Here is a 56,809-nt window from a genome sequence, read left to right as displayed (position 1 = left end):
CCGTGCGCTGCCCGTCTGGCGAGCCCGCAAGATCGCCGCCCTCACGCGCAGCCTCACCGCTGAGGGCGCGGACTTCGTGGACCGCAACCTCGCCCCCGTCGCCCACCGCGCCACGATGCCGGCCGTCGAGCGCCTCGTCGCCGAAGCCGTCGCGCGCTTCGACCCCGAGAACGCCGAGCTCGACCGCGCCGACGCCGACGCGAGCCGGTACTTCACCATCGAGACCACCCCGGTCGACGCAGCATCGCCCTGGACCGGCGTCGTCCCCGTGCACGGGACCCTCGACCTGGCAGATGCTCTCGATCTGGACAACGCGGTCCAGCGCGTCGCGGCCGACCTCGCCGCCGCGGGCTGCGACGCCGACCTCGACGTACGTCGCTCCATGGCCGTCGGTGAGCTGGCCCGGCGTCAGACCGCGCTCGACCTCCACGGAGCCGACCCGGTCAGCGATGGGTCCAGCGACGCAAATCCGGCCGACTCGACCCGAGCAGCCGCGCGGCAGGTGGTGCTCTACGTCCACCTCTCCGACGCCGCCATCACCGCCCACCGCAGTGGCGACGGCCCCGAAATCGACGCCGCCACCGGCGCCACCGGCATCGACCTCGCCCGCCTCGAGAACCCGCGCAGCCTGATGACCGCCGACCAGGTCCGCGACTGGTGCCGCGCACGCGACACCACGGTGATCGTGAAGCCCGTCATCGACCTCGCCGAGCACGTCGCCGTCGACGCGTACGAGGTGCCCGACCGGATCGCCGAGCGGGTCCGTCTCGACCGCCCCACCTGCGCGTTCCCCTACTGCGGACGACCAGCCAGGGGCCTCGACCTCGACCACATCGAGCCCTACCGGTCGAACGCAGCACCGGGCGCAGGTCAGACCTCCACCGCCAACCTCGCCCCGCTGTGCCGCGGCCACCACCGCGTCAAGACCCACCCCTCTCCGACCGGATCCAGCCCACCGCGCCACTCCGGCGACCCGGACCCGCCGGGCTGGGACCCACCCGACCGGCGATGGCGCTACCACCGGGACCCGCTCGGCACCTACCTCTGGACCAGCCCGCACGGGCTCAAGTACGCCGTCGACCCCACCGGAACGACACCACTCGACTAGCAACGCCCATCACCGCCGACCCTGCCACCACCGTGTCGGGGCCACCGGCATGCCCAGGCGTGGTTTCGAGGGCCGCTGACGCGGCCACCTCAACCACCGGAACGCAGCCCGGCCACCTCAACCACCGGAACGCAGCCCGGCCACCTCAACCACCGGAACGCAGCGCGACCACCTCAACCACCGGAAGCCAACGCGGACATGACGACCGCCGGAGCCCGGCGCGGCCACCTCGACCACCGGCGCGGCTGCGGCCACCTCGACCACCGACACCCAGCGCGCGGCGCTGCCGCCTCGACCCGCGGCGTACCGGCCCCCCACCCCGAGTCGGGGTCGCGGTAGGAGCGATAGCCCTCGACTACCGCTCGTACCGCGACTTGGCGCTTGCCGCAGCGCCGCCGCATCCCGCTCAGCGGCGGCGCAGCAGGGCGACGAACATGGCGTCGGTGCGGTGCTCGTGCGGCCACAGCTGCACGGTGGGGGTGCCGTCGACCAGCGCCGGTCCACGAGCGGAGGTCACGTCGGGGAGCAGGGCGGTGGCGTCCTCGGCCACGACGTCGTCGCGGCGACCCAGGACGACCTCGACGACCTCGACGGTCTCGGCGGGCACGGGCGAGCAGGTCGCGTAGACCACGACACCACCGGGCCGCGTCAGGGTGAGGGCCGCGTCGAGGAGCCGCTCCTGCAGCGGCACCAGGTCCCGCAGGTCCGACGGCTGACGGCGCCACCGCGACTCCGGGCGCCGGCGCAGGGCGCCGAGGCCGGAGCACGGCGCGTCCACGAGCACGCGGTCGAAGGAGCCCGGCGCCCACTCCGGGGCGGTGCCGTCGCCGGTGACGACCGCCTCGACCCCCGGCGCGAGCGTGCCGTCGGGGAGGGAGAGGGCGCGTCGTACCAGCTCGGTGCGGTGCTCCTGCGCCTCGTTCGCCACGAGCCGGGCACCGCGGGAGCCTGCGAGCGCCGCGAGCAGGGCAGCCTTGCCGCCGGGCCCGGCGCAGAGGTCGAGCCAGCGCTCGTCCCGTCCGTCGACGGCGGCCGCGGCGAGCGCCACGGCCACCAGCTGCGACCCCTCGTCCTGCACGCCGGCGTCGCGGGCGGTGACGGCGGCGAGGTCGCCGGGGTCGCCGCCGGGCAGCGCGACCCCGTACGGCGACAGCTCGGTGGCCGCGCCCCCGGTCTGCTCGACCAGCTCGTCCCGCCCGATCCGGCCTGGGCGGGCGACGAGGGTGACGCCGGGTGCGAGGTTGTCGGCGCTCAGCAGCGCGTCGAGATCGTCGGGCCGCCCCGAGCGCTCGAGGCTGTCCACCAGCGCCGCCACGACCCAGCGCGGGTGACTGTGCGCGATGGCCGCGAAACCCACGGGGTCGGCCGTCGGGTCGGGGGCGACGCGCCGCACCCAGCCCGCCAGGTCGTGCTCGGCGACGCGTCGCAGCACCGCGTTGGTGAAGCCGGCCGGGCCCTGCCCGACGCGGGCGCGGACGAGGTCGACGGTCGTCGAGATGGCCGCGTGGGCCGGCACCCGCATCGACAGCAGCTGGTGCGCGCCGAGGCGCAGCGCGTCGAGCACCTTGGCCTCGACCTTCGCCAGCGGCCGGTCGACGCAGGCGGCGACGACGGCGTCGTACGTGCCCTGCCGGCGCAACGTGCCCGCCGCGAGCTCGGTCGCGAAGCCGGCGTCGCGCCCGCTCAGCCCGTGCTTGCGCAGCACGTCGGGCAGCACCAGGTTGGCGTACGCACCCTCGACGCGCACGGCGACGAGCACGTCGTACGCCGCGAGCCGGGCCGGGTCGGCGGAGCGCCGCGCCGCCGGGGGTCGCCCGCCTGCGCGGGGAGCTCCCCCGCGGCCGCGCGCCGGACGGCGTCGGGGGTCAGCCACGGGGAGCCCCCGTCCGGTCGAGCCGGTCGAGCCGGTCGAGCCCGACAGGCTCGTCGGACCCGACGGCCGCCGTGAACGCCCGCGCCAGCTTCGCCGGGGCGAGGCGCAGCCACGACTCGGTCAGCACCTCGCGCAGCTCGCCGCGGGTGATCTCCCCCAGCCGCGACTCCTGCACCAGCAGGCTGTCGTGGCCGTCGAGGTGGGGCACGGTGAAGAACGGCCCGTCGGCCTCGACGAGCGCCGCCTTCGCCCCCTGGTCGGCGGCCCAGAGCACGAGCAGGTCCTCGTACGGCGTGCCCGTGGCGGGGTCGACCGCCGTCGGGTCGGGCCGTCGGCGGATGCAGAAGCCACGCGGCCTCGCCTTGGTCGCCGGGTCGGAGACGAGGTAGGTGGGCATGTCGCCCCACGAGGTGCCGTAGGTGACGTGCGGCAGGGCGAGGCAGAGCTCGTGCACGTCGTCCGCGGTCGCCGGACGGTCGTCGTCGGGCGACGCCGGGGAACCGGGCCCCGCGGCACCGGAGGCCACGGCGCTCAGACCCCGAACCGGGCGCCGGACTCCAGGCGCACCCCGCGGGCCCAGTCGGCCGCCGCCATCTGCTTCTTGCCGAACGCCTTGACCTCGCCGAGGCGCACCGGGTGGGTGCCGGTGCCGACGTACACGGCGTTCTTGGTCACCTCGAGCTCGCCCGGCGCCAGCGCGGGACGCTCGGCGTCGATCACGACGGGCCCGATCTTGATGCGCTGCGACTCGCCGTCGACGAGCTGGGTCGACCATGCGCCGGGCGCCGGGGTGCACGCGCGGACGCGACGGTCCACGGCGACGGCGGGCTCGGTCCAGTCGACCTGGGCGTCCTCGACGACGATCTTCGGCGCGAAGGACACCCCGTCCTCGGGCTGCTCGCGCGCCACGAGCGAGCCGTCCTCGATGCCGTCGAGCGTCGCGACGAGCAGGCCCGCGCCCCCCTCGGCGAGGCGCGCCAGCAGGTCTCCGGAGGTGTCGTCGGGACGGATCCGCTCCGTCATCACCCCGAACGTGGGCCCGGCGTCGAGGGCCTTGACGATGCGGAACGTCGTCGCGCCCGTGACCTCGTCACCGGCCCACACGGCGTGCTGCACCGGGGCGGCGCCGCGCCACGAGGGGAGCACCGAGAAGTGCAGGTTGATCCAGCCGTGCGGCACCAGGTCGAGCGCCGACTGGGGCAGCAGGGCGCCGTACGCGACCACCGGGCAGGCGTCGGGCCGCAGCGCCGCGAGCTCCGCCTGGAACTCGGGGTCGCGGGGGTGCTCCGGCTTCAGCACGGGCACGCCCAGCTCCTCGGCCCGCTGCGCGACGGGGCTCGCGACCAGCTTGCGACCCCGGCCCGACGGGGCGTCGGGACGCGTCACCACCCCGACCAGCTCGTGCGCCGACTCGGCGATGGCGTTGAGGGCGGGGACGGCGACCTCGGGGGTGCCGGCGAAGACGACGCGCATGGGGCGGGGGGTGCTCCTGGTTCGGGTCGGGGTGGGACGGGCGGGACGGGCGGGGGTGGGGCGTGCGTCAGCGACCGAAGGGGCCGGTCGGGTGGGGCGAGACCTTCACGGTGGGCTTCTCCAGCCCGAACCACTCGGACTCGCGGATCTCCTTCATCGCGGCCTTGCGCGCCTCGGCGTCCAGCTTGTCGATGAAGAGCACGCCGTCGAGGTGGTCGGTCTCGTGCTGGATCGCGCGCGCCAGGAAGTCGGAGCCGCGGACGGTGACGGGCTCGCCGTACATGTCGAAGCCGTGCGCCACCACCGACAGCGCCCGGCGGCACTCGTAGGTCAGCTCGGGCAGGGACAGGCAGCCCTCGAGGTCGAGCTGCTCCTCCTCCGAGAGCTCGAGCGTCGGGTTGACCAGGTGGCCGAGCTCGCCGTCGACGTTCCAGGTGAACACTCGCGCGCTGACGCCGATCTGCGGCGCGGCCAGGCCGGCGCCGGGGGCGTCGAGCATCGTGTCGGTCAGGTCCTGCACGAGAGTGCGCAGCTCGCGGTCGAAGTCGGTGACCTCGTTCGCGCGGCGGCGCAGGACGGGGTCACCGAAGAGCCGGATGGGTTGGATCGCCACCGGACCAGTGTAGGAGCCCGCCGCACCCGCCCCGGCCACCCACCGGGCCACCCACCGGACACCGACCGTTCACCGCCCGCCCCTAGCGTGCGCGGGCCGCGCGGAGGGGCGCGCGGGACATCGACGAGAGGAAGAGGACACCGGTGGTGAAGCGCGAGGTGCTGGACGACGTCCGGGCCTACATCGACCGCCTGCAGGTGGAGGGCTACGCCCTCGGGGCGGACCACGACGACGACCCGGTCCTCATCGACCCGCAGGGGCGCGCCGTCGACACCTGGCGGGAGAACTACCCGTACGACGAGCGCCTGAGCCGCGAGACCTACGACGAGCAGAAGTACGCGCTGCAGGTCCAGCTGTTGAAGTTCCAGCGCTGGCAGGGAGCGACCGGCGCCAAGCACGTCATCGTCTTCGAGGGCCGCGACGCCGCCGGCAAGGGCGGCACGATCAAGCGCTTCATGGAGCACCTCAACCCGCGCCACGCCCGCACGGTCGCGCTGGGCAAGCCCAGCGACCGCGAGCAGCAGCAGTGGTACTTCCAGCGCTACGTGCAGCACCTGCCCACCGCCGGCGAGCTCGTGCTCTTCGACCGCAGCTGGTACAACCGCGCCGGCGTCGAGCGCGTCATGGGCTTCGCCACCGACGAGGAGTACGAGCTCTTCATGCGCCAGGCGCCGCTCTTCGAGCAGATGCTCGCGGAGAGCGGCGTGCACCTGACGAAGTTCTGGTTCTCCGTGACGCAGTCGGAGCAGCGCACGCGCTTCATCATCCGCCAGGTCGACCCCGTGCGGCAGTGGAAGCTCTCGCCGATGGACCTGCAGTCGCTGGACCGGTGGGACGCCTACACGGCGGCCAAGGAGGCGATGCTCCTGCGCACCGACACCGACGTCGCCCCCTGGACGACCATCAAGTCCAACGACAAGAAGCGCGCCCGGCTCGAGGCCATGCGCCACTTCCTGTCCACCGTCGAGTACGACGGGAAGGACCACGACGTGGTCGGCGAGCCCGACCCGCTCGTCGTGCGCCGCGGCGTCGACGCCGTCGGCGACTGACGGGCCCCCGTCGCTCTGGCCCGTGGGGGAGGTCAGAGCGACGGCGGGTCGACCTGCACCCGTACGGCGGCCAGCTTGCGGGCCGAGCGCTCCCGCACGGCGGCGCCCAACGCGTCCTCCAGGGCCCGGCTCGCCGCGAGCGGCACCCGCACGACCGCCCGGACCTCGGGGTCCTCCACCGGTCCGCCGCGGGGTGCGACCGGAACCGGCACCGGACCGAGCACCTCGACCGGCGGCGGCACCTGCAGGTGCTCCAGGAACACCTCGACCGCGTCCGGCTCCCCGGTCACGCTCGCCAGACGCGTGCCCGGGGGCAGTCGGGCGGAGACGCGGTCGGCGGCCTCGCGGTCGGCGTACCCCGCCGGGTCCCAGCGCACGAGGGCCTGCAGCACCGGCTCGGCCGGGTCGCCCACGGCCACGACCTCCGCGCCGGGGCGCACGAGGGCCGCGGCGTTCATCCAGCGCCGCAGGGCCTCCTCCCCCGTCCGCAGGTCGACGCGGGCCAGCGCCAGCCACGTGTCGAGCAGCACGACGGCGGCGTACCCGCCCTCGGCGGCGGGCTCGGCGCCCGGCGTGGCCACGACGAGCGCCGGGGTCGCCGGCACCGTCGCGAGCACGCGGTCGCCCGCCGAGGTGCGCACCGGCACCGCCGGGAACGCCCGGCCCAGCTCCTCGGCCGTGCGGGTCTCCCCCAGCACCGGCGCGCGCAGCCCGCGGTGCCCGCAGGTGCCGCACGCCCACTGCGGCGCCTCGGTGCCGCACCAGCGGCAGGCGGGCGGCTCGGTGGCGGTGCGCAGCTGCAGGGGGCCGGTGCACCGCGTGCAGCGCGCCGGGGTGCGGCACCGCTCGCACGCCAGGCTCGCGGCGTAGCCCGACCGCGGGGTCTGCACCAGCACGGGGCCGGACTCGAGCCCCGCCCGGAGGGCGTCGCGCGCGGCGGTCGGCAGCCGGGTGGTGCGGGCGTACGGGTCGCGCTCGAGCTCGCGGTCGGTCGCCCCGGCCACGCGCACCCGGACCCGCTCCCGCAGCACCGCCCGGGGCAGGGCGATCGGCGCCGCCCACCCCTCGGTCAGCAGCTGGCGCGCCTCGACCGAGCAGGCGTGGCCGCCCAGCAGCGCCGCCGCCCCGCTCTGCTCGGCCCGCAGCACCGCGACCTCGCGCACGTGGGGGTACGGCGCCCGCGGCTCCGCGTGCAGGTCGTCCCCGTCGTCCCACACGACCACGAGCCCGAGGTCGGCCACCGGGGCCCAGATCGCGCCCCGGGTGCCCACCACCACGCGGCGGGCGCCGCGGCTCACGGCGAGGAAGTCCCGGTACCGCGCCGCCGGGCCCGCGTCGGCGCGCAGCCCCACGTGGTGGCCCTCCCCCAGGACCGCGGTGAGGGCGGCGTCGACGCGGTCGACGTCCTTGCCGTCGGGCACGCAGACGAGCACCCCCCGGCCCGCGGCGTACGCCGTCGCGGCGGCGAGCGCGACCAGCCGCGGCCAGTCGGTGGCCGGCGGCGCCGACCAGACGGCGCGCACGGCCTCGCCGCGCGCCAGGTGCTCGCAGAACGCCGCCCCGTGCTCGTGCTCCCCCCACGCCTCGGCGGCGGCGGCCCGGACGGCCGCGGGGGCAGGCGGCGTCGCGGCGGCCACGGGCGCGGCCTTCTCGGTCGTCGCGTGCCGCGGGGGCACGGCCAGGCGGAGCACGTCGGCGCGCGAGCCCGCGTAGCGCCGCGCCACCCGCGCGGAGAGCTCGGCGACGTCGGCGTGCAGCACGGGCTCGGCACTCACGACCCGGCGCAGCGGCTGGAGCCGCGGGTGGTCGGAGGCCGCGCGCCGGGCGACGACGAAGCCGTCGACGTCCTGCCCCGCGAACCGCACCTTCACCCGCACGCCGGGCAGCGCGGTCTCCGCCATCGCGGCGGGCACCAGGTAGTCGAACGGCCGGTCCAGGTGGGCCAGCGGGACGTCCACCAGGACCTCCGCGACGGGGTCGACCTCCGCCGGCTCCACGGCCTTGCGGCGCTTCGCCGCGGCGGCCGCCGTCTCGGCCCGGGCCTCCCGCACCGCCCCGCGGACGGCGCCGCGCAGCTCCGGCAGCAGCGAGGGCTGCTCCGGCTCCGGGGCGTCGGGCGTGGTCACGGGAGAAGGTCTACCGGGTCGCACCGACGACCGGTGCGGGGGGCCTCAGTCCTGGCGGCGGGCACCCTGCCGGCGGGCGCGCCGGGCGCTCCTCTGGGCGGTCGGTGCCAGCGCCCCCGGCGCGGCGGTGCGGGCGCGGGCGACCGCGTCGGGCGCAGCGAGGCCCCGCCGCTCGACGACGTCGAGGGCCCGGGCCAGGTCGCGCGCCACCCGCTCGCGCTCCGCGGCCGGCAGCGCGGCGGCGAGCGCCACGGGGTCGCCGCCGGCCCCCGCGGGGGCCGCGTCCGGGTACGGCGCGACCCGCTGCGCGACCACGGCCACCACGACGGCGAGCCCGGCGACCGCCACGGCGGCGACGGTCGGCACGGCCACCTCGGGTGCCCACCGGCCCGTGGTGACGAGCCAGCCGAGCGTGGTGGTCCCGTGGACCGCCAGCACCACGCCGAGGAGCACCCACAGGTCGGTGGCCACCGGGCGGCGTCCGCGGAGGCGGGTGACGAGCCAGCTCGCCCACCGCGCCACCAGGGCGACGAGCGTGACGACTGCCGCCACCCCCGCGACCCGGTCGGTGGTCGCCGGGGAGGGTGCGCCGTACCCGGCCTCGGAGCCGAGCAGGACCACGGCCACCGCGACGCCGAGCACGGCGACGAGGGTCAGCGCGACGAGCGCACCCGCCGGCAACGCGTCGGCCGGCCGCCGCCAGCGGCGCCGCGGGTCGAGCGCGTCCTGCACCTCGGGGTGCCGGGCGAACGCGGCGACCTCCAGGCCCAGCCAGGGGACGGCCGCGCCGTCGCGCACGTGCGCGACGAGGTGCTGGGCGCTGCGGGCCGGGACGTCGTGGAGGTCCTCGACGTGGACCCCGGGGACGCGGCCCGCCTCCGACCACGGGGAGGGCCCGCCGTACGCGGAGTGACCCCCGCAGCCGTCGCCCCCGCCGCCGTCCACAGCCGCCTCGGCTACGGGATCAGACGCCCGCGGCGGCGCGCAGCGCGTCGGCGCGGTCGGTGCGCTCCCACGTGAACTCGGGCAGCTCGCGGCCGAAGTGGCCGTACGCCGAGGTCAGCGAGTAGATCGGACGCAGCAGGTCGAGGTCGCGGATGATCGCCGCGGGGCGCAGGTCGAAGACCTCGAGCACGGCCTTCTGGATGACCTCGTCGGAGACCACGCCGGTGCCGAACGTCTGGATGAACACGCCGACCGGGTGGGCCTTGCCGATCGCGTAGGCGACCTGCGCCTCGGCCCGCCGGGCCAGGCCGGCCGCGACGATGTTCTTGGCCACCCAGCGCATCGCGTACGCCGCGGAGCGGTCGACCTTCGACGGGTCCTTGCCCGAGAAGGCGCCGCCGCCGTGGCGGGCCATGCCGCCGTAGGTGTCGACGATGATCTTGCGGCCGGTCAGGCCGGCGTCGCCCATGGGGCCGCCGACGACGAACTTGCCGGTCGGGTTCACCAGCAGGCGGTAGCCGTCCGAGGGGATGTCGAACTGCGCGAGCACCGGCTCGATGACGTGCTGCTGGATGTCGGGCTCGAGCTGGGTCGCCAGGTCGATGCCGTCGGCGTGCTGCGTGGAGAGCACGACGGTGTCGATGCGCACCGGGCGGTCGTCCTCGTCGTACTCGATCGTGACCTGCGTCTTGCCGTCGGGACGCAGGTAGCCCAGCGTGCCGTCCTTGCGCACGGTCGAGAGGCGCTCGGAGAGGCGGTGCGCGATGGTGATCGGCAGCGGCATCAGCTCGGGGGTGTCGTCGCTGGCGTAGCCGAACATGAGCCCCTGGTCGCCGGCACCCTGCTTGTCGAGCTCGTCGTCGGAGGAGCCGACGCGCGCCTCGTGACCGTCGTCGACGCCCTGCGCGATGTCGGCGGACTGGCCGCCGATCGCGACCTGGACGCCGCAGGAGGAGCCGTCGAAGCCCTTGTCGGAGGAGTCGTAGCCGATCTCGAGGATCTTGCGGCGCACGAGCTCGGCGACGGGGGCGTACGCGTTGGTGCGCACCTCGCCCGCCACGACGACGAGGCCGGTGGTCAGGAGCGTCTCCACGGCGACGCGGAGGTTGGCCGTGTCCCCGTCGTTCGCGAGCAGGTAGTCCAGCACGGTGTCGCTGATCTGGTCAGCGATCTTGTCCGGGTGACCCTCGGTCACGGACTCCGACGTGAAGAGACGTCCAGGCACGTTCGCTCACTCCCACTCGACGAGGCGTTCGGAACGCACGGCTGCGCCCCGCCGAAACCATAGTCGGGGGGCGGAGGGCGACCGGAATCCGGCGCGCCGTCCCGGGACGTGGACAGCCGGGCGGTTCAGCCGCGGGCGGGCAGGAGCGGGACGACCTGGTCCCAGATGGCGTGGGCGAGGACGCCCTTCGCCGCGCGGGGCACCTCGACCGCGGTGCCGTCGGCGCCGAGGATGACGGCCTCGTTGTCGGTGCTGCCGAACACCGCTCCCCCGCTGACGTCGTTGACGACCAGCAGGTCGCAGCCCTTGCGGGCCAGCTTCTGGCGCCCGAGCTCGAGCACCGAGCCGGTCGCGTCTCCGGTCTCCGCGGCGAACCCGACGACCACGATGCCCGGCGCGGGGCGCTCGTGGGAGAGGCCCGCGAGGATGTCGGCGTTCTGCACGAGCTCGAGCGGCGCCGCCGAGCCGTCGGCGAGCTTCTTGATCTTGGCGTCGCTGAAGGCGGCGGGCCGGAAGTCGGCGGGCGCGGCGGCCATGACGACGGCGTCGGCGCCCTTCGCCTCGGCCGTCATCGCCGCGGCGAGCTGCGCGGTGGTCTCCACCCGTACGACGCGCGCCCCCGCGGGGTCGGGCAGGTCCACGTTGGCCGCGACGAGCACGACCTCCGCGCCGCGGGCGAGCGCGGCCCGCGCCAGCGCGTGGCCCTGGCGCCCCGAGGAGCGGTTGCCGAGGAAGCGGACGGGGTCGAGGTACTCCCGCGTGCCGCCGGCCGAGACGACCACGCGGCGCCCGGCGAGGTCGGGGCCGGTGCCGCCCGCCAGCGAGCGGGCCAGCACGTCGGAGGCCACCTCGAAGATCTCCGACGGGTCCGGCAGGCGGCCCTTGCCGGTGTCCTTGCCGGTGAGCCGGCCCTCGGCGGGCTCGACGACGAGGATCCCGCGGGAGCGCAGCGTGGCGACGTTGGCGACCGTCGCGGGGTGCTCCCACATCTCCGTGTGCATCGCGGGGACCATGACGATCGGGCACCGGGCGGTGAGCAGGGTGTTGGTGAGCAGGTCGTCGGCCAGGCCGTGCGCGGCCTTCGCCATCAGGTCGGCGGTGGCCGGGGCGACGACGACGAGGTCGGCGGTCTTGCCGATCCGCACGTGGGGCACCTCGTGCACGCCGGACCACACGTCGCTCGCGACGGGCTTGCCCGAGAGGGCCGCCCAGGTCGGCGCGCCGACGAACTCGAGCGCGGCGGCGGTCGGGACCGCCGTCACGTCGTGGCCCGACTCGGTGAAGCGGCGCAGGACCTCGCAGGCCTTGTACGCCGCGATGCCGCCCCCCACCCCGAGCACCACGCGCGGACGGGCCACGGGTGCGCTCGGGTCGGGGGACGGCATCGGGGTGGTGAGCGTGGTGCTCAGGTCACTCGGCGCCGAACGGCGACTCGACGGCAGCGGTCTTCGCCGCTGCCTCCTCCGCCTCCAGCTCGGCCGGGTCGACGTCCTCGCAGGTCAGCAGGTCCTCGTTGATCTCGCGCAGCGCGATGGAGAGGGGCTTCTCCTGCACGTGGGTGTCGACCAGCGGACCGACGTACTCCAGCAGGCCCTCGCCGAGCTGGGAGTAGTAGGCGTTGATCTGCCGCGCGCGCTTGGCGCTGTAGAGGACCAGCTGGTACTTGCTGTCCGTCTTCGTCAGCAGGTCGTCGATGGGCGGGTTGGTCACGCCCACGGCGGCGATTTCAGGGGCAGACACGCAGCAGCCTCACAGGTGATCGGGGGTGTTTCAGCGCGCCCGAGCGGGCGCACCCATCAAGGCTACCAACTCCTGCGCCGCAGCAGGAACTTCGTGGTTCACGACCGTCACGTCGAACTCGTGCTCGGCGGCCAGCTCCTCGCGCGCCGTCTCGAGCCGACGCTCGCGCTCCTCGGCCGTCTCGGTGCCCCGCCCGACGAGCCGGCGGACCAGCTCCTCCCAGCTCGGGGGCTTGAGGAACACGAAGAGCGCGTCGGGCATCGTGCGCCGCACCTGGCGCGCGCCCTGCAGGTCGATCTCGAGCATCGCGGGCCGGCCGGCGGCCAGCGCCTCCTCGACCGGGCGGCGCGGGGTGCCGTAGCGGGCCGCCTTGTGGACCACGGCCCACTCCAGCAGGTCGTCGTCGGCCACCATGCGGTCGAACTCCTCGTCGGAGACGAACCGGTAGTGCACGCCGTCGACCTCCCCGGGCCGCGGCCGGCGGGTGGTCGCCGAGACGGAGATCCACACCTCCGGGTGGTTGGCGCGCACCGCGGCGGCGACGGTGCCCTTCCCGACGGCCGTGGGGCCGGCGAGCACGACGAGGCGCGAGCGGTCAGCCACGTGGGCCGAACTCGGCCTCGAGGGCGGCGACCTGCTTGGCGCCCAGGCCGCGCACGCGGCGGCTCTCCGCGATCTGCAGGCGCTCCATGATCTGCTTCGCGCGCACCTTGCCGACGCCCGGCATGGACTGCAGCAGGTCGAAGACGCGCATCTTCGCGATGACCTCGTTGCTCCCCCGGTCGCCCAGCACCTCCGAGATCGAGGCGCCGGCGGTCTTCAGCCGGTTCTTGACCTCCGCCCGCTCCCGCCGCGAGGCCGCTGCCTTCGCGAGCGCGGCCTGACGTTGTTCGGGGGTGAGGGGGGGCAGGGCCACGGGCAGTCCTCGACTAGGCATGGGGGGAGACGACGGGCCAATCTAGCCACGCCGTCGCGCAGGAGGCAATCGCCGCGGTCCGACGGGCGCCCGGCTCGTCAGGAGTCGAGCAGGGCGCGGAACGCGGCGTTGGAGCGCAGCGCCGCCTCGCGCACCGCGGGTACGGCGGGCCCCGCCCCCAGCACCTCGCGCGAGGAGCTGGGGAGCACGTGGCGGGCCTGGTCGCCGAAGATCCGGCGCACGTCCTCCAGAGTGCCGCCCTGCGCCCCCACACCGGGCGCCAGCAGCGGTCCGCCGATGTCCAGCGACTCCCCCGCCGACGCGTCCACGCCGGCGATCGTGGCGCCCACGACGGCCCCGAACGACCCCAGCGGGTCGGCGCCGGCGTTGAGCGCCCGCAGCTCGTCGAGCACCTCGGCGGCCACGGAGCGGCCCTCCCGGCGGGCCGACTGCACGGCGGGCGCCTCCGGGTTCGAGGTGAGCGCCAGGACGAACAGCCCCCCGCCGTGGCGCCGGGCCGTGTCGACCATCGGCGCCAGCGACCCGAAGCCGAGGAACGGGCTCGCCGTGATCGCGTCCACCGCCAGCGGCGACGACGGGTCGAGGTAGGCGTCCGCGTAGGCCTGCGAGGTGGAGCCGATGTCGCCGCGCTTCACGTCGAGGAGCACGAGCGCGCCGGCCGCCCGCAGGTCGGCGACGGTCCGCTCCAGCGTGGCGATGCCCGCGCTGCCGAACCGCTCGAAGAAGGCCGACTGCGGCTTCACGACCGAGCACACGGGGCCCAGCGCCTCCGCCGCGGTCCGGGCGAACCGCTCCAGCCCGGCCGGGGTCGCGTCGAGGCCCCAGGCGGCCAGGAGGCCGGGGTGCGGGTCGATCCCGGCGCAGAGCGGGCCGCGCTCGGCGGTCGCGGCGGCGAGGCGGGCGCCGAACGGCGTCATCGGGTGCTCCCGTCGTGCGTCGTGAGCTCCTGCGCCACGCGGCGCGCGAAGAACGGGCCCTCGTAGACGAAGGCCGAGTAGGCCTGCACCAGGTCGGCGCCGGCCCGGACGCGGGCGAGCGCCTCGGCGGGGCCGTCCACCCCGCCGACGGACACGAGCGCGGGTCCGTCGAGCCGCTCGCGCAGCAGGGCGAGCACCTCGCGGGAGCGGGCGGCGACGGGCGCGCCGGAGAGCCCGCCGGCGCCGATGGCCTCGACCTCCGCGGCGGGGGTGCGCAGGCCGTCGCGGCGCACGGTGGTGTTGGTGGCGATGACGCCGTCGAGGCGCTGGTCCATCGCCAGGTCGGCGACCGCGAGCACGTCGGCGTCGGCCAGGTCGGGGGCGATCTTCACCAGCAGCGGCACCCGGCGCTCGGCCCGCACCGCGTCGGCGTTCTCCCGCACGGCGGCCAGCAGCGGGGCGAGCCGCTCGACGGCCTGCAGCGAGCGCAGGCCGGGCGTGTTGGGCGAGGAGACGTTGACGACGAGGTAGTCGGCGTACGGCGCCAGCAGGCGCGTGCTCGTCGTGTAGTCGCGCAGCACGGCGGTCTCGTCGTCCTCCGGCACGACCTTCGACTTGCCGATGTTGACGCCGAGCACGACCTCGGGGCGGCGGCCGGAGCGCTCGATGCGGTCCGCCCGCAGCGCGAGGCGCTGGGCCACGGCGACGGCGCCGTCGTTGTTGAAGCCCATCCGGTTGACGACCGCCCGGTCGGCGGGCAGCCGGAACAGGCGCGGGCGGGGGTTGCCCGGCTGCGCCAGCGCCGTGACGGTGCCGATCTCGACGTGGCCGAACCCGAGGGCGGCCAGCGCGTCGATGCCGACCGCGTTCTTGTCGAACCCGGCCGCGAGCCCGAAGCGGTGCGGGAAGCGCAGGCCCATCACGTGCACGGGCGCCGTGGCCGCCGGCGCGACCCGCGCCGCCCGCAGGCCGGGCGCCGCCGCCCGGATGGCCCGGAAGGAGGCGTGGTGCGCCGCCTCCGGGTCCGTCCGCGTCAGGACGTGGCGGAAGAACCGGTCGTAGGTGCCCACCCGCTCAGGCCCCGGCCCGCAGCACGTGCGCCCAGTCCTGCAGGCTGCGCACGCCGATGTCGCCGCGGCGCAGCGCCTCGATGCCCTGGACCGCCGCGCCGAGCCCCTGGACCGTGGTGATGCAGGGGACGTTCGCCTTGATCGCCGCGGTGCGGATCTCGTAGCCGTCGAGCCGCACCTGGCCGCCGGTGCCGGTGGTCGGCGCCCCGACCTCGCCGGGGGCGCCGGCCGCGCCGTACGGCGTGTTGACGATGAGGCCGATCTCGCCGTCGTCGATGAGCTGCACGGTGGTGCGCTCGCCGTCCGGCCCGGGGCCCTCGTGGTGCTTGCGCACGACGGTGACCGCGACGCCGTTGCGGCGCAGGACCTCCGCGGTGCCCTGGGTGGCGACGATCTCGAAGCCGAGGTCGGACAGCACCTTGACCGGGAAGATCATGGCCCGCTTGTCGCGGTTGGCCATCGAGACGAAGACCTTGCCGCTGGTCGGCAGCGACCCGAAGGCGGCGGCCTGCGACTTGGAGAACGCAGTGCCGAAGTCGCCGTCGAAGCCCATGACCTCGCCGGTCGACTTCATCTCCGGCCCGAGCACCGTGTCGACGGGGGCACCGTCGGGGGCGCGGAAGCGGTTGAAGGGCATCACGGCCTCCTTGACCGCGATGGGGCAGCCGTCGGGCAGCGTGCCGCCGTCGCCCGTCGCGGGCAGCACCCCGGCCGCCCGCAGGTCGCCGACGGTCTCGCCGAGCATGATGCGGGCCGCGGCCTTGGCGAGCGGCGTGGCGGTCGCCTTCGACACGAACGGCACCGTCCGCGAGGCCCGGGGGTTGGCCTCGAGCACGTAGAGGATGTCGGAGCCGAGCGCGAACTGGATGTTGATGAGGCCCTTGACCCCCACGCCCCGCGCGATGGCCTCGGTGGCCGCGCGGATGCGCCCGATCTCCCGGGCGCCGAGCGTGATGGGCGGCAGGGCGCAGGAGGAGTCGCCGGAGTGGATGCCGGCCTCCTCGATGTGCTCCATCACGCCGCCGAGGAAGAGGGTCTCGCCGTCGAAGAGCGCGTCGACGTCGATCTCCACGGCGTCGTCGAGGAACCGGTCGACGAGCACGGGCGCCTCGGCGCTGATGAGGCCGGCCGCGACGTACTTCTCGAGGTAGGCCTCGAGGGCGGCGTCGTCGTACACGATCTCCATGCCGCGACCGCCCAGCACGTACGACGGGCGCACGAGCACCGGGTAGCCGATCTCGGCCGCGATGGCGCCCGCCTCGGCGAACGAGGTGGCGGTGCCGTGCTTGGGCGCGGTGAGGCCGGCGGCGGCGAGCACGCGCCCGAAGGCCCCGCGCTCCTCCGCCAGGTCGATGGCGGCGGGCTGGGTGCCGACGATCGGCACGCCCGCCTCCTCGAGGCCCCGGGCCAGGCCGAGCGGCGTCTGGCCGCCGAGCTGGCAGATGACGCCGACGACCGGGCCGGCCGCCATCTCGGCGTGCACGACCTCGAGCACGTCCTCCAGCGTCAGCGGCTCGAAGTAGAGCCGGTCGGAGGTGTCGTAGTCGGTCGAGACCGTCTCCGGGTTGCAGTTGACCATGATCGTGTCGAAGCCGCCGCCGGGCAGGTCGCCGCCGTCCTTGGCCGCGCTGAGCGCCAGCGAGGCGTGCACGCACGAGTAGTCGAACTCGATGCCCTGGCCGATGCGGTTCGGGCCCGAGCCGAGGATGAGCACCGCGGGCCGCTCGCGGGGCGCGATCTCGGTCTCCTCGTCGTACGACGAGTAGTGGTAGGGCGTGCGCGCCGCGAACTCCGCCGCGCAGGTGTCGACCGTCTTGTAGACCGGCCGCACGCCCAGGGCGTGCCGGACGCCGCGGACGACGGCCGCGGGGAGGTTGCGGATGCGCCCGACCTGCACGTCGGAGAAGCCGTGGCGCTTGGCGCGGCGCAGGACGGTCTCGGTGAGCTCCGGGGCCGCGGCGATCTCGCCCGCGATCTCGTTGATGAGCAGCAGCTGGTCGACGAACCACGGGTCGATCGCCGTCGCGGCGTGGACCTCCTCGGCGGTGGCGCCGGCGCGCAGCGCGTCCATCACCCGGCGCAGGCGCCCGTCGGTGGGGGTGCGGATCTCCTCCAGCAGCGCGTCCTTGTCGAGGTCGACCCAGGCGTGGCTCCAGTCGAACGCCGCGTCGGGGCTCTCCAGCGAGCGCAGCGCCTTCTGCAGCGCCTCGGTGAAGTTGCGCCCGATGGCCATGGCCTCGCCGACCGACTTCATGTGGGTCGTCAGGGTGCGGTCGGCGCCCGGGAACTTCTCGAACGCGAAGCGCGGCACCTTCACGACGACGTAGTCGAGCGTCGGCTCGAAGCTCGCCGGCGTCTCGGCGGTGATGTCGTTCGGGATCTCGTCGAGGGTGTAGCCGATGGCGACCTTCGCGGCGATCTTCGCGATCGGGAAGCCGGTGGCCTTGCTCGCCAGCGCCGAGGAGCGCGAGACGCGCGGGTTCATCTCGATGACGATGATGCGGCCGTCGGCGGGGTTGACGGCGTACTGGATGTTGCAGCCGCCCGTGTCGACCCCGACCTCACGGATGATGCCGATGGCCAGGTCGCGCAGCCGCTGGTACTCGCGGTCGGTCAGCGTCATCGCCGGCGCGACGGTGATCGAGTCGCCGGTGTGCACGCCCATCGGGTCGAGGTTCTCGATCGAGCAGATGATGACGACGTTGTCGGCCTTGTCGCGCATCACCTCCAGCTCGTACTCCTTCCACCCGAGGATCGACTCCTCGATGAGCACCTCGGTGGTCGGGCTGGCCGCGAGGCCGGCGCCCGCGATGCGCTGCAGGTCGGTCGCGTCGTACGCGATGCCCGAGCCCGTGCCGCCCATCGTGAACGAGGGGCGCACGACGACGGGGAAGCCCAGCTCGCCGGCGGCGGACTCGCAGTCGGCCATCGAGTGGCAGACGAAGCTGCGGGCGACCTCGCCGCCGACCTTCTCGACGATCGCGTTGAACTGCTCGCGGTTCTCGCCGCGGTGGATGGCCTCGAAGCTCGCGCCGATCATCTCGACGCCGTACTTCTCCAGCACGCCGTTCTCGTGCAGCGCGATCGCCGCGTTGAGCGCCGTCTGGCCGCCGAGGGTGGGCAGCAGGGCGTCGGGACGCTCCTTCGCGATCACCTTCTCGACGTACTCGGGCGTGATGGGCTCGACGTAGGTCGCGTCGGCGAACTCGGGGTCGGTCATGATCGTCGCCGGGTTGGAGTTCACCAGCACGACGCGCAGGCCCTCGGCCTTGAGCACGCGGCACGCCTGCGTGCCGGAGTAGTCGAACTCGGCCGCCTGGCCGATGACGATGGGCCCGGAGCCGATCACCAGGACCGACCGGATGTCCTCACGCCTGGGCACGGTGCGCCCCCTTCTCGCTCATGAGCTCGCAGAAACGGTCGAAGAGGTACGCCGCGTCGTGCGGACCGGCGGCGGCCTCGGGGTGGTACTGCACCGAGAAGCTGCGCAGCGCGCCGCCCTCGGCGTCGGGCGCGCGCAGCTCGAGGCCCTCGACCACGTCGTCGTTGAGGCAGACGTGGGAGACCGTCGCCACGCCGTACGGCGTCTGCGTCGGCCGGTCCGTCGGGGCGTCCACCGCGAAGCCGTGGTTGTGCGCCGTGACCTCGACCTTGCCGGTCGTGCGGTCCATCACCGGCTGGTTAATGCCGCGGTGGCCGTACTTCAGCTTGAAGGTGTCGAAGCCGAGCGCGCGGCCGAAGAGCTGGTTGCCGAAGCAGATGCCGAAGTAGGGCAGGTCGCGGCCCAGCGCCTCCTGCAGCAGCTCGATCTGGTGCGTCGTCGCCGCCGGGTCGCCGGGGCCGTTGGAGAAGAACAGCCCGTCGGGACCGTCCTCGCCGACGGCGAGGACCTCGTCGATGGTGGTGGTGGCGGGCAGCACGTGCACCTCGACGCCACGCTCGGCCATCATCCGCGGGGTGTTGGACTTGATGCCCAGGTCGACCGCGGCGACGGTGAAGCGGCGTTCGCCGACGGCGGGCACGACGTACGCCTCCGTGGTCGAGACCTCGCCGGCGAGCTCGGTGCCGGCCATCTCGCCGGAGGCCCGCACCCGCTCGAGCAGGCGGGCCGGGTCGGTCTCGGTGGTGGAGATGCCGACGCGCATCGCGCCGCGCTCGCGCAGGTGCCGCGTCAGGGCGCGGGTGTCGACGCCGCTGATGCCGACGACGCCCTGGGCGCGCAGCTCGTCGTCCAGGCTGCGGGCGCTGCGCCAGTTGGACGGCACGCGGGCGGGGTCGCGCACGACGTACCCGGCCACCCAGATGCGGCGCGACTCGACGTCCTCGTCGTTCATGCCGGTGTTGCCGACGTGCGGGGCCGTCATGACGACGACCTGGCGGTGGTACGACGGGTCCGTCAGCGTCTCCTGGTAGCCGGTCATGCCGGTCGAGAAGACCGCCTCGCCGAAGGTCTCGCCCTCGGCGCCGTAGGCCTCGCCGCGGAACGTGCGTCCGTCCTCCAGGACGAGCAGCGCGGGGGTGCTCATGCGGGGGTTCCTTCCGTGTCGTCGGCGCTCGTGACGAGCGCACCGTCCAGCACGGTGGGGGCGCCGCGCAGGAGGGTGGCGCGGACGCGCGCGGTGAGCGAGCGGCCGTGCCAGGGGTTGTTGCGGGAGAGCGACACCGAGGCGTCGCGGTCGACGACCACGGCCGTGGCCGGGTCGACGAGGGTGAGGTTCGCGGGCTCGCCGACCGCCAGGGGGCGGCCCTGGCCGGTCAGCCCGGCGATCTCGGCCGGGCGGGTCGACATGACGCGGGCGACATCGGCCCAGCCCATGCGGCCGGTCTCCACCATCGTGGTGGCGACGACGCCGAGGGCGGTCTCGAGGCCGAGCATCCCGAAGGCGGCGTCGACGAACGCGTGCTCCTTGTCGTGGCGCGCGTGCGGGGCGTGGTCGGTGGCGACGGCGTCGATCGTGCCGTCGGCCAGGGCCTCGCGCAGCGCCTCGACGTCCTCGGCGGGGCGCAGCGGCGGGTTGACCTTGTACGTCGGGTCGTAGCCGGTGAGCAGGTCGGTGGTGAGGAGCAGGTGGTGCGGGGTGACCTCCGCCGTCACGTCGATCCCCTGGCTCTTCGCCCACCGCAGCACCTCGACGGTGCCGGCCGTGGAGGCGTGGGCGACGTGCACCCGGGAGCCGGTGTGGCGGGCGAGCATCACGTCGCGGGCGACGATGACCTCCTCGGCGACACCGGGCCAGCCGGGCAGGCCGAGGCGGCCGGACAGCTCGCCCTCGTGGCAGCAGGCGGTCGGGCCGGCCAGCGTCGGCTCCTGGGCGTGCTGGGACACGACGCCGCCGAAGGCCTTGACGTACTCCAGCGCCCGGCGCATGACGCGGGCGTCGGCGACGCAGCGACCGTCGTCGGAGAAGACCCGGACGCCGGCGCGGCTGCGGGCCATGAGCCCGAGCTCGGCGAGCTCCTCGCCCGCCAGGCCCTTGGTGACGGCGCCGACCGGCTGCACGTCGACCAGCCCGGCGGCGCGCCCGAGGTCGTGCACCCGCTCCGCGGCCTCGGCCGTGTCGGTGACGGGGCTCGTGTTGGCCATCGCCAGGACCGCGGTGTAGCCGCCGACCGCGGCGGCACGGGAGCCGGTGAGCACCGTCTCCGCGTCCTCGCGGCCGGGCTCGCGCAGGTGGGTGTGCAGGTCGACGAGGCCCGGCAGCAGCACCAGCCCGTCGGCGTCGACGACGCGCGCACCCGCAGGGGCGTCCGGCGTACCGATCTCGGCGACGACGCCGTCGACCACGAGGACGTCGGCGGTGCGCTCGCCGAGCAGGGAGGCACCCTGGATGAGGACCGTGCCGTGCGTCATCACGCGACTCCTTCGCCGGCGAGCAGGTGGTAGAGCACCGACATCCGCACCGCGACGCCCGCCGAGACCTGCTCGAGGACCGCGGACTGGGCGGCGTCGGCGGCGTCGGCGGCGATCTCGAGGCCGCGGTTCATCGGGCCGGGGTGGCAGATCGGGACGTCGGGACCGAGGACGCCGAGGCGGGCGCGGGTGAGGCCGTAGCCCACCGTGTACTCCCGGCTCGTCGGGAAGAACCCGCCGCTCATCCGCTCGCGCTGGACGCGCAGCATCATCACGGCGTCGGCCGTCGGGAGCACCTCGTCGAGGTCGTACGACGTGGCGAACCCGGCGGCCCGGCTCCACGCGTCGATCCCGCTCGGCATGAGCGTCGGCGGCGCGACGACGGTGACCCGCGCCCCGAGGCGGGTGAGGGTCACGACGTTGGAGCGGAACACCCGGCTGTGGGTGAGGTCGCCGACGATGACGACGTGGCGGCCCTCCAGCGAGCCGAGGCGGCCGCCCGTGCCGAAGCGGCGCATCAGGGTGTAGGCGTCGAGCAGGGCCTGCGTCGGGTGCTCGTGGGTGCCGTCGCCCGCGTTGATGACGACCGCGTCGACCCACTGCGCGACCTGCTGCGCGGAGCCGCTCGCGCCGTGGCGCATGACGAGCGCGTCGACGCCCATCGAGCCGATCGTCAGCACGGTGTCGCGCAGGCTCTCGCCCTTGGAGGCCGAGGAGCCCTTGCCCGTGATGTTGACGGTGTCGGCCGAGAGCCACTTGCCGGCGATCTCGAAGCTCGACCGCGTGCGGGTGGAGTCCTCGAAGAACAGGTTGATGACCGTGCGGCCGCGCAGGGCCGGCAGCTTCTTGACCTCGCGCCGCTGCACGTCGTGCATCTCGGCGGCCGTGGCGAAGAGGGTGTGGACGTCGTCGGCCGTGAGGTCCTCGGCGGAGAGCAGGTGCTTCCTCATCGGGCTCCCTCCGCCGCCGTCGTGCCGGGGGTGTCGGCGCGGTCGGCGATGCGGACCACGTCGAGGCCGTCGGTCTCGGTGAGGCGGACCATTACGCGCTCGCTGCGCGCGCTGGGCAGGTTCTTGCCCACGTGGTCGGCGCGCACCGGGAGCTCGCGGTGGCCGCGGTCGACCAGCACCGCGAGGCGCACCGCCGCCGGGCGGCCCAGGTCGGCGAGCGCGTCGAGCGCGGCCCGGACCGTGCGGCCGGAGTAGAGCACGTCGTCGACCAGCACCACCGTCTTGCCGTCGATGCCGCCGGGCGGCACCTCCGTCGGCTGCGGCCCGCGCGCCGGGTGGCGGCGCAGGTCGTCGCGGTAGAGCGTGATGTCGAGGGACCCCACCGGTACGGCGACCCCCTCGGTGTCGGCGATCCGCGCGGCGATGCGCTGCGCGAGACCGACGCCGCGCGTCGGGATGCCGAGGAGGACGAGACCCTCGTGGCCCTTGTTGCGCTCGAGGATCTCGTGGGAGATGCGGGTCAGCGCCCGGGCGATGTCACGGGCGTCGAGAACGGTGCGGCCGGGCGGTTCGGGGGTCTCCCCCGCCCCTGTGCCCAGGGCGTCAGTCGTGGCAGGCATGCCTGCACGGACCTCCTTCTCCGCCTCACGGGACGGCTCGTTAAAGGATGTCGAACGGCGCAGACAGTACCAGCCTCGAGCCGCCGCGGGCCGCCGTGCGACGCCCCGTGGGACGTGGCCGTCGCCACGCCGCTCCGGTGGTCGAGGTAGGCGGGGTACGACGGTGGTCGAGGTGGGTGGGGTACGCCGGTGGTCGAGGTAGGCGGGGTACGACGGTGGTCGAGGTGGGTGGGGTACGACGGTGGTTGAGTGGCCGCGCGCTGGCCGCCGGTGGTTGAGGTGGCCGCGCGCCACACCGATGGTTGAGGTGGCCGCGCGCCACACCGATGGTTGAGGTGGCCGAGCGCCACACCGGTGGTTGAGGTGGCCGAGCGCCACACCGGTGGTTGAGGTGGCCGCGCGCTGGCCGCCGGTGGTTGAGGTGGCCGCGCCAGCGGCCCTCGAAACCACGATCGAGTTCTCCGGCGGACCCCATCCGATCGCTCTGGAAATCTCTCAGATCTTCTTTCCCCAGGCACCGTTCCTGGACCGAAAAATGTCGGTGCCCACCCCTAGCGTCGTCCGTATGAACCACCCGAGCACCGCAGTCGTCGAGGCCCCTCCGGCCCTCGACACCACCGCGCTGCTCGCCACCGCCCGCGCCGCTGCTGCGGCGCAGATGGCCGCCGAGATCGCGACCCTCGTCGCCGTCGCCGACTGGGCCAACGCCCACACCGAAGGCACCGTCGGCGACCCCGTCGGCCCGCTCGGCCTGTGGCACGAAGACCCCCACGCTGTCCCCGGCGGGGACCGGTTCCTCGAGCTCGGCGGCCCAGGCGCACCCCTGGTCTCGGAGTTCTGCCTCTACGAGATCTCCGGCGCCCTCGGCCGCTCCGTAGCGTCAGGGCGTTCGCTGGTCGGTGACGCCATCGAGCTGCGCCACCGCCTGCCCCGCCTCTGGGCCCGCGTCCTGGCCGGCGCCGACCCGACGACGCAGAAGCGGGCGCTCCCGGTGTGGCGAGCCCGGAGGATCGCCGCCCTCACCCGCAGCCTCACCTCCGACGCCGCGGACTTCGTCGACCGCAACCTCGCCCCCGTCGCGCACCGGGCCACCATGCCCACCGTCGAACGCCTCGTCGCCGAAGCGACCGCCCGGTTCGACCCCGAGAACGCCGAGCTCGACCGGGCAGACGCAGACGCGAGCCGTTACTTCACCATCGAGACCGACCCGGTCGACGCAGCGTCACCGTGGACCGGTGTCGTCCCCGTCCACGGCACTCTCGACGTCGCCGACGCCCTCGACCTCCAGAACGCCGTGCAGCGGGTGGCCGCCGACCTCGCCGCAGCCGGCTGCAACGCCGACCTCGACGTCCGCCGCTCCATGGCCCTCGGCGACCTCGCCCGACGACAGACCGCCCTCGACCTCTACGGCGCAAAGGCAGGCGCCGGAAAGGCAGCCGACTCGACCCGGACACCCGCCCGACAGGTCGTGCTCTACGTTCACCTCAGCGACGCCGCCATCGCCGCACACCGCAAAGGCGACGGGCCCGGGATCGACCCGGCCACCGGCGCCACCGGGATCGACCTCGCCCGCCTCGAGAACACCCGCAGCCTGATCACCGTCGACCAGGTCCGCGACTGGTGCCGCGCACCCGACACCAAGATCATCGTCAAGCCCGTCATCGACCTCGCCGAGCACGTCGCCGTCGACGCCTACGAGATCCCCGACCGCATCGCCGAGAGGGTCACGCTCGACCGACCCACCTGCGCGTTCCCCTACTGCGGGCGACCAGCACGCGGACTCGACCTCGACCACATCGAGCCCTACCGGTCGAACGCAGCACCGGGCGCAGGTCAGACCTCCACCGCCAACCTCGCACCGCTCTGCCGAGGCCACCACCGCGTCAAGACCCACCCCTCGCCGACCGGCACCAGCCCGCCGGGCAGTGGTCCGCCCGACCGGCGATGGCGCTACCACCGAGACCCACTCGGCACCTACCTCTGGATCAGCCCCCACGGGCTCCGGTACGCCGTCGACCCCACCGGCACCACACCAATCGACTAGCCGACCCCGCCACCGCCCCGTGTCGGGGCCACCGGCATGCCCCGGCGTGGTTTCGAGGGCCGCTGGCGCGGCCACCTCAACCACCGACGTACCAGCCGCGGCCACCTCAACCACCGACGTACCAGCCGCGGCCACCTCAACCACCCGCGACGGGCGCGGCCACCTCAACCGCCCGCGACGGGCGCGGCCACCTCAACCGCCCGCGACGGGCGCGGCCACCTCAACCGCCCGCGACGGGCGCGGCCACCTCAACCGCCCGCGACGGGCGCGGCCACCTCAACCGCCCGCGACGGGCGCGGCCACCTCAACCACCCGCGACGGGCGCGGCCACCTCAACCACCCGCGACGGGCGCGGCCACCTCAACCACCCGCGACGGGCGCGGCCACCTCAACCACCCGCGACGGGCGCGGCCACCTCAACCACCCGCGACGGGCGCGGCCACCTCAACCACCCGCGACGGGCGCGGCCACCTCAACCACCGGCGACGGGCGCGGCCACCGGCACGCCCGGACGTGGTTTCGAGGGCCGCTGACGCGGCCGCCTCAACCACCGACACGTGTGGGGCCACGACCCCGGTGGTTGAGGTGGGTGCGCCAGCACCCCTCGAAACCACCGGAACGCAGCCCGACCACCTCGACCACCGCGGTACCGGCCTGCCCACGGCCGGCTGATGCGCGTCGCGGTGTGAGCGATAGCCCTCGACTACCGCTCACACCGCGACCACGACCGGGCGACCGCGTCAGGCCTCCGCGACGTCGACGAGCACCTTGCCGACGGCGCCGCCCTCGACAGCGTCGTGCGCGGCGGCGAGGTCCTCGAGCGAGTAGTGGTGGAGCGGCACGCCGGCCTCCTCGCCCACCCGCAGGGCGCCGGCGGCCACGGCCGCGGAGACGTCCTCGGTGGCGGTGGCGAGCAGGGCGCGGTCGAGCGTGTAGAGCAGGACGCCCTGGTGGCGCAGGTTCTTCGAGAACGTCTCCCGGATCGGCACGGTGAACGAGTCGCCGCCGTTGTTGGCGTAGTAGGCCACGGTGCCGTGGTTGCGCACGACCTCCAGGTCGAGCCCGTTGTTCTGCGCCGGGGCCACCTCGACGACGAGGTCGACGCCGTCGGGCGCGATCGCGCGCACCGCCGCGACGACGTCCTCGGAGCGGTAGTCGACGACGTGGTGCGCGCCCGCGGCGCGGGCGAGCTCCGCCTTCTCCGGGCTGCTCACCGTCGTCACGACGGTCGCGCCCGACCACACGGCGAGCTGGATGGCGGCGTTGCCGACCGCGCCCGCCCCGCCGGCGACGAGCACCGTCGTACCGGTCAGCGTGCCCGGGCCGAGCCGCGGCACGTCACCGGAGGTGAGGGCGCGGTGGGCGGTGACGGCCGGTACGCCGAGGCTGGCGCCGAGGTCGAACGAGGCGCCCTCCGGGAGCGGTACGACGCGCTCGACCGGCTGCACGGTGAGCTCGGCCGCCGTGCCGCCCGGCCGCTGGTGCTGGGCGAGCACGAGCCAGACGCGGTCACCTACCGCGAGGTCCGTCACGCCGTCACCCACGGCGTCGACGACGCCGGCACCGTCCTGGCCGGGGACGACCTCGTCGAACGGGCTGCCCATGACGGCGCGGAACTTCCAGTCGGTCGGGTTCACGCCGGCGCGGACCACCCGCACCCGCACCTCGCCCGGGCCGGGCTGCGGGTCGGGGCGCTCGACGACGCTCAGGACGGAGGACGGACCGGTCTCGGAGTAGACGACTGCTCGCATACCCGGCCCAACGGCGCTCACCCGGCCGATGTTCCGCGCAGGCCCCCCGCCAGGTCCACGGCCAGGCCCCCAGCCAGGGCCCACAGCCCCCTAGAGCGCCTCCGCCATCGCCGCGCACGCCCGCAGCCACGACCGTTGCGTGGCGGTCGACAGCTCGCCGTACGGCACCACCGACCCCGACACGAGCGCCGGGTCGTAGGGCACGCGGAAGACGGCGCGGGTGCGCTGCTCGTACACCGCGGTGAGGTCGGCCGCGAGCTGCTGGTCCACCTTGGGCGAGGGGTCGGAGAGCACGGTGACGGTACGGCGCGCGAGGTCGGTGTAGCCCGCGTCCGCGAGGGCGTCGAGCATCCACAGGCCGCTGTAGCCCGTGTCCTCCCGCACCGTGCTCGTCACCACCATGAGGTCGGCGGCCTCCGCGGCGGCGAGCCAGTTCTCGGCGCGGAGGTTGTTGCCGGTGTCCACGACGACCAGGCGGTAGAACCGCTGCAGCAGCGCGTGCACCGCCCGGAAGTCGTCGGCCCGGATGGTGCCGGTGACGTCGGCCCGCTCGTCGGAGGCCAGCACGTCGAAGTGCGCGTCCCCCTGGCTGCGCACGAACGCACCGAGGTCACCGATCCGGGCCTGGTAGACGTCGTTGAAGCGCTCGAGGTCCTCGAGCAGCTCGCGCGTCGTGTTGCGGTGCTCGCCCCGCAGCGCCCGGATGCCCAGGGTCCCGCGCGTCTCGTTGTTGTCCCAAGCGACGACCCCGCCGCCGCGCACCGTCCCGAACGTGTGCCCCGCCATGAGCACGCCCGTCGTCTTCGCCGCCCCGCCCTTCGGGTTGAGGAACACGATGGTGCGCGGGCCGTCGAACTCGCGCTGCACCGCCCGCCGCTGCAGCTCGTGCTCCCGCTCGGCCTTCCCCATCTGCGGGCGCAGCATTCCACCGGACCACCGCCGCGCCCGACCGCGCCACCCCCACGTCGCCGGACCGAGCGGCTGCTCCCCCACCCGCCGGTCGAGGAAGTCGGTCGCGGTCATGAAGCGCCGCACCTCCGGCACCGGCGCAGCGGTCGGCGACGCTGCGGCCGGCGGCGGCGCCGCGCGCCCGGCCGGCGCGGCCCCGGGGCGCGGCGGTAGCGCGCCGTACCCCGCGGGCGGGGCAGCGGGCGAGGTGACAGGCGGTGCGACGGGGGGCGCGACCGGCGGTGCGACGGGCGGTGGCGGCACGAGCCCGGCTGGGTCGACGGGCGCCGGACCCTCCGGGGCGACGTCGGCGCGGCGGCGGCCCTCGGCCCGGTCGCGCTCGACGGTGTAGGCCGCCAGCTCGTCGGTGGTGTAGAGCCGTTCGCTCGTGTGCTCCCCCGGGCCGGGGTGCGGGTCGGGCAGGGTCACCGGGCTCCTCCTCGTGTCCACGGTCCCGAGCGGCGGCGCGGGCACCGGCTGCCGGCCCGGCCTACCCGCGGCCCCGGGCCGACAAACGCCGAGCACCCCCGGGTACGACGAACCCGGCGCCCCAGGAGGGGCGCCGGGTCGGCGGACGTGCGGTGGAGCGGTCGCTCAGGCCTGGCGCTGCTCGCGCACGACGGAGGCGAGGACGCCGTTGACGAAGCCCGGGGACTCGTCGGTCGACAGCTCGCCGACCAGCGTCAGCGCCTCGCTGATCGCGACGGCGGCGTCGACGTCGTCGGCGTGGAGGATCTCCCACACCCCGATGCGCAGCACGTTGCGGTCCACGGCGGGCATCCGCTCGAGCGACCAGCCCTGCGCCCGCGCGGAGAGCACGCCGTCGATCTCGGCGCGGTGCTCGTGCACGCCGCGCACCAGCACCTCCGTGTAGGGGTTGCCCGGGCCCTCGCCGGCCGCGATGGCGGCGTCGAGCGCCTCGACCGCGTCCTCGCCGCGCATCTCCGCACCGAAGAGCACGTCGAGGGCACGCTTGCGCGCCTTGGTGCGAGCTCCCATCAGCTGGAGACGCGGCCCAGGTAGGAGGAGTCGCGGGTGTCGACCTTGACCTTCTCGCCGTTGCTGATGAACAGCGGGACGTTGATGACGTGGCCCGTCTCCAGCGTCGCCGGCTTCGTGCCACCGGTCGAGCGGTCGCCCTGCAGGCCCGGCTCGGTGTAGGTGATGAGCAGCTCGACGGAGGCGGGGAGCTCGATGAACAGCACGCGGCCCTCGTTGGTGGCCACGATCGCCTCCTGGTTCTCCAGGAGGAAGTTCTTGGCGTCGCCCACGATCTCGGGCGCGACCTCGATCTGGTCGTACGTGCCCGTGTCCATGAAGACGTAGCTGGTGCCGTCGTTGTAGAGGTACTGCATCGTGCGGCGGTCGACCGTCGCGGTCTCGACCTTCGTGCCGGCGTTGAAGGTCTTGTCGACGACCTTGTTGGACTCGACGTTCTTCAGCTTGGTGCGGACGAACGCGGGACCCTTGCCCGGCTTGACGTGCTGGAACTCGACGACGGCCCAGAGCTGACCGTCGATGTTGAGGACCATGCCGTTCTTGAGGTCGTTCGTGGATGCCATGCGCTCGGTCAGCCTTCTGTCGACGGGTGGAGGGGGTCGGGCACGCCGCAGCGCACGCCAGCGGGCGAGTCTAGCGAGCGACCGCGGCGGCCACGAACTCCAGTGCCTCCCGGTAGCCGTCGACCCCCTTGCCCGCCACGACCGCGGACGCGTGCGGCGTCACCACGGACGCGTGCCGCCAGGTCTCCGGACGGGTCATCGGGTCCGAGAGGTGCACCTCGACGAGCGGTGCGACGAGCTGGGCGCAGGCGTCGTACACGGCGTAGGAGTAGTGCGTCCAGGCCGCCGCGTTGAGCACCACCGGCACCGCGTCGTCGGCGGCTGCGTTGAGCCAGTCGACGAGCACGCCCTCGTGGTTGGTCTGGCGCACCTCGACCGCGAGGCCGAGCGCCTCGCCCCACGCCACGCACGACGCCGCGAGCTCGTCGTGGGTCGTGCGGCCGTAGATCTCGGGCTGCCGGCGACCGAGGCGCCCGAGGTTGGGACCGTTCAGCACGAGCACCGGGATGCCCGGCGGCCGGCTCGCCGCGCTCACGCGCCGGCCCCGATCGCCCCGCCGTGGCGGACCACGTCGTACGCGGCCCGCAGGTCGGCCTCGTCCGGCCCGGCCAGGATCCGCGGTCGCGCGAGCCCGTCGAGCACGACGAACCGCAGCTGGTCGCCGCGTGACTTCTTGTCCACCCGCATGGTCGCGAGCACCTCCTCGAACGGCGCGCCGTCGTAGGTCGTCGGTAGCCCCACCGCGGCGAGCGCGCTGGTGTGCCGGTCGGCCAGTGCGTCGTCGACGTGGCCGGTGCGCCGGGCCAGCTCGGCGACGAACACCATGCCGATCGCGACCGCCTCGCCGTGGCGCATCGTGTAGTCCTCGGCCCGCTCCACCGCGTGCGCGAGGGTGTGGCCGTAGTTGAGCGCCTCGCGCCCGGGGTGCTCGGCGCCGCTGGTGCCGGCGGTCTCGCGCAGGTCCCCGACCACGACGTCGATCTTCACCTGCACCGCGCGGCGCACCAGCTCGGCGAGCACGGGGCTCGCGGGGTCGACCGCGCCGGCCGGGTCGGTCTCGACGAGCCGGAGGATCTCGGGATCGGCGATGAAGCCGCACTTCACGACCTCGCCGAGGCCGCTGACGAGCTCGTCGTGGGGCAGCGTCGCGAGGGTGGCGAGGTCGCAGACCACGCCCGCCGGCTCGTGGAACGACCCGACGAGGTTCTTGCCGGCCGCGGTGTTCATGCCGGTCTTGCCGCCGACCGCCGCGTCGACCATGCCGAGCAGCGTGGTCGGCACGTGCACGACGCGCACTCCGCGCAGCCACGTGGCGGCGACGAAGCCGCCCATGTCGGTGGTGGCGCCGCCGCCGACCGTGACGACGGCGTCGGAGCGGGTGAAGCCCGCCTCGCCCAGCGCGTCCCAGGCCCGCACGGCGACGGCCGCGGTCTTGGCGCCCTCCCCCTCGGGCAGGGGCAGCTCGAGCACGGCCAGGCCGGCGGCCTCGAGACGTTCCACCACGGGCACGGCCAGGTGGCGCAGGCCGTCGGGGTGCAGCACGGCGACGCGGCGCACGCCGTCGCCGAGCATGGGCAGCACGTGCTCCCCCACCCCGGAGCCGATGACGACGTCGTACGGCGAGGCGCCGCCGACGTGGAGGGTCGCCGTGCCGGCGTCGACGCGGGGCTCAGGCACGGGCGTGCTCCAGCCGCGCCTCGACCTCGTCGGCCACCTGCGCCGGCTCGCGGCCGTCGGTGGGGACGCGGACGGTGGCGAGCCCGGCGTACACCGGGGTGCGCTCGTCGAGCAGTGCCTTGATGCGGCCCCGCACGTTGCCGAGCAGCATCGGTCGCGAGGCGCCGAGCCCGACCCGCTGCACGGCCTCGGCGAGGCCGACCTCGAGGAAGACCACGACGTGGCCCGCCAGCAGCTCACGGGTCGTGGGGTCGACCACCGCGCCGCCGCCCAGGGCCAGCACGCCGTCGTGCTCGGCCAGCGCCCGCGCGACGGCCTCGCGCTCGAGGGCGCGGAAGTGCGCCTCCCCGTCGGTCACGAAGATGTCGGCGACCTCGCGGCCCTCCGCGGCGACGACGTCGGCGTCGGTGTCGCGGAACCCGACGCCCCACCGGCGGGCCAGCTCGGCGCCCACCGTGGTCTTGCCGGCGCCCATCGAGCCGACCAGCACCGCGCGGGGGCGGGTGGCGGGGCTCACCGGACCCTCAGCGCGGCGAGGTAGCCCTCCACGTTGCGCAGGGTCTCGCCGACGGAGTCGCCGCCGAACTTCTCGGTCACCGCGTCGGCCAGCACGAGCGCCACCATCGCCTCCGCCACGATGCCGGCGGCCGGCACGGCGCAGACGTCGGAGCGCTGGTGGTGCGCGACGGTGGCCTCGCCCGAGGCGACGTCGACGGTGCGCAGGGCGCGGGGCACGGTGGCGATCGGCTTCATGGCCGCGCGCACGCGCAGCACCTCACCGGTCGCCATGCCGCCCTCGATGCCGCCGGCGCGGGCCGTGGTGCGGTGCAGGCCGAGCTGGTCCGGGGCGGCGCCGGGGGTGTCGGCGACGATCTCGTCGTGGGCCTGCGAGCCCGGGGTGGCGGCCAGCTCGAAGCCGTCCCCGACCTCGACGCCCTTGATGGCCTGGATGCCCATGAGCGCGCCGGCGAGGCGCGCGTCGAGCCGGCGGTCCCAGTGCACGTGCGACCCGAGGCCCGGCGGCAGGCCGTGCACGACGACCTCGACGACCCCGCCGAGGGTGTCGCCGTCCTTGTGGGCCTGGTCGATGCGCGCCACCATCGCGGCGCTCGCCGCGGCGTCGAGGCAGCGGACCGGGTCGGCGTCGAGGCGGGCGACGTCGTCCGGGGCGGGCACGGAACCGGCAGGCGCGGGCACGCCGCCGAGCTCGACGACGTGGGACACGATCCGCGCGCCCGTCGTCTGCTCGAGGAACGCCGCGGCGACGGCGCCCAGCGCGACGCGGGCGGCGGTCTCGCGGGCCGAGGCCCGCTCGAGCACCGGCCGGGCCTCGTCGAAGTCGTACTTCTGCATGCCCACCAGGTCCGCGTGGCCCGGGCGGGGCCGGGTCAGCGGGGCGTTGCGCGCGCTGCTCTCCAGCTCCGCGGGGTCCACGGGGTCGGCCGACATGACCTTCTCCCACTTGGGCCACTCGGTGTTGCCGACCTCGACCGCCACCGGTCCGCCCTGCGTCGCGCCGTGCCGGACGCCGCCGACGAAGCGCACCTCGTCCTGCTCGAACTTCATGCGCGCGCCACGGCCGTAGCCGAGGCGGCGCCGCGCGAGCGCGTCGGCGACGTCGCCGGACGTGATGCGGACGTGGGCGGGAAGACCTTCGAGGATCGCGACCAGGCTGGGGCCGTGCGACTCCCCCGCGGTGAGCCATCGGAGCATGGGGGCGAGTCTTTCACGCCGCGAGGCCGGGCAGCACCGACGGCCCGAGGAGCAGACCGAGCAGGGTGCCGAGGAACATGAACGGGCCGAGCGGGTACGACGAGCGGCCGAGCACCCGCAGCAGCATCAGCACCCCGCCGACCACCCCGCCGAGCAGGAACGGCAGGTAGAGGCCCAGCGCCAGCTCGGCCCACCCGGCCCAGCCCAGCACCGCGCCGAGCAGGCCGGACAGGCGCACGTCGCCGAAGCCCATCCAGCTCGCGTTGATCCGCCACGGCAGCCAGTAGCAGAACAGCGCGATCCCCAGCCCCCAGGCGGCGCGCCGTACCGGGGCACCGTCGCCCTCCACCACCCAGGCCGTCGCCATGAGCAGCGCCACCACGGCGTACGTCGGGTAGATGATCCGCGTCGGCAGCAGGTAGGTCCGCAGGTCCACCCACGACAGCAGCGCGCCCACCCCGGCCAGCACCACGAGCCACGTCAGCGGCCACGCCCAGCCGGTGTGCGCCCCCAGCAGCCCGCCCGTGAGCGCGGCGACGACGGCGAGACCGAGCGGGAGCGCGGGCGCGGCGGCGAGCTCCGCGAACGTCGGGTACGCCGGCGCCTCGGCCACGGCGTCCGGCCCCGCCCCGGCGTCCACCTCGTCGTCCGCCTCGTCGTCGTACGGCGGCGGGTCGGGCACGCGGGCCAGGGCTGCGGGCAGCACCGCGGCCAGCGCGGCGGCGGCCGTCGCCCCGACGAGCACCGCACCGACCTCGACCGCCACGGTTGGACGCCCTCAGCGCTCGCGCAGCGCCGCGAGACCGGCGTCGCGCATGACGTCGACGCCCACGCGCTCGCCGGTGAACTGCTCGAACTGGAGCAGCGCCTGGTGGACGAGCAGGTCGAGCCCGTTGACGAGCACCGCGCCGCGGAGCTCGGCGGCCTCCGCCAGCGGCGTGGGCCACGGGTCGTAGACGGCGTCGAAGACCACCGGGGCCACGGCCAGCCGCTCGACGAGCTCGGGCCCCTGCGCCTCGACGGGGACGGTCGAGACGACGACCTCACCGGGCGGCGCCACGTCCTCCGCGCCCGCGATCGCGACGTCGGGGGCCGACGGGTGGGACTGCACCGCGGCCAGCGTCTCCGCCGCCCGCTCCGCGGAGCGCACGACGAGCGTGATCGAGCGGACGCCCAGGTCGGCCAGCGCCAGCGAGACCGACGTCGCGGTCGCGCCACCCCCCACCACGGTGGCCGTGCGGACCGCGTCGACACCCCGCTCGCGCAGCGCGTTGACCGCCCCCGGCACGTCGGTGTTGTCGCCCCGCACCCGGCCGCGGTGCAGCACCAGCGTGTTGACCGCGCCGGCGGCCGCCGCGAGCGGCGTGACCTCGTCGGCCAGCTGGGCCGCCTCCCGCTTCAGCGGCATCGTCACCGACAGCCCCCGCCAGGAGGCGTCGAGGCCGCCGACGAAGTCGGCCAGGCCGCCCGCCGGCACCCGCTCGGCGACGTAGCCGAACCCGGTGAGGCCGAGCGCGTCGTACCCCGCCGTGTGCAGCACGGGCGAGAGCGAGTGCGCGATCGGGTCCCCCACGACCGCGCACCGCCCGGAGCGCTCAGCCGTTCCGGTACTCGTCGACATTCCGCAGGTGCTCCTGGTAGGTCGCCGCGAACAGCGACTCCCCGCTGTCCCGGCCACTGGCCACGAAGAAGCAGTAGCCCTCGTCGGTCGGGTCGACCGCGCCCTCCATCGAGGCCCGCCCCGGCGAGGCGATGGGGCCGGGCGGCAGGCCGGGGTACCGGTAGGTGTTGTAGGGGCTGTCGATCTGGCGGTCCTCGGCCGTCGTGTCCGGGGTACCGGTCCCCGCGCCCAGCAGGTAGTTGACGGTGGAGTCCATCTGGAGCATGCCCGCGGGCACGCCCTCGGCGACGCAGGCGCCCTCGAGGCGGTCGTAGACGACCTCCGCCACGGCGGCGCGCTCGTCGGGGAGCAGCACCTCCTTCTCGATGATGCTGGCCAGCGTCAGCAGCTCGTGCTGCGTGTACCCGGGCACGGCGTCGTCCGTCAGCCCGGCCTCGGCGGCGACCTCCTTCGACCGCTCCACCATCTGCGTGAGGATCGAGACGGCCGTGGGCTCGGGCCCGAAGTCGTAGCTGTCGGGGAAGAGGTAGCCCTCGACGTCGCCGTTGGCCCCCTCCGGCAGACCGATGGCGGGGTCCTCCGCCGCGGCGGTGAAGTCCTCGACCGGCACGCCGGTGGCCTCGGCGAGGAGCGCGAGGGTCTGCTCCTTCGTCTTGCCCGCGGTGATCGTGATGCCGTTGCCGCCGCCGATGTAGTCGGCGTTCGTCATCAGCTCGGCGGCCTGGGCGCCGCTCATGCCCTCGCACATCGTCCGCGTGCCGTCCCGCACGCTCCCGCTGCCGACCGCCGAGGTGAACGCCCCGGACGAGGCCACGACACCCTCGTCGACCAGCAGACGACCGATGTCGGAGCCGACGTAGCCCGGCGGGACCGTGATCTCGACCTCGCCGGAGGTCGCGCACTCCTCGACGGACGCGACCCCCTCGAAGTCCTCGGGCTCGCCTCCGCCGTTGAGCCGGTCGGCCACCCAGCTCACGCCGAGGTAGAGGCCGCCGGCGAAGGCAACGACCAGCACGAGGGCCACGAGCAGGCACCCCACGGGCTTGCGCTTCTTCTTCGCCCGGCGCGACCCACCCTGGCGGCGGGGCTCGTAGGCCTCGTCGTCGTGGTGCTCGTCGGGGTACTCGGCGGGGTACTCGTCGGGGTACGCGCCGTGGTCGTCGTGGTGCGGGTCGTCGGCACCGAGGGCGTCCAGCGGGCTCTGCCGGTGGTGCGGGGACGGGTCAGACATCGTTCTCCTCGAGGAGTTTGCCGGGCGCGACCCCCGTGCGCCGCTCGGTGTCCAGGACGTGTTGCAGGATCAGCACGGCAGCGGCCTGGTCGACCACCGACCGCTGGTTCTTGGCCTTGCGACCGCTCGCGCGCAGCATGCTCTCCGCGGACACGGTCGTGAGTCTCTCATCGACGAGCCGGACCGGGGTGCCACCCAGCCGGGACGCCAGCTGCGTCGCGAACTTGCGGACCTTCGCCGCCGCCGGGCCCTCGCGGCCCGACAGGGACCGCGGGAGCCCGACCACGACCTCGACGGCCTCGTGCTCGTCGCGCAGCGCGACGATGCGGGCGAGGTCGCCCGGCCCGCGCCGCACGGTCTCCACGGGCGTGGCCAGGATGCCCGAGGGGTCGCACCGGGCGACCCCGATGCGAGCGTCCCCCGGGTCGATCCCCAGCCGCACTCCGCTCATCGTCGCTCAGGCGCCGTCGCCTGCGGTCGTGCGCACCTGGTCGAGCACGGCCGCGAGGGCGGCGTCGATGCCGCCGACGTCGGTGCCGCCGCCCTGGGCCACGTCGTCCTTGCCGCCGCCCTTGCCCCCGAGGTGGGGGCCGGCGGCGCGGACGAGGGCGTTGGCGCTGAGGCCGCGTTCACGGGCCGCGTCGTTGACCGCGGCCACCACGGCGGGCTTGCCGCCCCCGTCACCGACGACCACGACCACTGCCGGCCGCGAGGGCGCGATGCGTCCCCGGACGTCGAGGGCGAGGGTGCGCACGTCGCCGCCGGCGGCGCCGGGCGCGCGGGTGGCGACCACCGCCACCCCGCCGACGTCCTGGGCCCCGGCGGCCAGCTCGCCCGCGCCGGCGAGGAGCTGCGCGACACGGGCCCGCTCCAGCTCCTTCTCAGCCGCCCGCAGGCGCTCGACGAGGTCACCGACCCGGCCGACCAGGTCGTCGGGCTGGGTCTTGAGCAGACCGGTCAGCTGCGCCACGACGTCGCGCTCGCGGGCGAGGTAGGCGAAGCCCTCGACGCCCGTGTAGGCCTCGATGCGGCGGTTGCCCGAGCCGACCGACGACTCGCCGGTCACCACGATCGTGCCGATCTGCGAGGAGTGGTCGACGTGCGTGCCGCCGCACAGCTCGCGCGACCACGGGCCGCCGATCTCCACGACGCGGACCTTGGTCTCGTCGTAGGTCTCGCCGAAGAGCGCCAGCGCGCCCCACTCGCGGGCCTCGCCGAGCGTCATGTACTGCCAGCCGACGGGCAGGTCCGCCCGCAGCGCCTGGTTGGCGACCTGCTCGATGTCGTGCACCTGGGCCGGGGCGAGGCCCTGGGTCCAGCCGAAGTCGAGGCGCAGGTAGCCGGGGCGGTTGTAGGAGCCCGACTGCAGCGCGGAGGGGCCGAGCACCTCGCGCAGCGCCGCGTGCACCACGTGCGTGCCGGAGTGGGCCTGGCGCGCGCCGATCCGCCACTCGGGGTCGACGCGGGCCTGCAGGGTGCCGGCGGCGCCCGAGCCGAGCGCGAGCTCGCCGTCGACCACGCGCACCTGGTGGACCACGAGGCCCTTGACCGGGCGCTGGACGTCGATGACCTCGAGGCGACCGCCGTCGAACTCGATCGTGCCCGCGTCGGCGGCCTGGCCGCCCGACTCGGCGTAGAACGGGGTGCGGTCGAGCACGAGCTCGCCGACCTGGCCCGCCGTGAGCACGTCGGTGGCGGCGCCGTCGGCCAGCAGCGCCAGCGGGCGCGACTCGGTCTCGAGCGTCTCGTAGGCCAGCCACACGGTCGGGCCGTGGGCGTCGAGCACCCCGCGGTACGCCGACGTGTCCGCGTGCTGCCCCTTCTTGCGGCGCGCGTCCTCCTTCGACTTCTCCCGCGCCGCCTGCATGAGGCCGCGGAAGCCCTGCTCGTCGACGCTGAGGCCGGCCTCGGAGGCCATCTCGAGCGTCAGGTCGATCGGGAAGCCGTAGGTGTCGTGCAGCGCGAACGCCTTGGCGCCCGAGAGGCGGTCGCCCCCGGACTGCTTCACCTCGCCGGCCGCCAGGTCGAAGATCTGCGTGCCGGCCTGGAGCGTCTTGCGGAACGCCTCCTCCTCGGCGAACGCGACGCGGCTGATGCGGTCCCACCCGGCGAGCAGCTCGGGGTAGCCCTCGCCCATCTTGTCGCGGCTCACGGGGAGCAGCTCGGGCAGCGAGGGGTCGCCGTACCCCAGCAGGCGCATCGAGCGCACGGCGCGGCGCAGCAGGCGCCGCAGCACGTAGCCGCGGCCCTCGTTGCCGGGCGTCACGCCGTCGTTGATGAGCATCATCGAGGAGCGGACGTGGTCGGCGACGACACGGAAGCGCACGTCGTCGGCGGGGTCCGCGCCGTACCGGCGGCCCGTGAGCTCCTGGGCGCGCTCGATGACGGGGAACACCACGTCGATCTCGTACATGTTGTCCTTGCCCTGGAGCAGGTACGCGACCCGCTCCAGGCCCATGCCCGTGTCGATGTTCTTGCGCGGCAGCGAGCCGGCGACGTCGAAGTCGGACTTGCTGCGCACCGCGGACAGCTCGTCCTGCATGAAGACGAGGTTCCAGAACTCCAGGTAGCGGTCACCCGCGTCCCAGTCGCGGTCGGCTCCGTACGCCGGGCCGCGGTCGATGAGGATCTCCGAGCAGGGGCCACCGGGGCCCGGCACGCCCATCGACCAGTAGTTCTCCTTGGGCGGCAGTCGCACGATGCGGTCGTCGGGCAGGCCGGTGATGCGCTTCCACAGCGCCACCGCCTCCTCGTCGCCGTCGAGCACCGACGGGTAGAGGACGGACTCGTCGAAACCGAACCCGCCGTCGGCCTGGGACTTCGTGACCAGCTCCCAGGCGAGCGTGATGGCGCCCTCCTTGAAGTAGTCGCCGAAGGAGAAGTTGCCGCACATCTCGAAGAAGGTGCCGTGGCGGGTGGTCTTGCCGACCTCCTCGATGTCGAGGGTCCGCACGCACTTCTGGATGCTGGTGGCCCGCGGGTACGGCGCCGTCTCCTGGCCGAGGAAGAACGGCTTGAACGGCACCATGCCGGCGTTGACGAACAGCAGGTTCGGGTCGTCGAGCAGCAGCGAGGCCGAGGGCACGACCGTGTGCTCGCCGACCGCGGCGTTGCTCGCGAAGTGGTCGGTGAACCGGCGGCGGATCTCCGCGGTGTCCATCAGCTGCTGCCTTCCTGCCCGGCGCGGGGGCCGGTGGTCGAGTCGAGGGAGGAGTCGTGCGAGGGGTCGTGCGCCGCGGGAGCGGCGCCGGCGGGGCCCGGCTCCGGCGCGGTGATGCTGCCAGGCACCGCGGCGCCGTGCGCACCCGGGGTCAGCTCGGGCAGGCCGTGGGGCACGAGGCCGAACCGCTCGCGCAGCTCGGCGTCCTTCTCCGCGGCGCCCGCCGTGAACTCCTCGGCGAGCATCCGCGCCCCCAGGCGCACGCCCGCCACCCGGTCGCGGGCGCCGTCGGGGGTGAGGGCCTCGGCCACCCGGCGGGCGCGCACCGCGGCCCACAGGCCGGCGCCCGCACCGGCGACGAACCAGGCGGCCCTCACGCCGCCTCCTCCGCGCGCTGGCGGGCGTGCAGGTCGCGGCGGGCCTGCTTGAGCTCGGCGCGCCGGGCCCGGCGGGAGCGCTTCACCTCGCGGCGCACCTCGAAGCGCACCCGGTTGCGGGTCTCGGGGGCGAGCGCCCGCCGTACGCCGTAGGTCACCGCCGCGGCCCGCACCAGCGTCTCGCGCAGCACGAGGTCGGCGAAGAGCCGGCCGTCGACGCGGCCCGCGACCTCGACGGTGCGGCGGGGGGCGGCGGCACCGCTCGGAGCACCGGCGGCGCCGTCACCGGGCTCGGCGCCGAGACGGGTGATGACGTAGTCGGGGGCCGGGCGGCGGCGCCCGGCGGGGACCACCTCGCGGCGGGAGGCGTCGGCGGCCACCCGGTCGCGCTCGGCCGCCCGGCGCTCCACCGCGGCGACCTGGGCGCGCAGCTCGGCGGCGTCGGCGCGGGCGGCGGCGAGCTCGGCGCGGGTGCGCGCCTGGCGCCGCAGCACCACGACCGTGAGCACGACGACGACGGCCAGTGCGGCGAGCACCAGGCACGGCAGCACCCAGGGCGTCGTCAGTACGTCGCTCATGGGGGGTGACCTTATCGCGGGGCGCTCAACGCGCCGCACCGTCGCCGGGCTGCCCGCGCACGATCCGGCGGATGCGCGCCCAGCGCTCCCCCAGCGCGGCCTCGGCGCCGTTCGCCGTGGGCTCGTAGTAGGTGCGGTCCGCGACCGCCTCCGGGGCGTAGACCTGGGTGGCGATGCCGTACGGCGCGTCGTGCGCGTACTGGTACGTCGCCCCGTGGCCGATCTTCTTCGCGCCGGCGTAGTGGGCGTCGCGCAGGTGGGCCGGGACGGTGCCGATCTTCCCGGCGCGCACGTCGGCCTGCGCGGCGTTGATCGCGTTGTAGACGGCGTTCGACTTCGGGGCGACCGCGAGCGCCACCGTGGCCTGGGCGAGGTTGAGCCGGGCCTCGGGCATGCCGATCAGCTGCACCGCCTGGGCCGCGGCCACCGCCGTCGTCAGCGCGGTGGGGTCGGCCAGACCGACGTCCTCGCTGGCGAGCACGACGAGGCGACGGGCGATGAACCGCGGGTCCTCCCCCGCCTCGAACATCCGGGCCAGGTAGTGCAGCGCCGCGTCGGCGTCCGAGCCGCGCACCGACTTGATGAAGGCGCTGATGACGTCGTAGTGCTGGTCGCCCTGCCGGTCGTAGCGCACCGCGGCCTGGTCGACGGCGGTCTCGGTGGTGGCGAGGTCGATCTCGTCGGAGCCGCGCGACGTCGCGGCGGCCGCCGCCGCCTCGAGGTAGGTCAGCGACCGGCGGGCGTCGCCACCCGCCATCCGCACGAGGTGGGCGCGCGCCTCGTCGGTGATCGTGAGGGCGCCCGCCAGGCCGCGCTCGTCGGTCAGCGCCCGGTCCATCACGGCCGCCACGTCCTCGTCGGTCAGCGACTGCAGGCGCAGCAGCAGCGAGCGCGAGAGCAGCGGGGAGATGACCGAGAAGTAGGGGTTCTCGGTGGTGGCCGCCACGAGCGTGACCCACCGGTTCTCGACGCCGGGCAGGAGCGCGTCCTGCTGGGCCTTGGAGAAGCGGTGCACCTCGTCGACGAACAGCACCGTCTCGGTGCCCGTGCGCACCAAACCGGCGCGCGCCGCGTCGATCGCGGCCCGCACCTCCTTGACGCCGGCGGACACCGCCGAGACCTCGACGAAGCGCCGCTGCGTCTGCTGGGACACGATCGAGGCGATCGTGGTCTTGCCGGTCCCGGGCGGCCCCCACAGCAGCAGGCTCAAGGAGCGGTCGCCCTCGATGAGCTGGCGCAGCGGCGAGCCGGCGGCCCGCAGCTGCTCCTGGCCGGCGAGCTCGTCGAGCGTGCGCGGACGCATCCGCACCGCCAGCGGGGCGGCGGCGTGGTCGGCGGAGCTCAGCGAGCCGGACCCGCTGCGCGCGGGCGGCGGCGGGGCGCCCGGCACCTCGAACAGGCCGTCGGCCTCGGGCACGTCGCTCATCCGGCGGGGGTGGCGGGCGTCGCGGGTGCGGCGGGCTCCGCCAGGGGGGTCCGGTCGCGCGAGAGGATCCAGATCATCGCGGCGAAGGATGCGATGCGCAGCGGCCAGCCGAGCCCGAGGCGCAGCGCGGCGAGCACCGCCACGGCCGTGCTGGCCGACAGCGCGCCGGAGTGACCGGCGAGCCACACCGGCCCCTGCAGCAGGACGCCGATGGCGCCGGGCAGCAGCAGCAGCCACGTCAGGCGCGTGCACAGCCGCACGATCCCGCGGTCCTCGTGCCACGCCGTCATGTCGCCGGTGACGCTGCCGATGAGGAAGCCCATGAGCGGCCAGCCCACGACGCAGCTCGCGCCGACGACGACGGTGTAGCCGGCGCTGTAGAGGATCCCGGGCAGGAAGTAGGCCAGGGCCTGGTCGTCGACGGAGCCGCCGGAGCGGGCGGAGAGGTGCACGAAGAACCAGCCGATGCCGATGCCGACGAGCGCGTTCACGACGTACTGCACCGTCGAGCGCTGCACGAGCCGCACCAGCAGGAGCACGACCGTCACGGCGAGGCTCGTGACGAGGCCCAGCCGCAGGTCCTTCGTGCTCAGCCACAGGACCGTGAACAGCAGCGTGGGCACGGCCGCCTCGACGATGCCGCGCCCGCCGCCGAAGGCCGCCGACAGCTGCCGGCGCACCAGGGCCTCGACGGTGTCGACGTCGACCGCCGCCCGGGGGGCGGTGGGCTCGCTCATCAGGGCCTCAGCTCGTAGCGGGGGTTGAACATGACGCGGACGCCGTCCTGCAGGCCGGCGCGGCCGGTGACCGAGACCGACCGGCCCGCGGAGATCCCGCGGATCGAGCGGCGCCCCAGCCACACGAGCGTGATCGAGCCGGTGCCGTCGGCGAGCTCGGCCTGCAGCGAGGGCACGCCCCCGCGCGGCTGGAGCGTGACGGTGCGCAGGATGCCGAAGAGCTGGACCCGCTCGCGGTCGGGCGCGTCACCGATGCAGGTGCGGCCCTCGGCGCCGTGGTCGCGACGCAGGTCGGCGGTCTCCTGGTCGACCATCTCCCGGCCGTGCGGCCGGGCGCGGAGACCGAAGCGTCGCCGGGCCGTGTCCTCGATCGCCACTACTGCACCCGACGGGCCTGCTCGGGCACCGTGATGGGCAGGGCGTCACCGACGGCCATGGCCTCCTCGCCGCGGCGGACGACGACGCCGGCCAGCACGTCCTCCCACTCCGCGGCCGCCTCGGCGTCGGCCACCGGGCGCCCGAGGATCGTGGCGCGCAGCATCCAGCGCGGGCCGTTGATCCCCACCACGCGGGACGGCTGCAGCACCGTCGTGCCGTCGGGGCGCTGCACCGTGACCTCGCAGCGCAGCTCCGGGCCGAACCGGCCCTCCTGCTCCGTGGCGGAGCCGCCGCGGCGCACGGTCTCGGCCGCGATCATCGGACGGGTCTCGGCCCACAGGTCGCCGTTGCGCGGGGCCGCGAAGGCCCGCAGCTCGATGGCGCCCTCGGCGCCGGTGATGATGACCGCCTGGACCCGCTGGGTCTTCTGGTCGACCTGCAGCCGCACGTCGCGGCCCGGGCCGGGCGCGATGAGGAGCGAGCCGAGGTCGGCGCGCTCGGCCTCCGGCGCGTCCTTCTCGTCGTACGGGCCCATCGTCACCACGTCGGTGCGCTGCGGGGCGCCGAACGACGGCGTCAGCGCGGTGGGACCGGCGACGCCGTCACCCTCGACGCGGGGCTTGCGGCGGAACTTCACTCACTTCTCCTCTGCGTGGGTGGGGGCCGGTCCATCGCCCGCGGGCGCGGTGGTCGCGCCGAATCCCCCCGTAGAACCGTAGCCGCCCTCGCCCCGCACGGAGGCAGGAAGGGCGTCGACCTCGACGAACGCGGCGCGCTCGACCCGTTGGACGACGAGCTGGGCGATCCGGTCGCCGCGCCGCAGCACGATCGGCTCCCGCGGGTCGAGGTTGACCAGCAGCACCTTGACCTCGCCACGGTAGCCCGCGTCGACCGTGCCCGGCGTGTTGACGATGGAGAGGCCGTGGCGCGCCGCCAGGCCGGAGCGGGGGTGGACGAGCCCGACGTACCCCTCGGGCAGCGCCAGGGCGATCCCGGTGGGCACGAGCCGCCGCTCCCCCGGCGCGAGCTCCACGTCGACGGCGGTGCGCAGGTCGGCGCCGGCGTCACCCGGGTGGGCGTACGCCGGGGGCTCCAGCCCGGGGTCCAGGCGCAGGAGCGCGACGGTCGGGTCCGCCGGGCGCGGCGGTGCGTCGGAGGTCTCGGCCACGCCGGGAACATAGCCCCCGCCACCCCCGCCCCGGCACGGGCGGGCCCGGTGCCGCCCGGGCCGCGCGGGGATGGGAAACTCTGCGACGTGTACGCCGAACGCCTCACCGTCCCGCTGCGGTGGTGGGTGCAGGGCACCATGCTCGTGGCCTCGTTCTGGATCGCGGCCGTGGTCGCCTTCCCGGTCCACCTCGCGTGGGTGCCCTCCGTGATCGCGGTCCTCGTGCTCGCCCTGGTGGCCGCCGGCCTCGCCACGTACGGCGGCGCCCGCGTCGCCGTCACCGCGCACGGCACCCTCGTCGCCGGCCGCGCCGAGGTCGGGCTCGAGCACGTCGGGGACGTCGTGAGCCTCGACGCGGAGCAGACCCGGCTCGTCGCCGGCCGGCACGCCGACGCCCGCGCCTACCTCCTCCTGCGGCCCTACCTGCGGCGCAGCGTCAAGGTGAGCATCACCGACCCGGCCGACCCCACGCCGTACTGGCTCGTGAGCTGCCGCCGCCCCGAGCAGCTCGCCGCCGCCGTCGCGAGCGCCCGCCAGCTCGGCTGAGCGCACCTCCTCCGGGCACCCCCTAGGGTTGGGTGGCACGGCCGCCCGAGGGGCGGCCGCTGGACGAACCGCCCCGCGAGGAGGAGCACATGTCGAAGAGCTCGAACGAGGCCGGGAAGAGCTCGAAGGTCTGGACGACCGGGTCGGCGGTCTCCGCCATCGCCGCCGCCGCCGTCGCCAAGAAGGCGCTCACCACGTCGTGGCGCGCCGCGACCGGCAAGAACCCGCCCGCCAACCCCGCCGACCCCGACGTCGAGCTGTGGGAGGCCGTGGCCTGGGCCGTGGCCAGCGGCACCATCATCGCCCTCGCTCGCATGCTCGCGGCGCGCAAGGCGGCGCAGTACTACGCCCGCTCCACGGGCCACCTGCCCGGTGAGCTGCGGGCCGACGGCCAGCGCGCGGACAAGGCCGAGGCCCCCTCGCACTGACCCGCACCGCACGACGACGAAGGCGCCGCCCTCCCTCGGGAGTGGCGGCGCCTTCGGCGTGCTGGTGCTGCGCGTGCTGCTGCGCGTGCTGGCGCTGGGTGCGAGCCGTGGGGCTCAGACGCAGTCGCGGCAGATGAGCCGCGTGGAGTCCGCGAGCTGGCTGCGGTGGTGCACGAGGAAGCAGCTCATGCAGGTGAACTCGTCCTCCTGGCGGGGCTTGACCTCGACGGCCAGCTCCTCGTGGGAGAGGTCCGCGCCGGGCAGCTCGAACGACTCCGCGGCCTCGGTCTCGTCCTCGTCGACCTTGCCGGAGTTCTTGTCGTGACGGCGAGCCTTGAGCTCCTCGATGCTCTCCTCGCTCTGGTCCTCTTCGGTCTTGCGAGGCGCGTCGTAGTCGGTTGCCATCAGATCCCATCCCCGGAAGTAGCAGCTCGTTGCCTGTGCTGGGCGCGGCAGATCATGCACCATCGCCGCCCGGTCCCGCACACCGGTGTCCCGTCTGCGGACACCGGTGCGACCAACAGCGGCTCAGGCACCGCTATTCCCGCTCCCGGTGGGGGTCGCCGGCGCCTCCGCGGGCGCCTCCGCAGGCGCCTCCGTGGGGGCCTCGGTGAACCCCGCGGCGACGACGGCGTCGTACAGCTCGTCGAAGCCGTCGGCGGGGGCGACGACCAGCAGCTCGCGCCCGCCGACGCCGGTCGTCCTCGCCACGCGGGCGCCGGCCTCGCGGGCGACGAGCACGCCCGCGGCGTGGTCCCAGGGGTGGGTGCCCTCCTCGAGGTAGGCGTCCGCCCGGCCGCCCGCGACGGCGCACAGGTCGAGCGCGCACGAGCCCATCCGCCGCACGTCGCGCACCCGCGGGAGCAGGCCGACGAGCGCGGTGGCCTGCCGGCGGCGCTGCTCGGCGTCGTAGGAGAAGCCGGTGAGCACGAGCCGCTCGGCGAGCGGGGCGGCGTCGCGGACGTGGATGGCCACGCCGTCGGTGCGGGCGCCGCCGCCGGCGTACGCCTCGTGGACGGTGCCGGCCGCCACGTCGACCACGGCGCCCGCGACGACCTCGCGGCCGCCTGCGGTCTCCACCTCGGCGGCGATCGAGACGGCGTACTGCGGGATGCCGTAGAGGAAGTTGACCGTGCCGTCGATCGGGTCGACGACCCAGCGCACGCCGCTGGTGCCGGCGCGGTCCGCGCCCTCCTCGCCGAGGATCCCGTCGTCGGGCCGCAGCCGGGTCAGGAGGTCCGTGACCAGTGCCTCGCTGGCCCGGTCGGCGTCGGTCACGACGTCGACGGCGCTGGTCTTCGTGTCGGCCACGGCGACGCCCTGGGCGCGGGCGCGGCGGACGAGCCCGGCGGCCTGCTGGGCGATGCCGACCGCGAGGTCGCGCAGGTCGGCGTACGGCGTGCCGTCCGGCGCCGTGCCCGGTCGGGGGGCACGGGCGGCGCGGGGGGCGCCGGCCGGGGCGCTCACGCGTCCACCCCGCCCGCGACGGGCTGCCACTGCCGGGGGTTGGGGCAGCAGTCGACGGCGCACCGGTCCCAGCACGGGCCCAGGTCGCCGAGGGCCGGCCGGTCGGGCAGCTCGGCCCCGGGGGCGTCGACCCCGGCGGCCGCCGCCCGCTCGACGGCCGCGCGCTCGAGGAGCAGGTCGCGGGCCAGCGAGACGAAGGAGGGGTGCGTGCCGGCCGTGGCCGCCCGCGCGGCCGGCAGGCCGAGCTCGGCCGCGGTCGCCAGCGCCTCGGTGTCGAGGTCGTAGATGACCTCCATGTGGTCGGACACGAACCCGATCGGGGCCAGCACCACACCGGGGACGCCGGCGGCGGACAGCTCGGCGAGGTGGTCGTTCACGTCGGGCTCGAGCCACGGCACCTGCGGCGGGCCGGAGCGCGAGCAGTAGACGAGGTCCCAGGCGTGGGTGGTCCCGGTGGTGCGCGCGACCTCGTCCGCGACCACGCCCGCGACGTCCAGGTGCTGCGAGCGGTAGGCGTCGCCGGTCGGCCCGCTCCCGTCGTTCATGCTCGTCGGGATCGAGTGCGTGACGAAGACGATCCGCGCCCCCGCGCGGGCCTCCTCGGGCAGCTCGCGCAGCGCGGCGAGCACCGCCTCGACGTTCGGGCGCACGAAGCCCGGGTGGTTGAAGTACACCCGGAACCGGTCGAGCACGGGCGGCTCGAGCCCCGCCTCGGCGGCGGCACCCGCGGCGCCGGCCAGGTTCTCGCGGTACTGCCGGCACGAGGAGTACGACGAGTACGCCGACGTCACGAAGGCGGCGGCCCGGCGCACCCCGTCGCGGGCCATCTGCGTGACGACGTCGTCGAGGTACGGGTCCCAGTTGCGGTTGCCCCAGTAGACGGGCAGGTCGATGCCGTGGGCCGCGAGGTCCTCGCGGATGGCGGCCAGCAGCGCCCGGTTCTGGTCGTTGATCGGCGAGCGGCCGCCGAACAGGTCGTAGTGGGCGCCGACCTCCACGAGCCGCTCGCGCGGGATGCCGCGGCCGCGGGTGACGTTCTCGAGGAAGGGGACGACGTCGTCGGGCCCCTCGGGTCCGCCGAAACCGACCAGGAGGAGGGCGTCGTACGGGCTCACGTCGGGGGCGTCGGTGGGGGGTGGGGCAGCGTCGCTCGGCATGGCGCCATCGTAGGGAGGCAGGGGGCGCGCGCTGATGCGGGGCGCGAGGCCGGAGCGACCTAGGCTCGGTCGTCGTGCTGACGTCGTACACCCGGATCCTGCGGCTGCCGGGAACCCTCGCGTTCAGCCTGACGGGGCTGGTCGCGCGTATCCCCATCTCCACCGTCTCGCTCGGCATCGTGCTGCTCGTCTCCGCGCACACCGGCTCGTACGGCGTCGCGGGCGCCGTCTCCGCGGTCTACGTGCTGGCCAACGCCGCGCTCGCGATCGTGCACGGCCGCCTCGCCGACCGGCTGGGGCAGGCCCGGGCGCTCGCCCCGGCCATCGTCGTCTTCGGCGTGGCCGGCACCGCGGTCGTCGTCGCGGTGGGCACCGAGGCGCCGCTGTGGACGGCGTACGTCGCCGCCGCCCTCGCCGGTGCCTCGCTGCCCCAGGTCGGCTCGTGCGTGCGGGCCCGCTGGGCGCACGTCCTGCGCGGCGACACCGCCGGCGTGCAGACGGCCTTCGCGCTCGAGGCGGTCGTCGACGAGGCCGTGTTCATCGCCGGGCCGATCCTCGTGACGGTGCTCGCCACCGCGTGGGACCCCGCCGCGGGCCTGCTCGTCGCCGTCGCGGCCGGCGTCCTCGGCACCCTGGCGCTCACCGGCCAGCGCGCCACGCAGCCCCCGGTGGAGGTGCGCACCGCGACGTCGGCCGCCCGGCCGCGCATGCCGTGGGCGACGATCGCCGCCCTCACCGCGTCGAGCTTCGGCCTCGGAGCGGTCTTCGGGTCGGCCGAGGTCGCCACCGTCGCGTTCGCCGAGGAGCAGGACGCCAAGGCGTGGGCCGGGGTGCTGCTGGCGGCCTGGGCGCTCGGCAGCCTCGCCGCCGGCGTCGTCGTCGGGGCGGTCCACTGGCGGGTCGGACCGCACGTGCGGATGCGCTGGGCCGCGCTCGCGCTCACCGTCGCCATGGCGCCGCTGCTCGTCGTGCCCTCGGTCCTGCTGCTCGGGATCTGCCTGCTCGTGGCGGGCGCTGCCATCTCCCCCACCCTCATCAGCGCCATGAGCCTCGTGCAGCAGGCGGCCCCGGCGACCCGCGTCACCGAGGCCATGGCCGTGCTCCACACCGGCATGGCCGCGGGCATCGCGCCCGGCGCTGCGCTCGCGGGCGTGTGCATCGACACCTGGGGCGCGCAGGCGGCGTACGCCGTGCCCGTCGTCGCCGGGGTCGTCGCCACCGTCGCCGCCTGGGCGACGCCCGTGCCCACCGCGGCCCCGTCCGGGTCCACCGGGTCCAGCGGGTCCAGCGGATCCGCGTCGTCCCTGCCGCGGGACGTGCCGACGCCCTAGGCTCCCGCTCCATGGGCGCAGCGAGCTGGTCGAACTGGGCGGGGACGGCGACCGCCCGCCCCGCGACGACGAGCACCCCCCGCGACGTCAGCGACGTCGTCGCGGCCGTCGACCGGGCCCGGGCCGGGCGCTCGACGGTCCGGATGGTCGGCACCGGCCACAGCTTCACCGACGTCGCGGTCACCGACGGCGAGCTGCTGCGTCCCGACGGCCTCGTCGGCGTCGTCGACGTCGACCGCGCGGCGATGACCGTGACGGTGCTGGCGGGCACGCCGCTGAAGGTGCTCAACGTCGAGCTCGAGCGGCTCGGCCTGAGCCTGCACAACATGGGCGACATCGCGGAGCAGACGGTCGCGGGCGCCGTGTCGACGGGCACCCACGGCAGCGGCGGCACGTGGGCCGGGCTGGGCGCCCAGGTCGTCGGGCTGGAGCTCGTCACCGGCACGGGCGAGGTGGTGGTCGCGACGCGGGCGGAGAACGCCGACGTCCTCGACCTCGCGCGGGTCTCGCTCGGTGCCCTCGGGATCCTCACGCGCGTGACCCTCGCGGTCGAGCCCCTCTTCCTGCTGGAGGCCGTCGAGCAGCCGATGACGTGGGACGAGGCGATCGGCTCGCTCGACGAGCTGGTGGCCGAGAACCACCACGTGGACCTGCACTGGTTCCCCCACACCGACCGGCTGCTCACCAAGCGGAACAACCGCCTCGACGCCGACCTCGACGAGGCCCGTCCGCTGGGCCGGGCCCGCGGCTGGGTCGACGACGAGCTGCTCGCCAACACCGTCTTCGGCGGCGTCGTGGCCCTGGGCAACCGCGCCCCAGCGCTCGTGCCCGCCCTCAACCGGGTGGCGTCGCGGGTCCTGTCGCCCCGCACGTTCTCCGACGTGCCCCACCGCGTCCTCACCTCCCCGCGCCGGGTCCGCTTCCGCGAGATGGAGTACGCCGTGCCCCGCGCCGCAGGCCCCGCCGTCCTGGCGGAGGTGCGGCGCACCGTCGCCGCCGCGGACTGGCGCATCGGCTTCCCCGTCGAGATCCGGGCCGCGCGCGCCGACGACGTGCCCCTGTCGACGGCGTACGGGCGGGACTCGCTCTACCTGGCGTTCCACGTGCCCGCCGCGGTCGACCACACGGCGTACTTCGGCGGTGTGGAGCCCGTGCTGCGCGCCCACGACGGGCGCCCGCACTGGGGCAAGCTGCACACACGGACGGCCGCCGACCTCGTGCCGGCGTACCCGCGGTTCGACGACTTCCTCGCGCTGCGCGAGCGCCTCGACCCCGATCGCGTGCTGGCGAACGCCTACACCCGCCGGGTGCTGGGCGACTGACTCGCCGCCCGGCGCTCAGGCGGAGGACGGTCCCGCGGGCAGCGGCGCGCGCCAGCCCCGCCACATCGCGAGCAGCCGCCAGACCAGGCAGGTGCCGGCGCCGACGACGGCGACGGGCAGGAGCGGCAGGCCGATCTCGAGGCCCCCGACGGCCACGGCGGCCCCGGCCAGCGCGGGCGTGGCGTAGAGCTCGCCGCGGAAGACCACGGGCACCTGCCCGGCGAGCAGGTCGCGCACCATGCCCCCGCCGATGCCGGTCACCATCCCCATGAGCGCCGCCGGCAGGGGGCCCAGGCCGTAGTCGAGCGCCTTCACGGCGCCGGCGACGCAGAACACCGCGAGCCCGAACGCGTCGAACACCCCGACCGGTCGCTCGAGGCGGCCCAGCGTGGGGTGGAAGCGGAAGGTGACGAGGCCGGCGGCCACGGGCACGAGGAGGTAGCGCCAGTCCGCGAGCGCCGCCGGGGGCACCGCGCCGATGAGCACGTCGCGCAGGAACCCGCCGCCCAGCCCCGTCGTGCCCGCGAGCACGAGGACGCCGAAGAGGTCGAGACGGCCGCGCACGGCGACCAGCGCCCCCGAGATCGCGAACACGAAGATGCCGACGAGGTCGAGCACCACGAGCAGCACGGCGCTGTCGAGCTCCCACGATCCCACCGCGGGAGCGTAGCCCCGGCCGGTCGCCCACGCCGGGGCGGTCCCGGGGCGTAGGCTCGGCGCTCACGACGGACCCCGCGGGGCGACCCCCCGCAGAGGCCCCGTCGCCGCACGACCGACGACCAGCGACCGCGAGCAGGAGGCAGCCATCCCGATGGTCCACCTGACGCTCACGGGCCTCAGCCAGGACAAGCGTCGCCTGGTGCTGGTCAGCGACGCGGGCGTCGAGTTCACGCTCGACGTCGACGCCCGACTCCGCGCGGCGCTGCGCGGCGACACGGACCGACTCGGCCAGTTGGAGATCACGATGGAATCGACCCTGCGTCCCCGCGACATCCAGGCCCGGATCCGGGCCGGGGCGTCACCGGACGACGTCGCGCAGGCCGCGCAGACGACGGTCGAGCGCATCATGGGCTTCGTCGCCCCGGTCCTCGCCGAGCGCGCCCACGTGGCCGAGCGGGCGCAGGCCTCCTCGCTGCGCCGCCGGGGTGACGGCGCGACCGCCGCCCGCACCCTCGGCGAGGCGGTCGCCGCCCATCTGCGCTCCCGCTCGCTGTCCCCCGACACCGTGACGTGGGACGCCTGGCGGCGCGACGACGGCCGCTGGACCCTCACCGGCGCGTTCGTGGCGGGCAAGCGGCGTGGCACGGCCACCTTCACCTTCGACCTGCGTGGCAGCTACGTCGTCGCCGACGACGAGGACGCCCGCTGGCTCATCGGCGAGGTGCCGGACCCGACGAGCGACCCGGTCCGCGACGACCTGCAGCAGGCCCGTCGCCGGCGGGCGGCCGGCGCGCGCTCCCGCACCGCGGACGCCCTGCTCGACCTGCCGTACGACGACTCCCCCGGCGGCGCGTCCTCCAGCGACCCGTCCGGCACGACCGAGCCGAGCGGGCTCGGCGCCGACGCGGTCGAGCTCGCGAACGACCGGGCCGGCGCCCCTCCGGCCGAGGGGGCCGCAGACGCCGACCGCGAGGCCACCGTCGACCTGGGCGACCTCGACGACCTGCGCGCCGCCGTGACCGGTGCCGCGTCCCCCGAGGGCGACCTCGGGCCGTCCGAGGCGGACCGGGTCGAGGCGGTGGCCGAGCCCGCGGGCGACCTCCAGACCCCCGACGACGCCCCTGCCGCCCCTGCCGCCCCTGGCGCCCCTGGCGCCCCTGGCGGCGTCGACGGCCGGTCGGAGCCCGCGGACGCCGAGCAGCCCGCCGAGCCCGAGCCGGCTCCCGCGCCTCGGCGACCGGCGCGCAAGGCCCGCGGCCGCGCCTCGGTGCCGAGCTGGGACGAGATCATGTTCGGCGGCGGCCGGGGCGAGTGACGCCCGCGCGACCCCGCGCGCGACCCCCTGCACGGCCCCACGGACGTGACGTGGGCCACTACGCTGCGGCCCATGGCCTACCTCGTCACCGGTGCCACCGGGTTCATCGGCCGCTTCCTCGTGGCCGAGCTGCTGCGCCGACGCGAGGGTGACGTCCACGTCCTCGTCCGCCGCTCCTCGCTCCCCCGCCTCGAGCGGTACGCCGCGGAGTGGGGCGGCGACCGGGTCCACGCGGTCGTCGGCTCGCTCGACGAGGAGGGCCTCGGCGTCGACGCCGGCTGGGTCGCCGAGCACGCCGGGTCCGTCGACCACTTCTTCCACCTCGCCGCGAGCTACGACATGGCCGCCAGCGCGGCGACGAACGACCGGCTGAACCTCGGCGGCACCCGTCACGCGCTCCAGCTGGCCGCCGCCCTCGACGTGGGCTGCTTCCACCAGGTCTCCTCCGTCGCGGCAGCCGGCGACCACCGCGGCACCTTCGCCGAGACGGACGTCGACGTGGGGCAGCGGTTCTCCTCGCCGTACCACCGCACGAAGTTCGAGTCCGAGCGCATCGTGCGCGAGACCGCGACAGTGCCGTGGCGCGTCTACCGCCCCTCCGTCGTGGTCGGGCACTCCCGCACGGGCGAGATGGACAAGGTCGACGGGCCCTACTACTTCCTGCCGATGATCCGCCGCCTGCGCGACACCGTCCCGGGGTGGACGCCGCTGCTGGGCCCCGACCTCGGCGACACCAACGTGGTGCCGGTGGACTTCGTGGCCGCGGCCCTCGACCACCTCGCGCACCTCCCCGACCGCGACGGCGAGACCTTCCACCTCGTCGACCCCGAGCCGCAGCCGGTGCTGGAGATGGTGAACGCGCTCTGCGCGGCCGCCGGCGCCCCACGCTTCGCCGGCTCGGCCACGACCGGGCGGCCCTCGCTGGAGCGGCGGCTGCTGCCGCGCGGCCTGCGGCCCGCCGACGTCGCCGCCACCGTGCTCGGCACCCCGGTCGCCCAGGCGGTGCTCGACCGCACCGTGGGGCGCCTCGGCCTCCCGGCGTCGGTGCTCGCCCACACCTCGTTCCCGTCGGTCTTCGACGCCACCCGCACCACGCGGGCGCTGGCCGGCTCGGGCATCACCGTGCCCCGCTTCGAGTCGTACGCCGCGACCCTGTGGACCTACTGGGAGGAGCACCTCGACGACCACGTGGTCCGCAGCCGGGCCACGCGCGCCGCCCTCGAGGGCCGGCACGTCGTCATCACCGGCGCCTCGTCGGGCATCGGGCGCGTCACGGCCCTCAAGGTCGCCCGGGCCGGCGGCGTCCCGGTGCTCGTCGCCCGCGGCCGCGACAAGCTCGAGGAGCTGCAGCGCGACATCGAGCGGGCGGGCGGCACCGCCCACGTGTACCCGTGCGACCTGTCCGACCTGACCGCCATCGACGACCTGTGCGGCGCCCTCATCCGGGACCTGCCGGGCGTCGACGGCGTCGTCAACAACGCCGGGCGCTCGATCCGCCGGTCGCTGCGGCTCTCGCAGGACCGCTTCCACGACTTCGAGCGCACGATGCAGCTCAACTACTTCGGCGCCATCCGGCTCGTGATCGGGCTCGTGCCGGTGCTGCGCGAGGGCGCCGGCGGCCACGTCGTCAACATCTCCTCGATCGGCGTGCAGACCCACCCGCCGCGGTTCTCGGCGTACGTCGCCTCGAAGGCCGCGCTCGACGCGTGGAGCACCGTGGTGGCCTCCGAGCTCGTCGGCGAGGGCGTCACGTTCACGAACGTGCACATGCCGCTGGTGCGGACGCCGATGATCGCGCCGACCAAGCTCTACGACCGGTTCCCGACCATCTCGCCGGCCCAGGCCGCGGACATCGTCGTGCGGGCGCTCGTCGAGCGGCCCCACGAGGTCAACACCCCGCTCGGCAACGCGGGCGCCGTCGCGCACACGCTGGCGCCCAAGCTGGCGTTCCGGGTGCTCAACATGGCGTACCACGTGTTCCCCGACTCCGCCGCGGCGCGCGGCCCGGCCGCCGGCCCGACCGACGCGGCGGGCGCCCCGGCCACCGGCGAGGACGGGCGGGGCGGCTCGCAGAGCGAGCAGCTCATGCTGGCGCGGGTGTTCCGCGGCGTGCACTGGTGAGCCGGTCGCGCACGGCGAGCGCCGCCGCCCGTCCCGCGCGGTTGGCGCCGATCGTGCTGGCCGACGGGCCGTAGCCCACGAGCTGCACCCGCGGGTCGGCCACGACGGTGGTGCCGTCGAGGGTGATGCCACCGCCGGGGCCGCGCAGGTGCAGCGGCGCGAGGTGGCCGGTGTCGGGACGGAAGCCCGTCGCCCACAGCACGACGTCGAACGCCCGGTGGGTGCCGTCGGGCCACACGGCACCGTCGGGCACGAGGCGCGCGGGCATCGGCAGCCGCTCGTAGGCCCCGAGCGCGGCCGCCGCCCGCTCCTGGGGGCGCAGCTGCAGCCCGGTGACGCTGACGACGCTGCGCGGCGGCAGGCCCCGCCGTACCCGCTCCTCGACCAGCGCCACGGCGGCGCGACCGTCGAACGGCTCGGTCTCGGCGTCGCGCCACAGCGGCGGTCGCCGGGTGGCCCACAGGGTGCGGGACGTCGCGGCGATCTCGCCGAGCAGCTGCACGGCGGAGTGCCCGCCGCCGACGACGAGCACGGTGCGGCCGGCGAGGTCGGCGGGCCCGTCGTACTCCGCGGAGTGCAGGGTGCGCCCCGCGAACGTCTCGATGCCGGGCACGTGGGGCACGAACGGGCGGCGCCAGGTGCCGGTCGCGCTGACCAGCGTCCGGGTGCGCCAGGCGCGCCCGTCGCGCGCGCGGACGACGAGGGTGCCGGGGTCGCCGGGGTCAGCGGGGTCAGCGGGGTCAGCGGGGTCGGCGGGCTCGACGCGGGTCACGTCGACCGGGCGCAGCACCGGCAGGTCGAAGGTGCGCTCGTGGTCGGCGAAGTACGCCGGCACGACCTCGCGTGCGGGGGCCGTCGGGTCGCCGTCGGGCAGGGGCAGGCCGGGGAGCGCGGCGACGCCGTGCACGTCGGCCATCGTCAGCGAGTGGGCCCGGTGCTGCCAGGCGCCGCCGGGGGCGTCGTACGCGTCGAGGACGACGTGCTCGATACCGAGCCGGCGCAGGTGGAAGGAGGCCGAGAGGCCCGCCTGGCCGGCGCCCACCACGACCGCGTCGTGGGTGCTGCTCGTCGTGTCCACACGAGGTGAACGCGGACCGGGGTCCGTTTGTGCCCGCGTCACTCCCCGAACGGCAGCGGCTCCGGCACCAGCGACACGGCCTTCGCGCGCGCGGCGGTGAGGCGACGGCGGTGGTGCTGGCGGCACAGCACCTCGTAGGCCACCTCGGCGGGCGGCTGGCCGGTCTGGTCGACGTCGCCGACGACGACCTGGTCGCCCTCGGTGACCATGACGCCGTCCTCGGTGCGGGCGTTGTGGGTGGCCCGCTGGCCGCACCAGCACAGGGCCTCGACCTGGAGCACCTGCATGCGGTCCGCCAGCTCGACCAGGCGGGCCGACCCCGGGAACAGCCGCGTGCGGAAGTCGGTGAGGATGCCGAAGCAGAACACGTCGATCTGCAGCTCGTCGACGACCTTCGCGAGCTGCTCGATCTGCTCCGCGGAGTAGAACTGGGCCTCGTCGCAGATGAGGTAGTCGATGCGCTTGCCCCGGGTGAGGGCCCCGACCACGTACTGCCAGAAGTCGAAGTCGTCCGCCACGTCGGCGGCGTCGTGGAACAGCCCGAGCCGCGACGAGATCGTCGCGGAGCCGGCGCGGTCGTGGCTGGTGAAGATGTGCCCCACCCGCCCCCGCGTGGCGTGGTTGTGGTTGGTCTGCAGGGCGAGCGTGCTCTTCCCCGAGTCCATGGTTCCGGTGAAGAAGTGCAGTTCAGCCACGAGGGAGCATCCTAGGCGGAGCCGCCGGCCGTTCAGCCCACGTTCAGCGACGGTGCGGCACGATGACGTCCATGCGCGTGCTGGTGGTCGACGACGAGCGGCGGCTCGCCCGGTCCCTCGAGCTGGGCCTCGAGGCCGAGGGCATGGCGGTGGACGTCGCCCACGACAGCACCGACGGCCTCTGGCTGGCGCGGGAGAACAGCTACGACGCGATCGTCCTCGACCTCATGCTGCCGGGCATCAACGGCTACCGCGTGTGCGCGACGCTGCGCGCGGAGGAGAACTGGACGCCGGTGCTCATGCTCACCGCCAAGGACGGCGAGTGGGACCAGGTCGAGGGCCTCGACACCGGCGCCGACGACTACCTCACCAAGCCGTTCTCCTTCCCCGTCCTCGTCGCCCGGCTGCGCGCCGTCGCCCGGCGCGGGGCCCGGGAGCGGCCCACCGTGCTCGAGGCGGGCGACCTGCGGCTCGACCCCGCCGCCCGGCGGGCGTGGCGCGGCGACGTCGAGCTGTCGCTGACCTCCCGCGAGCTGTCGCTGCTCGCCTTCCTGCTGCGCCACAAGGGCGACGTCGTCTCGAAGCGCCAGGTGCTCGACTCGGTGTGGGACGACGACTTCGACGGCGACCCGAACATCGTCGAGGTCTACGTCCGTTACCTGCGCAACAAGCTGGACCGCCCCTTCGACCGCGCCGCGATCCAGACCGTCCGCGGCGCCGGCTACCGACTCTCCAGCGACGGCGGCTGAGCCGTGACCGCTCCCCCGACCACCAGCCCCGGACGGCGACGCGCCGGCGTCCGCGCGCGCACCACGGCCGCCGCCACCCTCGTGGTGGCCCTCGCCTTCACCGTCGGCGCGGTCGTGCTCGTGCTGGCGCTCGGCGCCTCCCTGCGCGGGGCGGCCGGCGACACAGCCGAGAGCCGCGCCGAGGAGCTGGCCGCCGCCCTGGAGCGGGGCGGGGTCGACGCGCTGCCGACCGCGGAGCCCGACGACGGGGACGGTGACGGTGGCGGGGACCGCGGCGGGGAGGACCGCGGTGAGGACGGCGAGGACGTCGAGGACGTCGCCTGGCAGGTCACCCGCGGCGGCACGCTCGTCGCCTCCTCCGGCACCGGCGGGCTCGCCCTCCCCCTCGCCGACGGCACCACCCGGCTCGACGGGGACCGGTACGTCGTGCGCACCGACGACGTGGACGTGGAGCGGGACGAGGGCGACGGGGAGCAGGAGCACGTCGTCGCCGTCGCCGTCACGCTCGAGGACGCGCAGGACTCCGTGGCCGCGCTCTGGCCGCTGCTCGCAGCCGGCATCCCGGTGGCCGTGCTGCTCGTCGGCGCCACCATCTGGCTCGTCACGGGCCGTGCCCTGCGCCCGGTGGAGCGCATCCGCTCCGAGGTCGCCGCCATCGGCTCGGGGGCGCTCGACCGACGCGTCCCCGTCCCACCCTCGGGCGACGAGGTCGCCCGCCTGGCCACCACCATGAACGAGATGCTCGCGCGGCTCGAGGGTGCCGCCCGCCGCCAGCGCGCCTTCGTCTCCGACACCTCCCACGAGCTGCGCTCGCCGCTGGCGAGCCTGCGCCAGACCGCGGAGGTCGCGCGGGCCCACCCGGGCGCCCTGGACGAGGGCGAGCTGGTGACGGCGGTGCTGGAGGAGACCGCCCGCCTGCAGCACCTCGTGGAGCAGATGCTGGTGCTCACCCGCACCGAGGAGGGGGCGGCGACGCGGCGGCGTACCGAGGTCGACCTCGACGACCTGCTCCTGGCCGAGGTCGCACGACTGCGCCGCAACCGCCCCGACCTGCGCGTCGACGGCGCGGGCG

The 56,809-nt window shown here is 75.2% G+C and carries 55 protein-coding genes (2 of these 55 only partly in view); 11 read left to right on the top strand and 44 right to left on the bottom strand.

Annotated features, from left to right (window positions below; translation table 11 throughout):
* Positions 1-1,108, top strand: partial view of a hypothetical protein gene (locus ACOACO_RS10855; RefSeq protein WP_420296233.1) — the 3' portion only. The gene continues 413 nt to the left of window position 1, outside the view; only the last 1,108 of its 1,521 coding nucleotides appear in the window; the start codon falls outside the window, past its left edge; it ends in the stop codon at positions 1,106-1,108.
* A gap of 406 nt (positions 1,109-1,514) precedes the next feature.
* Here the strand turns inward: ACOACO_RS10855 and ACOACO_RS10850 are convergent, their stop codons facing one another.
* The 4 genes from ACOACO_RS10850 to def form a co-directional block, all read right to left on the bottom strand.
* A complete protein-coding gene (locus tag ACOACO_RS10850) occupies positions 1,515-2,981 on the bottom strand; it encodes an RsmB/NOP family class I SAM-dependent RNA methyltransferase (RefSeq protein WP_420296232.1) in 1,467 nt (488 codons plus the stop codon).
* Positions 2,974-3,507: a hypothetical protein gene (locus ACOACO_RS10845; RefSeq protein ID WP_420296231.1), complete on the bottom strand. Its 534-nt coding sequence runs from the start codon at positions 3,505-3,507 to the stop codon at positions 2,974-2,976. Before ACOACO_RS10845 ends, ACOACO_RS10850 begins: the two co-directional genes overlap by 8 nt.
* A 5-nt stretch (positions 3,508-3,512) precedes the next feature.
* Positions 3,513-4,454, bottom strand: a complete 942-nt coding sequence (gene fmt / locus ACOACO_RS10840; RefSeq protein WP_420296230.1) for a methionyl-tRNA formyltransferase — start codon at positions 4,452-4,454, stop codon at positions 3,513-3,515.
* A gap of 67 nt (positions 4,455-4,521) precedes the next feature.
* On the bottom strand, positions 4,522-5,067 hold the full coding sequence (gene def, locus ACOACO_RS10835; RefSeq protein WP_420296229.1) for a peptide deformylase: 546 nt from the start codon (positions 5,065-5,067) through the stop codon (positions 4,522-4,524).
* Between the two features lie 161 nt (positions 5,068-5,228).
* Here def and ppk2 point away from each other — a divergent pair, with 161 nt between their 5' ends.
* Complete coding sequence (gene ppk2, locus ACOACO_RS10830; RefSeq protein ID WP_420296330.1) at positions 5,229-6,116, top strand: polyphosphate kinase 2; 888 nt, start codon at positions 5,229-5,231, stop codon at positions 6,114-6,116.
* A 32-nt stretch (positions 6,117-6,148) separates the two neighbouring features.
* Here ppk2 and ACOACO_RS10825 read toward each other — a convergent pair whose 3' ends face one another.
* From ACOACO_RS10825 to pyrR, 14 genes are all read right to left on the bottom strand, one after another.
* A complete protein-coding gene (locus ACOACO_RS10825) occupies positions 6,149-8,242 on the bottom strand; it encodes a primosomal protein N' (RefSeq protein WP_420296228.1) in 2,094 nt (697 codons plus the stop codon).
* A gap of 45 nt (positions 8,243-8,287) precedes the next feature.
* A complete protein-coding gene (locus ACOACO_RS10820) occupies positions 8,288-9,187 on the bottom strand; it encodes a hypothetical protein (protein WP_420296227.1) in 900 nt (299 codons plus the stop codon).
* A gap of 19 nt (positions 9,188-9,206) precedes the next feature.
* The gene (metK, locus tag ACOACO_RS10815) at positions 9,207-10,412 is read right to left on the bottom strand and encodes a methionine adenosyltransferase (protein ID WP_420296226.1); all 1,206 of its coding nucleotides are present in this window, start codon (positions 10,410-10,412) and stop codon (positions 9,207-9,209) included.
* 125 nt (positions 10,413-10,537) lie between these two features.
* The gene (gene coaBC, locus ACOACO_RS10810) at positions 10,538-11,797 is read right to left on the bottom strand and encodes a bifunctional phosphopantothenoylcysteine decarboxylase/phosphopantothenate--cysteine ligase CoaBC (protein WP_420296225.1); all 1,260 of its coding nucleotides are present in this window, start codon (positions 11,795-11,797) and stop codon (positions 10,538-10,540) included.
* Between the two features lie 25 nt (positions 11,798-11,822).
* Positions 11,823-12,152 carry a DNA-directed RNA polymerase subunit omega gene (rpoZ, locus tag ACOACO_RS10805; RefSeq protein WP_420296224.1) on the bottom strand — a complete coding sequence of 110 codons (330 nt, stop codon included), beginning with the start codon at positions 12,150-12,152 and terminating at the stop codon, positions 11,823-11,825.
* Positions 12,153-12,182: 30 nt separating this feature from the next.
* Complete coding sequence (gene gmk / locus ACOACO_RS10800; protein WP_420296223.1) at positions 12,183-12,755, bottom strand: guanylate kinase; 573 nt, start codon at positions 12,753-12,755, stop codon at positions 12,183-12,185.
* A complete protein-coding gene (gene mihF / locus ACOACO_RS10795) occupies positions 12,748-13,068 on the bottom strand; it encodes an integration host factor, actinobacterial type (RefSeq protein WP_420296222.1) in 321 nt (106 codons plus the stop codon). The genes gmk and mihF overlap by 8 nt, the downstream gene beginning before the upstream one ends.
* A 98-nt stretch (positions 13,069-13,166) precedes the next feature.
* Entirely contained in the window at positions 13,167-14,006 is an 840-nt protein-coding gene (gene pyrF / locus ACOACO_RS10790) for an orotidine-5'-phosphate decarboxylase (protein WP_420296221.1), read from the bottom strand.
* Positions 14,003-15,076 (bottom strand): quinone-dependent dihydroorotate dehydrogenase, encoded by a 1,074-nt coding sequence (locus ACOACO_RS10785; RefSeq protein WP_420296220.1) that lies wholly within the window; start codon positions 15,074-15,076, stop codon positions 14,003-14,005. The genes pyrF and ACOACO_RS10785 overlap by 4 nt, the downstream gene beginning before the upstream one ends.
* 4 nt (positions 15,077-15,080) lie before the next feature.
* On the bottom strand, positions 15,081-18,458 hold the full coding sequence (gene carB / locus ACOACO_RS10780; RefSeq protein ID WP_420296219.1) for a carbamoyl-phosphate synthase large subunit: 3,378 nt from the start codon (positions 18,456-18,458) through the stop codon (positions 15,081-15,083).
* On the bottom strand, positions 18,445-19,602 hold the full coding sequence (carA, locus tag ACOACO_RS10775; protein ID WP_420296218.1) for a glutamine-hydrolyzing carbamoyl-phosphate synthase small subunit: 1,158 nt from the start codon (positions 19,600-19,602) through the stop codon (positions 18,445-18,447). Before carA ends, carB begins: the two co-directional genes overlap by 14 nt.
* Positions 19,599-20,927: a dihydroorotase gene (locus ACOACO_RS10770; protein ID WP_420296217.1), complete on the bottom strand. Its 1,329-nt coding sequence runs from the start codon at positions 20,925-20,927 to the stop codon at positions 19,599-19,601. The genes carA and ACOACO_RS10770 overlap by 4 nt, the downstream gene beginning before the upstream one ends.
* Positions 20,927-21,877 (bottom strand): aspartate carbamoyltransferase catalytic subunit, encoded by a 951-nt coding sequence (locus ACOACO_RS10765; protein WP_420296216.1) that lies wholly within the window; start codon positions 21,875-21,877, stop codon positions 20,927-20,929. Before ACOACO_RS10765 ends, ACOACO_RS10770 begins: the two co-directional genes overlap by 1 nt.
* The gene (pyrR, locus tag ACOACO_RS10760) at positions 21,874-22,497 is read right to left on the bottom strand and encodes a bifunctional pyr operon transcriptional regulator/uracil phosphoribosyltransferase PyrR (RefSeq protein ID WP_420296215.1); all 624 of its coding nucleotides are present in this window, start codon (positions 22,495-22,497) and stop codon (positions 21,874-21,876) included. Before pyrR ends, ACOACO_RS10765 begins: the two co-directional genes overlap by 4 nt.
* 565 nt (positions 22,498-23,062) lie before the next feature.
* On the opposite strand from pyrR, the gene ACOACO_RS10755 reads away from it, so the two are divergent.
* Entirely contained in the window at positions 23,063-24,541 is a 1,479-nt protein-coding gene (locus tag ACOACO_RS10755) for a hypothetical protein (protein WP_420296214.1), read from the top strand.
* A 740-nt stretch (positions 24,542-25,281) separates the two neighbouring features.
* On the opposite strand, the gene ACOACO_RS10750 is transcribed toward ACOACO_RS10755, so the two are convergent.
* From ACOACO_RS10750 to dut, 20 genes are all read right to left on the bottom strand, one after another.
* The gene (locus ACOACO_RS10750; RefSeq protein WP_420296213.1) at positions 25,282-26,292 is read right to left on the bottom strand and encodes an NADPH:quinone reductase; all 1,011 of its coding nucleotides are present in this window, start codon (positions 26,290-26,292) and stop codon (positions 25,282-25,284) included.
* A gap of 90 nt (positions 26,293-26,382) precedes the next feature.
* Positions 26,383-27,669, bottom strand: coding sequence for a MinD/ParA family ATP-binding protein (locus ACOACO_RS10745; protein WP_420296212.1), 1,287 nt, complete (start codon positions 27,667-27,669; stop codon positions 26,383-26,385).
* 165 nt (positions 27,670-27,834) lie between these two features.
* Positions 27,835-28,239 carry a transcription antitermination factor NusB gene (gene nusB / locus ACOACO_RS10740; RefSeq protein ID WP_420296211.1) on the bottom strand — a complete coding sequence of 135 codons (405 nt, stop codon included), beginning with the start codon at positions 28,237-28,239 and terminating at the stop codon, positions 27,835-27,837.
* Positions 28,239-28,802 (bottom strand): elongation factor P, encoded by a 564-nt coding sequence (gene efp / locus ACOACO_RS10735; protein ID WP_277501188.1) that lies wholly within the window; start codon positions 28,800-28,802, stop codon positions 28,239-28,241. Before efp ends, nusB begins: the two co-directional genes overlap by 1 nt.
* Positions 28,803-28,872: 70 nt before the next feature.
* Positions 28,873-29,310, bottom strand: a complete 438-nt coding sequence (locus tag ACOACO_RS10730; protein WP_420296329.1) for a type II 3-dehydroquinate dehydratase — start codon at positions 29,308-29,310, stop codon at positions 28,873-28,875.
* Positions 29,311-29,333: 23 nt separating this feature from the next.
* Positions 29,334-30,479, bottom strand: coding sequence for a 3-dehydroquinate synthase (gene aroB / locus ACOACO_RS10725; RefSeq protein ID WP_420296210.1), 1,146 nt, complete (start codon positions 30,477-30,479; stop codon positions 29,334-29,336).
* Positions 30,472-30,996, bottom strand: coding sequence for a shikimate kinase (locus ACOACO_RS10720; protein WP_420296209.1), 525 nt, complete (start codon positions 30,994-30,996; stop codon positions 30,472-30,474). Before ACOACO_RS10720 ends, aroB begins: the two co-directional genes overlap by 8 nt.
* A complete protein-coding gene (gene aroC, locus ACOACO_RS10715) occupies positions 30,993-32,192 on the bottom strand; it encodes a chorismate synthase (RefSeq protein ID WP_420296208.1) in 1,200 nt (399 codons plus the stop codon). Before aroC ends, ACOACO_RS10720 begins: the two co-directional genes overlap by 4 nt.
* A gap of 13 nt (positions 32,193-32,205) precedes the next feature.
* Positions 32,206-32,958, bottom strand: coding sequence for a prepilin peptidase (locus tag ACOACO_RS10710; RefSeq protein ID WP_420296207.1), 753 nt, complete (start codon positions 32,956-32,958; stop codon positions 32,206-32,208).
* Between the two features lie 12 nt (positions 32,959-32,970).
* Positions 32,971-33,813 (bottom strand): shikimate dehydrogenase, encoded by an 843-nt coding sequence (locus ACOACO_RS10705; protein WP_420296206.1) that lies wholly within the window; start codon positions 33,811-33,813, stop codon positions 32,971-32,973.
* A complete protein-coding gene (gene mltG, locus ACOACO_RS10700) occupies positions 33,788-35,044 on the bottom strand; it encodes an endolytic transglycosylase MltG (RefSeq protein WP_420296205.1) in 1,257 nt (418 codons plus the stop codon). Before mltG ends, ACOACO_RS10705 begins: the two co-directional genes overlap by 26 nt.
* Positions 35,037-35,495 (bottom strand): Holliday junction resolvase RuvX, encoded by a 459-nt coding sequence (gene ruvX, locus ACOACO_RS10695; RefSeq protein ID WP_420296204.1) that lies wholly within the window; start codon positions 35,493-35,495, stop codon positions 35,037-35,039. The genes mltG and ruvX overlap by 8 nt, the downstream gene beginning before the upstream one ends.
* 6 nt (positions 35,496-35,501) lie before the next feature.
* Positions 35,502-38,204, bottom strand: a complete 2,703-nt coding sequence (gene alaS / locus ACOACO_RS10690) for an alanine--tRNA ligase (RefSeq protein WP_420296203.1) — start codon at positions 38,202-38,204, stop codon at positions 35,502-35,504.
* Positions 38,204-38,581 carry a DUF6167 family protein gene (locus ACOACO_RS10685; RefSeq protein WP_420296202.1) on the bottom strand — a complete coding sequence of 126 codons (378 nt, stop codon included), beginning with the start codon at positions 38,579-38,581 and terminating at the stop codon, positions 38,204-38,206. The genes alaS and ACOACO_RS10685 overlap by 1 nt, the downstream gene beginning before the upstream one ends.
* Positions 38,578-39,159, bottom strand: a complete 582-nt coding sequence (locus ACOACO_RS10680) for a hypothetical protein (RefSeq protein ID WP_420296201.1) — start codon at positions 39,157-39,159, stop codon at positions 38,578-38,580. Before ACOACO_RS10680 ends, ACOACO_RS10685 begins: the two co-directional genes overlap by 4 nt.
* Positions 39,160-39,184: 25 nt before the next feature.
* Positions 39,185-40,585 (bottom strand): replication-associated recombination protein A, encoded by a 1,401-nt coding sequence (locus ACOACO_RS10675; RefSeq protein ID WP_420296200.1) that lies wholly within the window; start codon positions 40,583-40,585, stop codon positions 39,185-39,187.
* Positions 40,582-41,322 carry a DUF3159 domain-containing protein gene (locus ACOACO_RS10670; RefSeq protein ID WP_420296199.1) on the bottom strand — a complete coding sequence of 247 codons (741 nt, stop codon included), beginning with the start codon at positions 41,320-41,322 and terminating at the stop codon, positions 40,582-40,584. The genes ACOACO_RS10675 and ACOACO_RS10670 overlap by 4 nt, the downstream gene beginning before the upstream one ends.
* Complete coding sequence (locus tag ACOACO_RS10665) at positions 41,322-41,699, bottom strand: OB-fold nucleic acid binding domain-containing protein (protein WP_420296198.1); 378 nt, start codon at positions 41,697-41,699, stop codon at positions 41,322-41,324. Before ACOACO_RS10665 ends, ACOACO_RS10670 begins: the two co-directional genes overlap by 1 nt.
* Complete coding sequence (locus ACOACO_RS10660; protein WP_420296197.1) at positions 41,699-42,337, bottom strand: DUF3710 domain-containing protein; 639 nt, start codon at positions 42,335-42,337, stop codon at positions 41,699-41,701. The genes ACOACO_RS10665 and ACOACO_RS10660 overlap by 1 nt, the downstream gene beginning before the upstream one ends.
* Positions 42,338-42,868: a dUTP diphosphatase gene (gene dut / locus ACOACO_RS10655; RefSeq protein WP_420296196.1), complete on the bottom strand. Its 531-nt coding sequence runs from the start codon at positions 42,866-42,868 to the stop codon at positions 42,338-42,340.
* An 87-nt stretch (positions 42,869-42,955) separates the two neighbouring features.
* Here dut and ACOACO_RS10650 point away from each other — a divergent pair, with 87 nt between their 5' ends.
* Both ACOACO_RS10650 and ACOACO_RS10645 read left to right on the top strand, forming a co-directional pair.
* Positions 42,956-43,414, top strand: a complete 459-nt coding sequence (locus tag ACOACO_RS10650; RefSeq protein WP_420296195.1) for a DUF3093 domain-containing protein — start codon at positions 42,956-42,958, stop codon at positions 43,412-43,414.
* A gap of 89 nt (positions 43,415-43,503) precedes the next feature.
* Positions 43,504-43,842 (top strand): DUF4235 domain-containing protein, encoded by a 339-nt coding sequence (locus ACOACO_RS10645; protein WP_420296194.1) that lies wholly within the window; start codon positions 43,504-43,506, stop codon positions 43,840-43,842.
* A gap of 114 nt (positions 43,843-43,956) precedes the next feature.
* Here ACOACO_RS10645 and ACOACO_RS10640 read toward each other — a convergent pair whose 3' ends face one another.
* The 3 genes from ACOACO_RS10640 to ACOACO_RS10630 form a co-directional block, all read right to left on the bottom strand.
* Positions 43,957-44,247 carry a DUF4193 domain-containing protein gene (locus ACOACO_RS10640; protein WP_277501169.1) on the bottom strand — a complete coding sequence of 97 codons (291 nt, stop codon included), beginning with the start codon at positions 44,245-44,247 and terminating at the stop codon, positions 43,957-43,959.
* A gap of 123 nt (positions 44,248-44,370) precedes the next feature.
* Positions 44,371-45,309 (bottom strand): inositol monophosphatase family protein, encoded by a 939-nt coding sequence (locus ACOACO_RS10635; protein WP_420296193.1) that lies wholly within the window; start codon positions 45,307-45,309, stop codon positions 44,371-44,373.
* On the bottom strand, positions 45,306-46,466 hold the full coding sequence (locus ACOACO_RS10630; protein ID WP_420296192.1) for a ferrochelatase: 1,161 nt from the start codon (positions 46,464-46,466) through the stop codon (positions 45,306-45,308). The genes ACOACO_RS10635 and ACOACO_RS10630 overlap by 4 nt, the downstream gene beginning before the upstream one ends.
* A 74-nt stretch (positions 46,467-46,540) precedes the next feature.
* On the opposite strand from ACOACO_RS10630, the gene ACOACO_RS10625 reads away from it, so the two are divergent.
* Positions 46,541-47,797: an MFS transporter gene (locus ACOACO_RS10625; protein WP_420296191.1), complete on the top strand. Its 1,257-nt coding sequence runs from the start codon at positions 46,541-46,543 to the stop codon at positions 47,795-47,797.
* 11 nt (positions 47,798-47,808) lie between these two features.
* Entirely contained in the window at positions 47,809-49,119 is a 1,311-nt protein-coding gene (locus ACOACO_RS10620; protein ID WP_420296190.1) for a D-arabinono-1,4-lactone oxidase, read from the top strand.
* A 15-nt stretch (positions 49,120-49,134) separates the two neighbouring features.
* Here the strand turns inward: ACOACO_RS10620 and ACOACO_RS10615 are convergent, their stop codons facing one another.
* A complete protein-coding gene (locus ACOACO_RS10615) occupies positions 49,135-49,776 on the bottom strand; it encodes a trimeric intracellular cation channel family protein (RefSeq protein WP_420296189.1) in 642 nt (213 codons plus the stop codon).
* A gap of 154 nt (positions 49,777-49,930) precedes the next feature.
* Here ACOACO_RS10615 and sepH point away from each other — a divergent pair, with 154 nt between their 5' ends.
* Both sepH and ACOACO_RS10605 read left to right on the top strand, forming a co-directional pair.
* Positions 49,931-51,094 (top strand): septation protein SepH, encoded by a 1,164-nt coding sequence (gene sepH, locus ACOACO_RS10610; RefSeq protein WP_420296188.1) that lies wholly within the window; start codon positions 49,931-49,933, stop codon positions 51,092-51,094.
* Between the two features lie 72 nt (positions 51,095-51,166).
* A complete protein-coding gene (locus ACOACO_RS10605; protein ID WP_420296187.1) occupies positions 51,167-53,215 on the top strand; it encodes an SDR family oxidoreductase in 2,049 nt (682 codons plus the stop codon).
* On the opposite strand, the gene ACOACO_RS10600 is transcribed toward ACOACO_RS10605, so the two are convergent.
* Both ACOACO_RS10600 and ACOACO_RS10595 read right to left on the bottom strand, forming a co-directional pair.
* The gene (locus ACOACO_RS10600) at positions 53,178-54,293 is read right to left on the bottom strand and encodes an FAD-dependent oxidoreductase (RefSeq protein ID WP_420296186.1); all 1,116 of its coding nucleotides are present in this window, start codon (positions 54,291-54,293) and stop codon (positions 53,178-53,180) included. The genes ACOACO_RS10605 and ACOACO_RS10600 overlap by 38 nt on opposite strands.
* Positions 54,294-54,331: 38 nt before the next feature.
* On the bottom strand, positions 54,332-54,988 hold the full coding sequence (locus tag ACOACO_RS10595; RefSeq protein WP_420296185.1) for a thymidine kinase: 657 nt from the start codon (positions 54,986-54,988) through the stop codon (positions 54,332-54,334).
* A gap of 71 nt (positions 54,989-55,059) precedes the next feature.
* Here ACOACO_RS10595 and ACOACO_RS10590 point away from each other — a divergent pair, with 71 nt between their 5' ends.
* Positions 55,060-55,737, top strand: a complete 678-nt coding sequence (locus tag ACOACO_RS10590; protein WP_420296184.1) for a response regulator transcription factor — start codon at positions 55,060-55,062, stop codon at positions 55,735-55,737.
* A gap of 3 nt (positions 55,738-55,740) precedes the next feature.
* Positions 55,741-56,809, top strand: partial view of a sensor histidine kinase gene (locus ACOACO_RS10585; RefSeq protein WP_420296183.1) — the 5' portion only. Its footprint extends 356 nt past the window's final position; only the first 1,069 of its 1,425 coding nucleotides appear in the window; it begins with the start codon at positions 55,741-55,743; the stop codon falls past the right edge of the window.

It is taken from the genome of Nocardioides sp. CPCC 205120 (assembly GCF_048654585.1).
Lineage (GTDB): Bacteria > Actinomycetota > Actinomycetes > Propionibacteriales > Nocardioidaceae > Nocardioides.
Note: the sequence above shows the minus strand (reverse complement) of the source record. Positions and strands in the feature narration are given on the sequence as shown.

What these genes read in the sequence shown, in the direction of transcription:
- fmt (WP_420296230.1), bottom strand. Translation starts at nt 4,454, where the DNA reads ATGCGCGTCGTCTTCGCCGGCACCCCCGAGGTCGCCGTCCCCGCCCTC.
- coaBC (WP_420296225.1), bottom strand. Translation starts at nt 11,797, where the DNA reads ATGCCGTCCCCCGACCCGAGCGCACCCGTGGCCCGTCCGCGCGTGGTG.
- pyrF (WP_420296221.1), bottom strand. Translation starts at nt 14,006, where the DNA reads ATGACGCCGTTCGGCGCCCGCCTCGCCGCCGCGACCGCCGAGCGCGGC.
- carA (WP_420296218.1), bottom strand. Translation starts at nt 19,602, where the DNA reads ATGAGCACCCCCGCGCTGCTCGTCCTGGAGGACGGACGCACGTTCCGC.
- ACOACO_RS10770 (WP_420296217.1), bottom strand. Translation starts at nt 20,927, where the DNA reads ATGACGCACGGCACGGTCCTCATCCAGGGTGCCTCCCTGCTCGGCGAG.
- ACOACO_RS10765 (WP_420296216.1), bottom strand. Translation starts at nt 21,877, where the DNA reads ATGAGGAAGCACCTGCTCTCCGCCGAGGACCTCACGGCCGACGACGTC.
- pyrR (WP_420296215.1), bottom strand. Translation starts at nt 22,497, where the DNA reads ATGCCTGCCACGACTGACGCCCTGGGCACAGGGGCGGGGGAGACCCCC.
- ACOACO_RS10755 (WP_420296214.1), top strand. Translation starts at nt 23,063, where the DNA reads ATGAACCACCCGAGCACCGCAGTCGTCGAGGCCCCTCCGGCCCTCGAC.
- ACOACO_RS10750 (WP_420296213.1), bottom strand. Translation starts at nt 26,292, where the DNA reads ATGCGAGCAGTCGTCTACTCCGAGACCGGTCCGTCCTCCGTCCTGAGC.
- nusB (WP_420296211.1), bottom strand. Translation starts at nt 28,239, where the DNA reads ATGGGAGCTCGCACCAAGGCGCGCAAGCGTGCCCTCGACGTGCTCTTC.
- efp (WP_277501188.1), bottom strand. Translation starts at nt 28,802, where the DNA reads ATGGCATCCACGAACGACCTCAAGAACGGCATGGTCCTCAACATCGAC.
- aroC (WP_420296208.1), bottom strand. Translation starts at nt 32,192, where the DNA reads ATGCTCCGATGGCTCACCGCGGGGGAGTCGCACGGCCCCAGCCTGGTC.
- ACOACO_RS10705 (WP_420296206.1), bottom strand. Translation starts at nt 33,813, where the DNA reads ATGTCGACGAGTACCGGAACGGCTGAGCGCTCCGGGCGGTGCGCGGTC.
- mltG (WP_420296205.1), bottom strand. Translation starts at nt 35,044, where the DNA reads ATGTCTGACCCGTCCCCGCACCACCGGCAGAGCCCGCTGGACGCCCTC.
- ruvX (WP_420296204.1), bottom strand. Translation starts at nt 35,495, where the DNA reads ATGAGCGGAGTGCGGCTGGGGATCGACCCGGGGGACGCTCGCATCGGG.
- alaS (WP_420296203.1), bottom strand. Translation starts at nt 38,204, where the DNA reads ATGGACACCGCGGAGATCCGCCGCCGGTTCACCGACCACTTCGCGAGC.
- ACOACO_RS10680 (WP_420296201.1), bottom strand. Translation starts at nt 39,159, where the DNA reads ATGAGCGACGTACTGACGACGCCCTGGGTGCTGCCGTGCCTGGTGCTC.
- ACOACO_RS10675 (WP_420296200.1), bottom strand. Translation starts at nt 40,585, where the DNA reads ATGAGCGACGTGCCCGAGGCCGACGGCCTGTTCGAGGTGCCGGGCGCC.
- ACOACO_RS10670 (WP_420296199.1), bottom strand. Translation starts at nt 41,322, where the DNA reads ATGAGCGAGCCCACCGCCCCCCGGGCGGCGGTCGACGTCGACACCGTC.
- ACOACO_RS10645 (WP_420296194.1), top strand. Translation starts at nt 43,504, where the DNA reads ATGTCGAAGAGCTCGAACGAGGCCGGGAAGAGCTCGAAGGTCTGGACG.
- ACOACO_RS10640 (WP_277501169.1), bottom strand. Translation starts at nt 44,247, where the DNA reads ATGGCAACCGACTACGACGCGCCTCGCAAGACCGAAGAGGACCAGAGC.
- ACOACO_RS10630 (WP_420296192.1), bottom strand. Translation starts at nt 46,466, where the DNA reads ATGCCGAGCGACGCTGCCCCACCCCCCACCGACGCCCCCGACGTGAGC.
- ACOACO_RS10620 (WP_420296190.1), top strand. Translation starts at nt 47,809, where the DNA reads ATGGGCGCAGCGAGCTGGTCGAACTGGGCGGGGACGGCGACCGCCCGC.
- sepH (WP_420296188.1), top strand. Translation starts at nt 49,931, where the DNA reads ATGGTCCACCTGACGCTCACGGGCCTCAGCCAGGACAAGCGTCGCCTG.
- ACOACO_RS10605 (WP_420296187.1), top strand. Translation starts at nt 51,167, where the DNA reads ATGGCCTACCTCGTCACCGGTGCCACCGGGTTCATCGGCCGCTTCCTC.
- ACOACO_RS10590 (WP_420296184.1), top strand. Translation starts at nt 55,060, where the DNA reads ATGCGCGTGCTGGTGGTCGACGACGAGCGGCGGCTCGCCCGGTCCCTC.